This window comes from Rhodococcus sp. ARC_M6 (assembly GCF_022810305.1).
In the GTDB taxonomy this organism is placed as follows: Bacteria; Actinomycetota; Actinomycetes; order Mycobacteriales; family Mycobacteriaceae; genus Rhodococcus_F.
This window is the reverse complement of the sequence record NZ_JALGQH010000037.1, coordinates 1-57671: the sequence shown is the minus strand read 5'-3', so window position 1 is coordinate 57671 and position 57671 is coordinate 1. Positions and strand designations below refer to the sequence as shown.

The 57671-nt window shown below is 61.7% G+C and carries 51 protein-coding genes and 1 pseudogene (1 of these 52 running past the window's edge); 37 read left to right on the top strand and 15 right to left on the bottom strand.

Translation table 11 applies throughout. The annotated features are described in order from the left end of the window. The 7 genes from MTX36_RS26245 to MTX36_RS26215 form a co-directional block, all read left to right on the top strand. Positions 1-896, top strand: the 3' portion of a protein-coding gene (locus MTX36_RS26245; RefSeq protein WP_243622604.1) for a LysR family transcriptional regulator. Its footprint begins 109 nt before the window's first position; the window shows 896 of its 1005 coding nt (coding positions 110-1005); its start codon lies off the left edge, out of view; the stop codon is at positions 894-896. Between the two features lie 193 nt (positions 897-1089). Continuing rightward, positions 1090-2412 carry an MFS transporter gene (locus MTX36_RS26240; RefSeq protein ID WP_243622603.1) on the top strand — a complete coding sequence of 441 codons (1323 nt, stop codon included), beginning with the start codon at positions 1090-1092 and terminating at the stop codon, positions 2410-2412. Continuing rightward, a complete protein-coding gene (locus MTX36_RS26235) occupies positions 2409-3596 on the top strand; it encodes a CaiB/BaiF CoA-transferase family protein (RefSeq protein ID WP_243622602.1) in 1188 nt (395 codons plus the stop codon). The genes MTX36_RS26240 and MTX36_RS26235 overlap by 4 nt, the downstream gene beginning before the upstream one ends. 68 nt (positions 3597-3664) lie before the next feature. After that, a complete protein-coding gene (locus MTX36_RS26230; RefSeq protein ID WP_243622601.1) occupies positions 3665-4813 on the top strand; it encodes an acyl-CoA dehydrogenase family protein in 1149 nt (382 codons plus the stop codon). 5 nt (positions 4814-4818) lie between these two features. Beyond that, positions 4819-5583: an SDR family NAD(P)-dependent oxidoreductase gene (locus MTX36_RS26225; protein WP_243622600.1), complete on the top strand. Its 765-nt coding sequence runs from the start codon at positions 4819-4821 to the stop codon at positions 5581-5583. Beyond that, positions 5580-6365, top strand: coding sequence for a crotonase/enoyl-CoA hydratase family protein (locus tag MTX36_RS26220; protein ID WP_243622599.1), 786 nt, complete (start codon positions 5580-5582; stop codon positions 6363-6365). Before MTX36_RS26225 ends, MTX36_RS26220 begins: the two co-directional genes overlap by 4 nt. Positions 6366-6395: 30 nt before the next feature. Beyond that, complete coding sequence (locus tag MTX36_RS26215) at positions 6396-7559, top strand: thiolase family protein (protein WP_243622598.1); 1164 nt, start codon at positions 6396-6398, stop codon at positions 7557-7559. A 5-nt stretch (positions 7560-7564) separates the two neighbouring features. Here the strand turns inward: MTX36_RS26215 and MTX36_RS26210 are convergent, their stop codons facing one another. Then, on the bottom strand, positions 7565-8875 hold the full coding sequence (locus MTX36_RS26210) for an ammonium transporter (RefSeq protein ID WP_243622597.1): 1311 nt from the start codon (positions 8873-8875) through the stop codon (positions 7565-7567). 152 nt (positions 8876-9027) lie between these two features. Between MTX36_RS26210 and MTX36_RS26205 the strand changes: the two genes are divergently transcribed. From MTX36_RS26205 to MTX36_RS26190, 4 genes are all read left to right on the top strand, one after another. Then, positions 9028-11175 (top strand): DNA polymerase III subunit gamma and tau, encoded by a 2148-nt coding sequence (locus MTX36_RS26205; RefSeq protein ID WP_243622596.1) that lies wholly within the window; start codon positions 9028-9030, stop codon positions 11173-11175. A gap of 193 nt (positions 11176-11368) precedes the next feature. After that, the gene (locus MTX36_RS26200) at positions 11369-12892 is read left to right on the top strand and encodes a glycoside hydrolase family 5 protein (RefSeq protein WP_243622595.1); all 1524 of its coding nucleotides are present in this window, start codon (positions 11369-11371) and stop codon (positions 12890-12892) included. Positions 12893-13225: 333 nt separating this feature from the next. Further along, positions 13226-14440 (top strand): acetyl-CoA C-acetyltransferase, encoded by a 1215-nt coding sequence (locus tag MTX36_RS26195; RefSeq protein WP_169632476.1) that lies wholly within the window; start codon positions 13226-13228, stop codon positions 14438-14440. Between the two features lie 62 nt (positions 14441-14502). Next, complete coding sequence (locus MTX36_RS26190; RefSeq protein ID WP_243622607.1) at positions 14503-16623, top strand: 3-hydroxyacyl-CoA dehydrogenase NAD-binding domain-containing protein; 2121 nt, start codon at positions 14503-14505, stop codon at positions 16621-16623. A gap of 68 nt (positions 16624-16691) precedes the next feature. On the opposite strand, the gene MTX36_RS26185 is transcribed toward MTX36_RS26190, so the two are convergent. Both MTX36_RS26185 and MTX36_RS26180 read right to left on the bottom strand, forming a co-directional pair. Then, complete coding sequence (locus tag MTX36_RS26185) at positions 16692-17993, bottom strand: class I SAM-dependent methyltransferase (protein ID WP_243622594.1); 1302 nt, start codon at positions 17991-17993, stop codon at positions 16692-16694. Further along, entirely contained in the window at positions 17990-19435 is a 1446-nt protein-coding gene (locus tag MTX36_RS26180; RefSeq protein ID WP_243622606.1) for an FAD-binding oxidoreductase, read from the bottom strand. Before MTX36_RS26180 ends, MTX36_RS26185 begins: the two co-directional genes overlap by 4 nt. Positions 19436-19738: 303 nt before the next feature. Here MTX36_RS26180 and MTX36_RS26175 point away from each other — a divergent pair, with 303 nt between their 5' ends. Next, complete coding sequence (locus MTX36_RS26175; protein ID WP_243622593.1) at positions 19739-20173, top strand: SRPBCC family protein; 435 nt, start codon at positions 19739-19741, stop codon at positions 20171-20173. A gap of 7 nt (positions 20174-20180) precedes the next feature. Here the strand turns inward: MTX36_RS26175 and MTX36_RS26170 are convergent, their stop codons facing one another. The 3 genes from MTX36_RS26170 to MTX36_RS26160 form a co-directional block, all read right to left on the bottom strand. Then, the gene (locus MTX36_RS26170; protein WP_243622592.1) at positions 20181-21656 is read right to left on the bottom strand and encodes an alpha/beta hydrolase; all 1476 of its coding nucleotides are present in this window, start codon (positions 21654-21656) and stop codon (positions 20181-20183) included. After that, entirely contained in the window at positions 21656-21886 is a 231-nt protein-coding gene (locus MTX36_RS26165; protein ID WP_243622591.1) for a hypothetical protein, read from the bottom strand. The genes MTX36_RS26170 and MTX36_RS26165 overlap by 1 nt, the downstream gene beginning before the upstream one ends. A gap of 84 nt (positions 21887-21970) precedes the next feature. Continuing rightward, a complete protein-coding gene (locus MTX36_RS26160; protein WP_243622590.1) occupies positions 21971-22840 on the bottom strand; it encodes an Rv3717 family N-acetylmuramoyl-L-alanine amidase in 870 nt (289 codons plus the stop codon). A 76-nt stretch (positions 22841-22916) separates the two neighbouring features. Between MTX36_RS26160 and MTX36_RS26155 the strand changes: the two genes are divergently transcribed. The 4 genes from MTX36_RS26155 (at position 22917) to MTX36_RS26140 (ending at position 25967) form a co-directional block, all read left to right on the top strand. Next, the gene (locus MTX36_RS26155; protein ID WP_094270853.1) at positions 22917-23240 is read left to right on the top strand and encodes a YbaB/EbfC family nucleoid-associated protein; all 324 of its coding nucleotides are present in this window, start codon (positions 22917-22919) and stop codon (positions 23238-23240) included. A gap of 12 nt (positions 23241-23252) precedes the next feature. After that, positions 23253-23873, top strand: a complete 621-nt coding sequence (gene recR, locus MTX36_RS26150; protein WP_094270854.1) for a recombination mediator RecR — start codon at positions 23253-23255, stop codon at positions 23871-23873. Then, positions 23873-24433, top strand: a complete 561-nt coding sequence (locus tag MTX36_RS26145; protein ID WP_243622589.1) for a TetR/AcrR family transcriptional regulator — start codon at positions 23873-23875, stop codon at positions 24431-24433. Before recR ends, MTX36_RS26145 begins: the two co-directional genes overlap by 1 nt. An 85-nt stretch (positions 24434-24518) precedes the next feature. Beyond that, the gene (locus MTX36_RS26140; RefSeq protein WP_243622588.1) at positions 24519-25967 is read left to right on the top strand and encodes an MFS transporter; all 1449 of its coding nucleotides are present in this window, start codon (positions 24519-24521) and stop codon (positions 25965-25967) included. On the opposite strand, the gene MTX36_RS26135 is transcribed toward MTX36_RS26140, so the two are convergent. Next, positions 25951-26541 (bottom strand): TetR/AcrR family transcriptional regulator, encoded by a 591-nt coding sequence (locus MTX36_RS26135; protein WP_243622586.1) that lies wholly within the window; start codon positions 26539-26541, stop codon positions 25951-25953. The genes MTX36_RS26140 and MTX36_RS26135 overlap by 17 nt on opposite strands. Positions 26542-26878: 337 nt before the next feature. Here MTX36_RS26135 and MTX36_RS26130 point away from each other — a divergent pair. The 15 genes and pseudogenes from MTX36_RS26130 to MTX36_RS26060 all read left to right on the top strand — a co-directional run. Continuing rightward, positions 26879-27140: pseudogene (locus tag MTX36_RS26130) on the top strand (phosphotriesterase-related protein); the annotation flags it as partial. Between the two features lie 31 nt (positions 27141-27171). Continuing rightward, positions 27172-28008, top strand: a complete 837-nt coding sequence (locus tag MTX36_RS26125; RefSeq protein ID WP_243622585.1) for an SDR family NAD(P)-dependent oxidoreductase — start codon at positions 27172-27174, stop codon at positions 28006-28008. Between the two features lie 380 nt (positions 28009-28388). After that, positions 28389-28958 carry a MaoC family dehydratase N-terminal domain-containing protein gene (locus tag MTX36_RS26120; protein WP_243622584.1) on the top strand — a complete coding sequence of 190 codons (570 nt, stop codon included), beginning with the start codon at positions 28389-28391 and terminating at the stop codon, positions 28956-28958. After that, the gene (locus MTX36_RS26115; RefSeq protein WP_094270859.1) at positions 28955-29407 is read left to right on the top strand and encodes a Zn-ribbon domain-containing OB-fold protein; all 453 of its coding nucleotides are present in this window, start codon (positions 28955-28957) and stop codon (positions 29405-29407) included. Before MTX36_RS26120 ends, MTX36_RS26115 begins: the two co-directional genes overlap by 4 nt. Further along, a complete protein-coding gene (locus MTX36_RS26110; protein WP_243622582.1) occupies positions 29404-29814 on the top strand; it encodes an acyl dehydratase in 411 nt (136 codons plus the stop codon). Before MTX36_RS26115 ends, MTX36_RS26110 begins: the two co-directional genes overlap by 4 nt. Beyond that, positions 29811-30992: a lipid-transfer protein gene (locus MTX36_RS26105; RefSeq protein WP_243622581.1), complete on the top strand. Its 1182-nt coding sequence runs from the start codon at positions 29811-29813 to the stop codon at positions 30990-30992. The genes MTX36_RS26110 and MTX36_RS26105 overlap by 4 nt, the downstream gene beginning before the upstream one ends. Before the next feature lie 50 nt (positions 30993-31042). Beyond that, the gene (locus MTX36_RS26100; protein WP_094270862.1) at positions 31043-32251 is read left to right on the top strand and encodes a DegT/DnrJ/EryC1/StrS aminotransferase family protein; all 1209 of its coding nucleotides are present in this window, start codon (positions 31043-31045) and stop codon (positions 32249-32251) included. A gap of 1 nt (position 32252) precedes the next feature. Next, positions 32253-33089: an SDR family oxidoreductase gene (locus MTX36_RS26095; RefSeq protein WP_243622580.1), complete on the top strand. Its 837-nt coding sequence runs from the start codon at positions 32253-32255 to the stop codon at positions 33087-33089. Beyond that, complete coding sequence (locus tag MTX36_RS26090; protein WP_243622579.1) at positions 33086-34216, top strand: steroid 3-ketoacyl-CoA thiolase; 1131 nt, start codon at positions 33086-33088, stop codon at positions 34214-34216. The genes MTX36_RS26095 and MTX36_RS26090 overlap by 4 nt, the downstream gene beginning before the upstream one ends. A gap of 34 nt (positions 34217-34250) precedes the next feature. Then, positions 34251-36461: an acyl-CoA dehydrogenase gene (locus MTX36_RS26085; protein WP_243622578.1), complete on the top strand. Its 2211-nt coding sequence runs from the start codon at positions 34251-34253 to the stop codon at positions 36459-36461. A gap of 24 nt (positions 36462-36485) precedes the next feature. Then, on the top strand, positions 36486-37712 hold the full coding sequence (locus MTX36_RS26080; RefSeq protein ID WP_243622576.1) for an acyl-CoA dehydrogenase family protein: 1227 nt from the start codon (positions 36486-36488) through the stop codon (positions 37710-37712). A gap of 1 nt (position 37713) precedes the next feature. Next, positions 37714-38835, top strand: a complete 1122-nt coding sequence (locus MTX36_RS26075; RefSeq protein WP_243622575.1) for an acyl-CoA dehydrogenase family protein — start codon at positions 37714-37716, stop codon at positions 38833-38835. Between the two features lie 8 nt (positions 38836-38843). After that, positions 38844-39965 (top strand): NADP-dependent oxidoreductase, encoded by a 1122-nt coding sequence (locus tag MTX36_RS26070; RefSeq protein WP_243622574.1) that lies wholly within the window; start codon positions 38844-38846, stop codon positions 39963-39965. Further along, positions 39962-40885, top strand: a complete 924-nt coding sequence (locus MTX36_RS26065; protein ID WP_243622573.1) for an SDR family NAD(P)-dependent oxidoreductase — start codon at positions 39962-39964, stop codon at positions 40883-40885. The genes MTX36_RS26070 and MTX36_RS26065 overlap by 4 nt, the downstream gene beginning before the upstream one ends. Before the next feature lie 10 nt (positions 40886-40895). Then, entirely contained in the window at positions 40896-42560 is a 1665-nt protein-coding gene (locus MTX36_RS26060; RefSeq protein WP_243622571.1) for an AMP-binding protein, read from the top strand. A gap of 58 nt (positions 42561-42618) precedes the next feature. Here the strand turns inward: MTX36_RS26060 and MTX36_RS26055 are convergent, their stop codons facing one another. Both MTX36_RS26055 and MTX36_RS26050 read right to left on the bottom strand, forming a co-directional pair. Next, positions 42619-43542: a 3-oxoacyl-ACP reductase gene (locus MTX36_RS26055; RefSeq protein WP_243622569.1), complete on the bottom strand. Its 924-nt coding sequence runs from the start codon at positions 43540-43542 to the stop codon at positions 42619-42621. Next, positions 43535-45682: an acyl-CoA dehydrogenase gene (locus MTX36_RS26050; protein ID WP_243622568.1), complete on the bottom strand. Its 2148-nt coding sequence runs from the start codon at positions 45680-45682 to the stop codon at positions 43535-43537. The genes MTX36_RS26055 and MTX36_RS26050 overlap by 8 nt, the downstream gene beginning before the upstream one ends. A gap of 180 nt (positions 45683-45862) precedes the next feature. Here MTX36_RS26050 and MTX36_RS26045 point away from each other — a divergent pair, with 180 nt between their 5' ends. Beyond that, positions 45863-47026 carry a low temperature requirement protein A gene (locus tag MTX36_RS26045; RefSeq protein ID WP_243622567.1) on the top strand — a complete coding sequence of 388 codons (1164 nt, stop codon included), beginning with the start codon at positions 45863-45865 and terminating at the stop codon, positions 47024-47026. Here MTX36_RS26045 and MTX36_RS26040 read toward each other — a convergent pair. Genes MTX36_RS26040 through MTX36_RS26030 form a run of 3 tightly spaced genes read right to left on the bottom strand, consistent with a single transcriptional unit; the run spans position 47023 to position 49949 of the window. Beyond that, positions 47023-47736: a type 1 glutamine amidotransferase gene (locus tag MTX36_RS26040; protein ID WP_243622565.1), complete on the bottom strand. Its 714-nt coding sequence runs from the start codon at positions 47734-47736 to the stop codon at positions 47023-47025. The two genes, MTX36_RS26045 and MTX36_RS26040, sit on opposite strands and share 4 nt — an antisense overlap. Further along, on the bottom strand, positions 47729-48982 hold the full coding sequence (locus MTX36_RS26035; RefSeq protein ID WP_243622564.1) for a Mur ligase family protein: 1254 nt from the start codon (positions 48980-48982) through the stop codon (positions 47729-47731). Before MTX36_RS26035 ends, MTX36_RS26040 begins: the two co-directional genes overlap by 8 nt. Positions 48983-49007: 25 nt before the next feature. Next, positions 49008-49949, bottom strand: coding sequence for an EamA family transporter (locus MTX36_RS26030; protein WP_243622562.1), 942 nt, complete (start codon positions 49947-49949; stop codon positions 49008-49010). A 72-nt stretch (positions 49950-50021) separates the two neighbouring features. Between MTX36_RS26030 and MTX36_RS26025 the strand changes: the two genes are divergently transcribed. Further along, positions 50022-50915, top strand: coding sequence for a LysR family transcriptional regulator (locus MTX36_RS26025; RefSeq protein WP_243622561.1), 894 nt, complete (start codon positions 50022-50024; stop codon positions 50913-50915). 77 nt (positions 50916-50992) lie between these two features. On the opposite strand, the gene MTX36_RS26020 is transcribed toward MTX36_RS26025, so the two are convergent. Beyond that, complete coding sequence (locus MTX36_RS26020; RefSeq protein WP_243622560.1) at positions 50993-51370, bottom strand: SHOCT domain-containing protein; 378 nt, start codon at positions 51368-51370, stop codon at positions 50993-50995. A 239-nt stretch (positions 51371-51609) separates the two neighbouring features. Then, on the bottom strand, positions 51610-53418 hold the full coding sequence (gene leuA / locus MTX36_RS26015) for a 2-isopropylmalate synthase (RefSeq protein ID WP_243622557.1): 1809 nt from the start codon (positions 53416-53418) through the stop codon (positions 51610-51612). A 271-nt stretch (positions 53419-53689) separates the two neighbouring features. On the opposite strand from leuA, the gene MTX36_RS26010 reads away from it, so the two are divergent. The 4 genes from MTX36_RS26010 to MTX36_RS25995 are packed head-to-tail and all read left to right on the top strand — an operon-like array spanning position 53690 to position 57331. Further along, positions 53690-54055 carry a hypothetical protein gene (locus MTX36_RS26010; RefSeq protein WP_243622556.1) on the top strand — a complete coding sequence of 122 codons (366 nt, stop codon included), beginning with the start codon at positions 53690-53692 and terminating at the stop codon, positions 54053-54055. Beyond that, a complete protein-coding gene (locus MTX36_RS26005) occupies positions 54052-54987 on the top strand; it encodes a hypothetical protein (RefSeq protein ID WP_243622555.1) in 936 nt (311 codons plus the stop codon). The genes MTX36_RS26010 and MTX36_RS26005 overlap by 4 nt, the downstream gene beginning before the upstream one ends. A 36-nt stretch (positions 54988-55023) precedes the next feature. Beyond that, positions 55024-56289, top strand: coding sequence for an aspartate kinase (locus tag MTX36_RS26000; RefSeq protein ID WP_243622553.1), 1266 nt, complete (start codon positions 55024-55026; stop codon positions 56287-56289). Positions 56290-56296: 7 nt separating this feature from the next. Next, on the top strand, positions 56297-57331 hold the full coding sequence (locus MTX36_RS25995) for an aspartate-semialdehyde dehydrogenase (protein ID WP_243622552.1): 1035 nt from the start codon (positions 56297-56299) through the stop codon (positions 57329-57331). Positions 57332-57475: 144 nt separating this feature from the next. Here the strand turns inward: MTX36_RS25995 and MTX36_RS25990 are convergent. After that, the coding region (locus MTX36_RS25990; protein ID WP_243622547.1) for a putative Ig domain-containing protein at positions 57476-57671 on the bottom strand (196 nt) is incomplete at its 5' end.

The following is a 57671-nucleotide window of genomic DNA, read 5'->3' as shown; positions in this document are numbered from 1 at the left end:
GAAAGCTGGAGAGTGATCTCGGCACAGAGTTGTTTCATCGTGTCGGACGAGGATTGGTGCTGTCGCCGGCAGGGGAGGCGTTGGTGGGTCCGGCGCGAATGATCCTCCGGGAAGTTGCTTCCGCGGAAACTGCGGTGCGGGATGTCGGAGCAATGCGTGGCGGTCGTATCGACATTGCGTCACTGTCGGATCTCTGCTCCGATCCCTTGTCTGTGTGGGTTTCGAAGTTTCGTCGCCGGCATCCGGAAGTCCGCTTTCATGTCGAGGAGCGCGATTCCACTGCCGATGTTGTTGCGCTGGTTCGATCCGGCGCATGTGAACTGGGCTTTCTGTCCCTACCAATGCCTACGGAGAATCTGGAGAGCGAGGAGTTGATCGATCAGCAGTTGGTCCTCGTTTCCCCGCCGGGTACTGAGGCTCGCTGGCCGGATCCGGTTCCGGTAGGCAAACTTTCCGGTGTTTCGTTCGTGATGAGCGAGCGGGGTACGCCGGACCGCGACTTCATCGATCACTCGTTGCGGCTCAACGGGGTGGAGCCCGATGTGGCTGTCGAGGTCCGGCACCGCGGCGCAGTGCTCCCCATCGTTCTCTCCGGCGGCGGGTCAGCCATTGTTCCGTTGCGTAGCGGCCTCGACGCGTTGTTGCGTGGCGGCGTCGTGCGGGAACTGTCTCCGGCGATGACACGCCGGATGGGGGTCATTTCCCGGCCGGGCCGGATGAGTGAGGCCGCCGATCAATTCTTGACTTGCTCGCGAGACTCGATCGCGGGATTTGCCGAGGCCATCGCCGAACAGATGAAAACTGGACGGTCGCTTGTTGATTCGGCGAAATTTATCCGAGATGCGACGGACAGTCGCATGCGGGACGAGAACGCCCGGACCGCTCTCGATATATAGGTAATTGCAGTGACTTCCCAGTTCTTTCGTCTTTGACCGTATCGGTCCCGCGGCCTTGAATGGTGTGTACCAAGTCACACCCAATGTGGGCGCAGGTCGCATCTTCCAGCCGGACGGTCCCTGCCAGGAAAGTTCAGAGCACACCGCTGCTGTCCACTTGTGAGGTGATCCGTTCCGTTCTCGAAGGGACCTCATGACACAAACGCTTGCGACCACCCTCTCGAAGTCGCCGCCATCGACGATGCGCCGTGCCTGGGTGATCACCGGAATGCTCGTCATCTTCATGCTCATCAACCATGCCGACAAATCGGTTATCGCCTTTGCCGGCGTACAAATTCAGAAGGACCTGGGGTTGTCGCCTCAGCAGTTCGGCCTCGTTCAAAGCAGCTTCTTCTGGCTCTTCGCTGCCGGCGCTTTGATCTTCGGCGCGTTGTCTTCCCGGGTGAACATCCGGTGGCTACTGGCCGGGTTGGTGCTGATCTGGGTTGCCACGATGGTTCCGCTACTCAGTCCGGTCAGTTTCGGTGTACTGATTGCCTGCCGGGTTGTCCTCGGCTTTGCCGAAGGTCCGGCGTTTGCTCTTGCGAACCACGCAGTCCATTCGTGGTTTCCTCCGGAAAAGCGAGCTATGCCCGGAGGTTTCGTAACAGCTGGTGCCTCGATCGGCACTCTGATCGCAGCCCCGGTGCTGACGTGGATCATCGTTGCCTGGAGTTGGCATGCCGCCTTCTACGTGCTCATTGCCATGGGGTTGGCCTGGGTCGTGGGCTGGCTGATTCTGGGCCGGGCTGCGCCCGCGGAACTCACTGCGGCCCAGCCGTCTTCGGAGCAGCAATCCGCCATTGTCGTGGATACCGTGGATGCGCCGTACCGCGTCATTCTCAAGACCGGCACGGTCGCCGGCATCGCACTTCTGATGTTCTGCTCGTACTGGTCCACCACTCTCAAAGTGTCGTGGCTCCCGGTCTACCTGACCGACGGTTTGGGCTACGACACTCTGACCACGGGCCGGCTCGTGATGCTGCCTTACGCACTTGCCGCCGGTGGTGCGATCGGCGCCGGTTGGCTGTCGAACCGTTTGATCTCCCGCGGTGTCAGCCGTCGTGTTGCCCGCGGCTACCTTTCGGCCGGCCTCATTTCCAGTGCCGGTATCGCGATGGTCGGATTTACCCTGCTCCAGCAAGGCGTCCTGCAGATCATTTTGATCTCGTTGGCATTCTCGCTCAACACCGCAGCCTTCGGTGTGGCACTGGCGGCCATCGCCGATGTTGTGCAGTCGAAGAAGCGCGGCATGGTTCTTGGTGGGCTGGGCGCTGTTTCGAGCATCTCCGGTATGGCAGCACCACTGGTGCTCGGGTTCTCGGTCGGCAACTCCGTCGACAAGATCACCGGCTACGGAACCGGATTCCTCATGAGCGGAATCCTGATGATCGTCGGCAGTGCCATCGCGGTCTTCATGGTCAATCCGGAGCGCGACATCAATCTCATTCGCAGTCGAGTCGAGGAGTCAGCATGACAGACCAGCCTTTGGACGGAGTCCGCGTCATCGACTTCGGTCAGTTCATCGCAGCTCCGGCAGCCGCGCAGGTGCTCGTAGACCTGGGGGCCGATGTCATCAAGGTCGAGCCCATTCACGGCGAGGCAGCTCGAGGCATCGGACCTCACGGCGACGCGATGTTGCAGACGTACAACCGCAACAAGCGTGACATCGCAGTCGATCTGAAAGACCCCCGTGGACAAGAGATTGCGCGGCAGTTGATCGCGGGTGCCGATATTGTCCTGCAGAATCTCCGGCCCGGTGTGATGGATTCGTTCGGACTCGGAGCCGACGACGTGCGATCGAGGAATCCGGAGATCGTCTACGCGACAGTCAGTGGCTTCGGACTGCACGGCCCTTCGAAATTCCGTGCCGGGCTCGATATCGCCGCGCAGGCCGAGAGTGGTCTGATGTGGGTGACCGGAGAATCCGACGGGGAACCGCAGAAGGTTGGATCCCAAATCGTAGATGCGGCAACTGCTTACGTGTGTGCTCAGGCGATTCTCGGTGCATACATCCGGCGATTGCGTACCGGTGAGGGTGACACCGTGGAGGTGTCGCTGCTCGAAGTGGCCATCCACCTCCAGGCTCCGAACTGGGGTGCCTACCTGGCGACGGGGCAGGAGCCGAAGCGTCGGGGCAACGGGCAACCGACCGTCGCGCCGGCCGCGGACATCATGCCGACCACGGACGGAAGTCTTGTCCTCTCCGCATACTCCGAGATTCACTTCCGGCGACTGTGTGAATTGTTGGGGCGATCGGAACTTGCAGACGATCCGCGATTTGCCAATAACAAAGCGCGCGTGGAGAACCGTACGGCGATGCTCGCGGAACTGCATTCCGTGTTCGCGACGATGACAAGCGACGAGGCGATGGGTTTGCTCACGCCCAACGGTGTTGTCGCCGGCAAGATCAATACTTACGCCGAAGCGATGCGGAGTCCGGACGTCGAGGCGTCGGGGATCTTCATCGAGGTGAGTCAACCGGACGGCGTATCGGTTACCACTCTCGGCACTCCGTGGCACCTTGCCAGTATTCCGAAGCCTCCCACTGCCGGAACCCCCAATCTCGGTCAGCACACCGGCGAACTTCTTCTCGAACTCGGCTACGCGGCGGAGACCATTTCCGCACTCGCTGCTGACGGCGTGATCGCACTCAACTGAAGGCCGCAACCCAACTGCTGTCGTTCCTGTAGCTGGATCGACCCGTTGCCAGAACGAAGGTATTTACTATGCAACGCAACATTTTCAACGAAGACCACGACGCGTTCCGAGACTCGGTGCGCCAGTTCATCGCCAAGGAGATCGTGCCCAACCTTCCCGATTGGGAGGAAGCCGGTTGCATCCCCCGTGACTTCTACCGGAAGACGGCGGAGATCGGTATCAACGGTCTTCAGGTGCCCGAAGAATTCGGTGGTGGAGGAATCGACAGCTTCTTGTTCAATACGGTTGTCTACGAGGAGATCGGTTACGCTGCTGCATCACTCGGAGGCTTCCAGGTACACCTCAACACCGTACTTCCGTACTTCCTGGAATATGCGAACGACGAGCAGCGCAACCGCTGGTTCCCGGGTTTCGCGGACGGCGGCCTGGTCAGTGCCATCGCGATGACCGAACCGGGAATCGGTTCGGATCTGGCCGGCGTGACAACTACCGCAGTAAGGGAGGGTGACGACTACATCCTCAACGGCAGTAAGACGTTCATTACCGGCGGCATCAATGCAGATCTGGTGATTGTGGTTGCACGTACCTCACGCAATACCGAGAATCGGCGTAGTGGGCTGTCGTTGATCGTGGTCGAGGCGGGCATGGAGGGATTCAGCCGGGGACGCAACCTCCACAAGATCGGCATGAAGTCCAGTGACACCGCTGAACTGCTCTTCGAGAATGTTCGAGTCCCGGCTCGAAACATCCTCGGGGAGGAGGGAAACGCGTTCTCCATGCTGGCGCACAACCTGCCGCAGGAACGCCTCTCGATCGCCATCACCGCTCAGGCGACCGCGACCGCAGCGGTCGACCTTGCCATCGATTATGCGAGGGAACGCGTTGTTTTCGGTAAGCCGCTCACAGACTTCCAGAACACGAAATTTGTTCTCGCGGACTGTGCGACAGAACTTGCCGCTGGTCAGGCATTGATCGACCAGGCTCTTGTCGCGCTCGATGCCGGAACTCTCAGTCCCGCCGACGCAGCGAAGACGAAGCTGTTCTGCACCGAGGTGCAGGCCCGGGTCATCGACAAGTGTCTGCAGATCCACGGTGGTTACGGCTACATGAGCGAATACCCAATCGCGCGTCTGTACACCGACGCCCGCGTCACCCGAATCTTCGGTGGCACAAGCGAAGTAATGAAGAGTGTTATCTCGAAGTCGATGGGACTGTAACTGACATGCACATCAAAGAAATCAATGCAGTCGTCACCGGTGGGGCCTCCGGGCTCGGCCTGGCCACGGCCACTCGGTTGGTCGAATCCGGGGCTACCGTAACCCTTCTCGACCTTCCCCAGTCGCCCGGTGCCGAGCAAGCGCAGGCCCTCGGCCCGGCGGCAAACTTTGTGGCCACCGATGTGACCGATTCAGAGGCTGTCGCAGCGGCTTTCGCGAGTGCGGCCGAACGGGGACCGGTCCGGGCAGTAGTACATTGCGCCGGCCGTGGACGTCCGATGCGGATCCTCACCAAGGAAGGAAAGGCCGCCCCGCTGGAACCCTTCGAATCCGTCGTGAACCTGAACGTGATCGGCACATTCAACGTGTTGCGGTATGCGGCCGAGACGATGGCCACCAACGAACTACTCGAAGGTGACCGCGGCGTGTGCGTCTTGACGGCATCCGTTGCGGCGTTCGAAGGTCAGATCGGGCAGATCAACTATGCTACGTCCAAAGCGGGTATCGTCGGCATGACGTTGCCGGCAGCCAGAGATCTTGCCGGCGTGGCTATTCGAGTCTGCACAATTGCCCCAGGGGTGTTCGCCACACCGCTGCTCCTCAATGCGAGGGACGATATTCGTGAAGCCTTGGCGTCGTCGGTCCCACATCCGCGTAGGCTCGGCGACCCCGCAGAATTTGCGGCACTGGCGGAGCACATTATCGAGAACGGAATGCTCAACGGCGAAACTATCCGCTTGGACGGTGCCATCCGAATGGCTCCGCGATGAGTGCCGCGGTTGCTATGACGGAGGCATCGGTACTGACCGAAGCTGTCGGCTCGGTGCTCGTGATCACTCTGAATCGTCCGAAGGCCCGTAATGCGGTCGACAGTGTGGTTGCCCATGCGATTGCTCAAGCTGTCGACCGGCTGGAATCAGACCCTTCTCTGAGAGTTGGAGTGATTGCCGGATCCGGCGGTTTCTTCTCCGCTGGAATGGATTTGAAGGCATTTCTACGTGGGGAGAGCCCACGTGTCGAGGGTCGCGGTTTTGCGGGGCTGGTGGAGGCTCCGCCCACCAAGCCGTTGATCGCGGCGGTAGATGGCCCTGCATTGGCCGGTGGATTCGAGATAGCTCTGGCCGCCGATTTGATAGTCGCTTCGCCGACGTCGACCTTCGGGCTTCCGGAAGTTCGGCGTGGGCTGGTGGCTGCGGCTGGTGGATTGACCAGGCTTCCCGGACGGATTCCGCGGGCCGTGGCGATCGAGATGGCACTCACCGGAAAGGCAATGACTGCAGTCGAATTGCAACCTTTCGGACTGGTTAATCGCCTCGCGCCGGAAGGCACAGTACTTCAGGCGGCCATCGAACTCGCCGAGGAGATTGCCGCCAACGGCCCACTTGCCGTACGAGCCAGCAAGCGCGTGATCGACGAGTCGCCGGCGTGGGCGCCGGCCGAGGCGTTTGCCCGGACACGCGAGATCGTGATGCCCGTTTTCGATTCGAACGATGCCCGTGAAGGTGCTTCGGCTTTTGCTGCGGGACGCGCGCCGATCTGGACCGCGACGTGACCGCGAAAACAGAAAGACTAGGAGAAGACAATGCGTGATGCTGTAGTGGTAGAGGCTGTTCGGAGTCCGGTGGGGCGTCGGAAGGGGCAACTCGCGGAGGTCCATCCCGTGGACCTGTCGGCGACGGTACTGAACGCGTTGATCGAACGAGTCGGGATCAGTGCCGACGCAGTCGATGACGTCCTGTGGGGTTGCGTCGGGCAGGTCGGGGAACAGGCGGGGAACATCGCGCGTAACGCAGTTCTGGCTGCGGGATGGCCCGAACACGTGGCTGGAACCACGATCGAAAGGCAGTGTGGATCGAGTCAGCAAGCGCTACATTTTGCTGCGGCCGGGGTGATTTCGGGTCAGTACGACATTGCCGTTGCCGGCGGTGTCGAGTCCATGACTCGTATTCCGATGGGGTCTGCGCGCAGAGTTGGCCTTGGCAGCGCCTACACCGACGCGATCCTGAAGCGGTACCACGGAGTGGAGTTCAATCAAGGGCTGGGGGCTGAAACTCTCGCTGCCCGATACGATCTCAGCAGATCCTGGCTGGACGAGTACAGCCTTGAATCGCACAGGCGTGCTGCTCGGGCGATCGATGAGGGGCGCTTCGACCGCCAGATTGCGTCGATTCCACTACCCGACGGAACAAAATTCTCGACAGACGAAGGAATCCGCCGGGAATCGACGGCGGAGAAGCTGGGGCAAATCAAGCCCTCGTTCGTCGAAGACGGCCGGATCACTGCCGGAAACTCGTCGCAAATTTCGGACGGTGCCGCTGCGCTGCTGGTGATGACGAGCGAACGTGCGAAAGAACTCGGACTCGTGCCGTTGGCGCGGGTGCATACCGCCACGGTGATCGGCGACGACCCGGTCACCATGCTGGCCGGCCCGATTCCGGCCACTGCCCGGGTCCTCGAACGGGCAGGTCTGCAACTGGACGACATCGGTGCCTTCGAAGTCAACGAAGCGTTCGCCAGTGTTGTCGGGGCGTGGATGCGTGCGACCGGCGCCCGGGCCGACCGTGTGAATGTCAACGGCGGCGCAATCGCGATCGGCCACCCGCTCGGAGGTTCGGGTGCTCGGATCGCCACGACGCTGGTGCATCACCTGCGTGACGAGGGAGTTCGCTACGGACTCCAGACCATGTGTGAGGGCGGCGGTATGGCGAACGCAACCATCTTCGAGAACCTGAGCGCGACAGGCTGAGTGCGTCAGTCGCGTTCGCGTTCGCGGTCGTCCTTGGCGCGCTGCAGGAACGGGCTGGGGTTCTGGCCACCGATGGGACCGTGGCCGAGGACACCGTGCTCGTAGGCGGACTCCGCGTGTAGGGCGACGTCGATGCCTCGGGCTTCGTCTTCCCGCGAAATGCGGAAACCGAAAGTTTTGTCGATGAGTTTCCCGAGGCCGTAGGTGACGCCGAAGGCGTAGAGTGCGACCACGACGACCCCGACGAACTGCTTGCCCAGTTGTGCGAAACCGCCGCCGAGGAACAGGCCTTCCGGTCCACCGGTCATGACAGCCGTCGCAAGCAAACCGATCATCAGCGATCCGATGATGCCGCCGACGAGGTGGACGCCGACAACGTCGAGGGAATCGTCGTAGCCGAGTTTGTGCTTCCAGCTCACCGCGTACGAGCAGACGATTCCGGCAACCAAACCGATGATCGTGGCACCGAACATGTTGACGGTTCCGCAAGAGGGCGTGATGGCGACCAGACCGGCGACGACGCCCGACGCGGCGCCGAAGGTGGTGGGGTGGCCGTCGCGATTCTGTTCGACGAACAACCAGCCGAGTAGGCCGGTGCAACCCGCGACCAAGGTGTTGAGGAAGATCTGTGCGGCCATGCCGTCGGCGGCGAGCGCGGAGCCGGCATTGAAACCGAACCAACCGAACCAGAGCAGTCCGACGCCGAGCAGGACGAACGGGAGGTTGTGCGGACGCATCGACTCGGCCTTGAAGCCCATTCGCTGGCCGAGGACCAGGGCAAGCGCGAGTCCCGACGCGCCGGAGACGATCTCGACGACGAGGCCACCCGCGTAGTCGAGTGCTCCCATCCGGGCGAGCCAGCCCTGCGGATTCCACACCCAATGGGCGACGGGTGCGTAGACGAGCAGCGACCAGATCGGGACGAAGATCATCCAGGCGGAGAACTTCGCACGATCCGCGATCGCCCCGCTGATGAGTGCTGCGGTCAGGATCGCGAAGGTCAGTTGGAAGGTTGCGAACAGCACTTCCGGAACGTTCCCGTGCACGGTCGACGGGTCGATGCCTGCCATGCCGAGGTGTTCGAGTCCGCCGATGATGCCGCCGTGATCGTCGCCGAATACCAGGCTGTACCCGACGAACAGCCAGGCCACGGTGACGAGCGCGATGGAGACGAAGCTCATCATGATCATGTTCAGCACGCCGGTCGAACGGACCATGCCGCCGTAGAACAGGGCAAGTCCCGGTGTCATCAGAAGAACGAGGGCGGTACTGACGAGCAGCCAGGCGGTTGCTCCGGCGTCGATGGTGGCGGGCACAGTTTTCTCCTCCCACACACGGACCTGTCCGCGTGCACGAAACCCACGATGCGTGTGTGTGGTTTCCGCTGCACTGCCATTGTGTTGCGAACATGTTTCGACGCAAAAGCCAGTGGTTTTTACCTGTCGTACGTCGCCGGTAGTCTTTGCGCGTGGCCCTGTACCGGAAGTATCGACCGGCGACTTTCGCCGAGGTGGTGGGGCAGGAACATGTCACCGCACCACTGAGCACCGCCCTCGACGCAAAGCGCATTAACCATGCCTACCTGTTTTCCGGCCCTCGCGGCTGTGGAAAGACGTCGTCGGCGCGTATTTTGGCGCGGTCGCTGAACTGCAAGGAAGGCCCCACGTCGACGCCCTGTGGGGTGTGTAATTCCTGCATCGCGCTCGGTCCGGGTGGGCCGGGAAACGTCGACGTCACCGAGCTCGACGCTGCCAGCCACGGTGGTGTCGACGACACTCGTGAGCTTCGCGACAAAGCTTCTTACGCCCCCGTCGAGTCGAAGTACCGCATCTTCATCATCGACGAGGCTCACATGGTTACGGTGGCGGGCTTCAACGCTCTGCTCAAGATCGTGGAAGAGCCGCCGGAGCACCTCATCTTCATCTTCGCGACCACGGAACCGGAGAAGGTTCTTCCGACTATCCGTTCGCGTACGCACCACTACCCTTTCCGTCTCCTGGCGCCGTCCACGATGCGTGGGCTTCTGGAGAAAGTCTGCGGGCAAGAGGGCGTGCCCGTTGAGCCGACGGTCTATCCGTTGGTCATCAAGGCCGGCGGCGGATCGCCGCGTGACTCCCTGAGTATTCTCGATCAGCTTCTTGCCGGCGCCGGCGATGAAGGCGTTACGTACCCGCGCGCGCTCTCACTTCTCGGTGTCACCGACGTCGCGCTCATCGACGAGGCAGTAAATGCGTTGTCGGCCAGCGACGGTGCGGCACTGTTCGGAACCATCGAACGTGTCATGGACGCTGGTCACGATCCGCGTCGGTTTGCCCTCGATCTGCTCGAGCGTCTACGTGATCTCATCCTGATGCAGGCCGTTCCCGATGCCAGCGAAACCGGATTGGTCGATGCTCCCGAGGCTGAACTGGTAACGATGCGAGAGCAGATTCAGCGCGTCGGACCGGCTGCGTTAACGCGTTTCGCCGAAACAGTCCACGCTGGTCTGGGTGAGATGCGAGGCGCTACTGCACCGCGGTTGCTCCTCGAAGTGATCTGCGCCAGAATGCTGCTGCCTTCGGCATCGGATGCCGAATCGGCTGTGCTTCAGCGGTTGGAGCGAATCGAAAGAGGTATTCCCGCAGTGGGTTCCGGTGCGGCGCCGGCGCAATCTGTGCAGCCCGCGCAACCTGCACACGTGGCACCGGTTGCTCAGGCACCTGGCTCGGCTCCGGAGGTCGAGTCCAAGTTCCAGCGTCCCTCGCAGCGTAAGCCGGAAGCAGAGGTTGTGACGCCGGCACCGGAGCCTGTCGCGCCTGAGCCTGTTGTCGCGCCGGTACCTGTGGCTGCGCCTGAACCGGCGTCTGTCGCGCCTGAACCAGTCGCGCCGGCTCCCGTTGTCGAGCCTGAGCCAGTTCACGAGCCTGTTGTCGTGGCCGAATCTGAGGCCGTAGTCGAAGCTGCACCCGCAGTCGAACCCGAGCCTGCTGTCGAACCTGAACCTGAAGCCCCAGTTTCGGCCGGTCCTACCGTTGACGTTTTGCGCGATGCCTGGAACACGTTGCGCAACAAGGTGGGTGAGCGAAACAAGGTTCTACCCGCGATGCTCTCAGCCGCAACAGTTCATGACGTGAGGGGGCAGGTGCTGGTGATCGCGCATGTCACTCCGGTGCTCGGTGCCCGTGTCACCTCGCCGCACAATGCTGCGGTCATTTGTGAAGTGCTTTCCGAAATGTTCGGAGGCACTTGGCAAGTGGAGTATCAGGAGGGCGCTCCGACGGTTCATGCTTCCGCTGCGTCGGCGAAGCCTGCCGAGGCTCCCGTTCGTGCTGCGGCAGCGCCGCGTTTTTCGCGACCCAGCCAGGAGCGGGCGGCGCAGACACCGGCGTCGACGTCCACGCAGCGGGGACCGGATCGCGGTTCCGACGACATTCCGCCGCCCGAGGCCCCGGACTATCCGGATGACCCCGAACCGGAGGTCGACTACGAGGCGACACCTGCTGCGGCCACGCCGGAGGAAGAGAAGCAGATGGTTGCCGAGGCTGCGCAGCCTGGCGATCCGAGTACCCGACGCGATCCGGAGGAAGTAGCAAAAGAGCTTCTCAAGGATGTTCTGGGAGCCCGCAAACTCGAATAGTCAAGAGTTTCCCTAATTTTTGCAAAAGGCCACAAGTTGGACATCTGACCAATACGATCATTGCGGCGATGGCTTTGCCGTCGACCCTTTGTGTCGAGGTGAGGTGGGTGTTCTGCAGATGCTGTCCAGGCTGCGAAAGAAGACGACTACAGTGCTGGCGACCGCGTGCGTCGCGGCTGTCTGCGCAGGAGTGGTGGGTGTTGGATCCGCCGGTGCGGCCCCGCCGGTTCCGGCGCCGGCCACATTGTCCACGAGCACGGATGGCTCGTCGCGAATCGTCGATGATCAGGGGCGGACGGTCATCCTGCGAGGCGTCAACGTCAACGGTCTCGGTGAGTACTACCAAGAGTTTCCCGACCTCGACTCGACGATGCCTCTGACGGAAGCCGATTTTGCCGGAATCGCGGCCAAGGGCTTCAACGTGGTTCGGCTGATCATCACGTGGTCACTGATCGAGCCGCAGCGCGGGGTTTTCGACGACACGTACCTCGACCGGATCGCTGAGGCCGTGAACTGGGCGAAGATCCACGATATCGGTGTCATTCTGGACATGCACCAGGATGCCTGGGGTCCGGCGGTCAACTCGCCCGATGGAACTGTGTGCCCGAGTTTCATGAAGCCCGCAGTCGGTTGGGACGGCGCCCCGGCGTGGGCGACGGCGATCACGGACCCGATATATACGTGTCGGCTGGAGGACTCCCGTGAGGTATCGGTAGCGGTTCAGACGTCGTTCGAGAATTTCTACAACGACCTGAACGGGATCCAAGGCGAGTTCATCAAATCCTGGGAGTTCGTGGCCCGCCGGTTCGCCACTGATCCGGCCGTCGTCGGATATGACCTGCTCAACGAGCCCAATCCCGGTCTGGCTATCGGTTTTAACGATTACGTTCGCTTGGGCCAGATGTACGACCGACTGGTTCCGGCTATCCGAGCGGCCGAAGCATCGGTTCCGGGCGGATTCAGCCATACGGTGTACTTCGAGCCAGGGGTGATGTCGAGCATCCTGCCGACGCCGGGTCCGTCGACGGGTAGCGCAGGTTCTTCGGGCAGCGGTGGTTCTACGGGTTCGGCGTCTTCGGGTCCGTCCGGATTCACGTCGGATTCCAACCTCGTCTACGCGCCGCACATCTACAACGAGTCGCTGCCGTTGGCGATGGGCACCATCGAGGAAGGCTTTGCCAACGCGCAGAAGGCAGCCGACAACTACGGGACTCCGTTCTTCTCCGGTGAATGGGGATTCTTCTCCGACGATCCCGCCGACGACGCGCCCAAGTTGGTCCGATACGCCGCGGCGGAGGATTCCTACCTCATCGGCGGTACGTGGTGGCAGTGGAAGCAGGCCTGCGGGGATCCGCACAACGTTCAGTTGCGCGGCAACCGTCCCGATTGCCAACCCGGAACTTTCGGCGGCCTGGCAAGCTTCCCGGCGAACGATCCGCTGCTGCCAATCCTGGCCCGGGCGTACCCGCGTGCAGTTCCCGGTGAGCTGACAGCTATCCGGGCGGATGTGCCGACCGGGGCACTCGAGGTCGAGGGTGTCGCGGACCGGACTGGGGTTTCAGCAGATCTGTGGGTGCCGGAGCGTTGTGGAAGTCCGGCGGTGTCCGGAACCAACGTCGGAGCTGCCGCGGTTCGCTCGGTCGACGGGGGCTATCGGGTTTCCGTACCGGTAACCGCTGCCGGTGCCTACCAGGTCGATGTGGTGTGCGCAGGCTGAAAAGCAACAGATAATCGCTTTTCGTGAACAGCAGGCAACTGCTGTCCGACGTACCGGCGACACTCTCGACGCATCGGTGTGGGGGTGTCGCTGGCCGCGTTTGTGGGGCAGGATCGGGCAGGTCGGAACCGGTGGTGGCCACCGACGGCCGACGTCGTGATCACCTCGGTCACGGAGCAGGATCGCTTCAGTCCTTCCCATATTTCTGTAACGCGTTCTAGAGTGGGAGGGCTGAGGTTTGCAGTGGGCTGAGCGCCGTACACACGGGCTCGGCCGAGGCAGACCGGTTCGACGCAAACAGGGTCGACGCATACATGGAAGGAACACCTCACAGTGACCACAGAGGCATTCATTTATGAAGCCATCCGTACCCCGCGAGGCCGCGGCAAGAAGACCGGTTCGTTGCACTCGGTCAAGCCGATCTCGCTGGTCACGGGTCTGATCCAGGAACTGCGCGTGCGCTTCCCTGATCTCGACGAGGATCGGATCTCCGACCTCATCCTGGGCGTCGTCACTCCGGTGGGCGATCAGGGCATGGATATTGCGCGCATCGCGGTCAACGACGCCAAGTTGCCGGACACCGTCGGTGGCGTGCAGCTCAACCGTTTCTGCGCATCGGGTCTCGAGGCAGTCAACATGGCTGCTCAGAAGATCCGCTCGGGCTGGGACGAGATGGTGATCGCCGGTGGCGTCGAGTCGATGTCCCGCGTTCCGATGGGCAGCGACGGCGGCGCCTGGGCGCTGGATCCCGCGACCAACTACGACAACTACTTCGTTCCTCAGGGCGTCGGCGCAGACCTTATCGCCACCATCGAGGGCTTCTCGCGTGACGACGTCGACGCGTACGCAGTGCGTTCGCAGGATCTTGCTGCGAAGGCGTGGACCGGCGGATACTTCGCCAAGTCCGTTGTTCCGGTCAAGGACATGAACGGGATCACCGTCCTCGACAACGACGAGCACATGCGTCCCGGAACCACGGTCGAAGGCCTCGCCGGCCTGGCATCGGCGTTCGGTGTTGTCGGTGAAATCGGCGGCTTCGACGCCGTAGCGCTGCAGAAGTACCACTGGATCGAAAAGATCAACCACATTCACCACGGTGGAAACAGTTCGGGAATCGTCGACGGTGCGGCACTCGTGCTCGTCGGCAGCGAGCAAGCCGGTAAGGACATGGGTCTGACCCCGCGCGCCCGCGTCGTTGCTACCGCCACCAGCGGTGCCGACTCCACGATCATGCTGACCGGCCCCACCCCGGCATCGAAGAAGGTTCTGGCCGCGGCCGGCCTGACGGTCGACGACATCGACCTCTTCGAGATCAACGAGGCCTTCGCCTCCGTCGTCCTGAAGTTCCAGAAGGACATGAACATCCCGGACGAGAAGCTCAACGTCAACGGCGGCGCTATCGCCATGGGTCACCCGCTCGGTGCAACCGGCGCAATGATTCTCGGCACGATGGTCGACGAACTCGAGCGTCGCGGCGGCAAGCGCGCACTCATCACGCTGTGCATCGGTGGCGGCATGGGCGTTGCCACCATCATCGAACGCGTCTAAGAGACCTGCCCCCTTCTTCACTCGGACTTACCAGGAGACGAATCAGCGTGACCGAGAACAACATGATCAACTGGGAGCAGGACTCCGCCGGCATCGTCGTGCTCACCATGGACGACCCCAACCAGGGCGCCAACACCATGAACAACCTGTACAAGCAGTCGATGGGCGCTACCGTCGATCGCCTGTACGCCGAGAAGGACTCCATCACCGGAGTTGTCCTCACTTCTGCCAAGAAGACCTTCTTCGCCGGTGGTGACCTCAAGAACATGATCAAGGTGGGCCCCGACCAGGCTCCCGAAATCTTCGAAGAGGTCGGTGTCATCCGGGCGGCTCTGCGTCGCCTCGAGACCCTCGGCAAGCCGGTTGTCACGGCCATCAACGGCGCGGCACTGGGCGGCGGGCTCGAAATCGCTCTGGCAACCCACTACCGCATCGCAGCCGACGTCAAGGGCGTCAAGATCGGCCTGCCCGAGGTCACCCTCGGTCTGCTCCCCGGTGGCGGTGGCATTGTCCGCACTGTTCGTATGCTCGGCCTGCAGAACGCGCTCATGGGCGTCCTGCTTCAGGGCCAGCAGCGCGGACCGGTCGAGGCCAAGGAAGTCGGCCTCGTCGACGAGGTTGTCGGTTCGATCGAAGAACTGGTTCCCGCTGCGAAGGCATGGATCAAGGCGAATCCCGAAGGCGGCGTACAGCCTTGGGACAAGAAGGGTTACAAGATCCCGGGCGGAACTCCGGCCACTCCGGCGTTTGCAGCCAACCTTCCGGCATTCCCGGCGAACCTGCGTAAGACCCTCAAGGGTGCTCCCATGCCGGCTCCGCGCGCCATCATGGCCGCAGCTGTCGAGGGTTCGCAGGTCGACATCGACAACGCACTGATCATCGAGGCACGGTACTTCACGTCCCTCGTTACCGGGCGTACTGCGAAGAACATGATTCAGGCGTTCTTCTTCGACCTGCAGGCGATCGGCTCCGGCGCCTCGCGTCCGAAGGACATCGCCAAGACCCCGATCACCAAGATCGGTGTCCTCGGCGCCGGCATGATGGGCGCCGGCATCGCGTACGTTTCCGCGAAGGCAGGCTACGAGGTCGTCCTCAAGGACGTCACCATCGAGGCTGCAAACAAGGGTAAGGCGTACTCCGAAGCCATTGAGGCCAAGGCACTCTCGCGCGGCAAGACCACGCAGGAGAAGTCCGACGCACTGCTCGCCAAGATCACCCCGACGGCTGACCCGGCAGATTTTGCCGGCGTCGACTTCGTCATCGAGGCAGTTTTCGAGAGCCAGGAGCTCAAGCACAAGGTCTTCCAGGAGATCGAGGACATCACCTCACCCAACGCACTGCTCGGCTCCAACACCTCGACGCTGCCCATCACGGGCCTCGCCACCGGCGTGAAGCGTCCGGAAGATTTCATCGGAATCCACTTCTTCTCTCCCGTCGACAAGATGCCGCTGGTGGAGATCATTCGCGGTGAGAAGACGTCCGACGAGGCTCTGGCTCGCGTATTCGACTACGTCCAGGCAATTCGCAAGACGCCGATCGTCGTCAACGATTCGCGTGGCTTCTTCACCTCGCGCGTCATCGGCACGTTTATCAACGAGGCCATCGGCATGGTTGCCGAGGGCATCGACCCGGCCACCGTCGAGCAGGCCGGTATGCAGGCCGGTTACCCGGCTGCACCGCTTCAGCTTTCGGATGAGCTCAACCTCACCCTGATGCAGAAGATTCGCAAGGAAAACGCGGACGCAGCCAAGGCCGAAGGTCGGGAGCTCCCGGCAGATCCGGCCGGCGGAGTCATCAACTTCATCGTCGACGCGGGCCGCACCGGCCGTCTCGGAGGCGCTGGATTCTACGACTACGCCGAAGGCAAGCGCACTGGCCTCTGGTCCGGACTGCGAGAGAACTTCAAGTCCGGAACCTCGGATGCTCCGATCCAGGATCTCATCGATCGCATGCTGTTCATCGAGGCAATCGAGACACAGAAGTGCTTCGACGAGGGTGTTCTCATGACCACCGCCGACGCCAACATCGGCTCCATCATGGGTATCGGCTACCCGGCCTGGACGGGTGGCGTCAGCCAGTTCGTCACCGGCTACGAGGGTGGCAAGGCTGGATTCGTCGCTCGCGCGCAGGAATTGGCTGTCAAGTACGGCGAGCGGTTCACCCCGCCGGAGTCGCTGAAGTAGGGGCGTAGCCCCTGTGCGCCTTTTTGGTAGCGGTTACTACCAAAAAGGCGTACAGGGGGCGGAGCTCCCTACCCCTTCCACCACGGGCGCAGTGGCACATGCGCTTCGCCCTTGGCGCCGAGTTTGACGGCCAAAACCTGGTGCAGCTGAACCACATTGCGCTCGAAGCCCAAGCGGGAGCCGGCCATGTAGAGGCCCCAGACGCGAGCGGTGCCTTCGCCGACCTCTGCGACGCAGGCGTCCCAATTGTCGACGAGGTTCTGGCACCAGCCGGCGAGGGTCAATGCATAGTGCTCGCGCAAGTTCTCCTCGTGTCGCACTTCGAGTCCCACGTTCTGGATCTCGGAGATGATGCGGCCCGATCCGGTGAGCTCCCCGTCGGGGAAGACGTACCGGTCGATGAAACCGCCGGCCTTGGCGCTGCCGCGGTTGTCCGGACGCGTGATGCAGTGGTTGAGCAGGCGCCCACCTTCGCGCAGTTTGTCCTTGAGGAATTCGAAGTACGCCGGGTAGTTTCCGACGCCGATGTGCTCGGTCAGCCCGATGGAAGATATTGCGTCAAAACCTGTTTCGGCTACATCGCGATAGTCGGAGAAGTGGACCTGGGCGAGGTCCGCGAGCCCCTCGTCTTCGATGGCTTTCTGTGCCCAGTCGGCCTGTTCGCGTGAGAGGGTCACGCCGATAACCTTGACGCCCCGACGTGCCGCGTAGCGGACCATCGACCCCCAGCCGCAGCCGATGTCGAGGAGGCGGTCACCCTCTTTCAGCCCGAGCTTTTCGAACACCAAGCGGTACTTGTTTTCCTGGGCCGATTCGAGAGACTGTTCGGTGTTCTCGTAGGTAGCGCACGTGTACGTCATGGACGGGCCGAGGACATACTCGTAGAAGGTGTTCGAGACATCGTAGTGATGGTGAATGACTTCGGCGTCACGAGTTTTGGAGTGGCGTAATCCTTCTGCGACGCGGCGCCAGCGCGGGAGGTGTTCCTGCGGCGGCGGAGCGATGGGGCGCAGTAAATCCCATCCGAGAGAGCGCGTGATGCTGGCCAGCGTCAATGCGGACGGCCTTTTGAGGTGCAGTTCGTCGCCCATGACGCGCAGGATCTGGTAGGGGTCGCCGGGATGAACCCCCTCGGCTTCGAGGTCTCCGGAGACATAGGCCCGGGCCATGCCGAGATCGCCGGGAGCTGTTGCAAGATAAGTGGTTCCGCGTGTCGACTTGAGGTGCAGCCCGTAGTCGGCATCTTCCGGTCCGGCGACGGATCCGTCGTACGCGGTAAATCGTAGCGGCAACATGCCGTCGGAAAGTGTCTCTAGTATCTCCGCGATGGAGAGCTTTTCTTGGTTTTTGGAATCCTTGAACGTGGTCATTTACGTTGCACCGCCTTAGAAAATAGATCCAATAAACGGGAATTCGGGTCGAAGCGTTCCTTGAGATGGGTGTATCGGTCGCCGCCGTAGTACTGGGCTTCGAAATCTTCTCTCGAGTAGTACGAGTCGGAGTACAGCGACTTGTGCCCGTCGAAGTCGCTGACCTTTTCTTCGATCAGTCGATTGGCTGCGCCGTCGCGTTCGCCCGGAACGATGGGTACCGAGGACCAGAAGCCGATGTTGACGTAGGTGCGCTTGGGTTCCAACGGATAGAGGGGCCAAGGTCGAGAAGCCGAGGCCGCGGCCGGGCTGGGTTCGCGAAGGCGTAACGGACACAACCACAATGGCTCGATCGGAATTTCCTGGAGAAACCAGGAAACAAAATCTGCTGTCCGTTCGATCGGGACCTCGACGTCCTGGACGACGCGTTCACGAGGGGGGTTGCCCTTGCGCTTTTCGAGGCGATCGCCGACGTCGTACTTGTGGTCGAGGGCGATCAGCTTCCAATAGAAGCTACTGCGGAGGTACTGCTTGGGCCAGAAGCGCCTGATCTTGGGGTTCTGGGCCCCGAAGGCTCGTGAGCACCAGAACCAATCGGTGTCCCAGCGCCACAGGTAGTCCCGGATGGTGAGGCGATCGGTCTTGGGATGTATCAGCGACGGGTGCTGGATGGAGCGGTAGAAGATGTTCTCGTTTGTGTAGTCGCTGACCGGGCCTTCGTCGTCAGTTTGTACACCAAGAGTGAGGTAGCTCTCGGTATCGGTAAAGACAACTCCGTCGAGGTAGTCGACTGCGACGCCGTCGTATTCACGGTCCGTGACGATGCGGTCCATCGTTGTTTCGAGTATCTTCAGTGAATCGAAACGCAGATGGCGCAGCGCCACATACTTTTTCACCGGCTCCAAGGAAATCTTCAGCCGTGTCGAGTAGCCGAGAGTGCCGTAGGAGTTGGGGAAACCGAAAAACAGTTCGGCATGTTCACCTTCAGGGGTGGCGGTGATGATGTCGCCGTTTCCGGTGAGGATGTCGATTTCCAGGACGGATTCGTGGGGCAAACCGTTCCGGAAGGATGTGGATTCGATTCCCAGGCCGGTGACGGCGCCGCCGAGCGTGATGGTCTTGAGTTGGGGCACGACAAGCGGCGCCAGGCCGTACGGGAGGGTGGCGTCGACAAGATCTTCGTACGTGCACATGCCGGCGACGTCCGCGGTCCGTGCCACGGGATCGACAGCGATAACGCCGGTGAGGCCGCTGACATCGAGTCCGGGCGTTGATGTCTTGGCGCGGGCGCGGAAGAGATTGGAGGTTTTCTTCGCCAGTCGCACCGAACCGTCGGGGGGTATCGCGTGATACGACGCGAGAAGTCGCGCAACGCCTTCCCGGTGCTGCGCAAAACCTGTTTCACGCGCGCCGTCGGAACCCGGACGTTGACCTGTCCGGATTCTGGAAAACTTCGGAACTACCCCATTAAGAGAGAGAGTCACACCCCCGACGCTATCCCGCGCGTTCGGCAGAGGCCATCGGGAGGGGTCGAATTGGGTGAATTTGATCGAGTTGTTGCAAACGGGCACAGGTTTCCCATACCCATTGGTGAACCAGCTCACACGATTGGGTCAGATAGTCGAGATACCGGGCCGCAGCAGGCAGTATTGGCAGAAGTGTCTGTGCGGAGCGGCAGGTAATCCACTTGTACGTATTCCGCGGTAATCGAGTCGCGGTAGTTGATAAAAGGAGACGCAGGGTAAATGGGTCAGGTCAGCGCACATAGTTCGATCGTCGTCGCTACGGCACCGGAGACGGTGCTTGCGGCACTGACGGATTACGAGACGGTTCGCCCACGCATTCTGTCGGAGCAGTACCTCGACTACAAGGTCGTGGAAGGCGGACAGGGCGACGGAACAGTCGTCCGGTGGACGCTCAAGGCAACTGAGAAGCGTTCACGCAACGTCGAGTCGACCGTCACGGTCGACGGCAACGTCATCACCGAGAAGGACGCCAACTCAAGTTTGGTGACGACGTGGACGGTTGCTCCCAACGGAGCCGGTACCACGGTGACGACGTTGACGCAGTGGAAGGGCGCGACGGGTATCGGCGGCTTCTTCGAGCGGACGTTTGCACCCAAGGGCTTGCAGAGCATCCAGAAGAAGGTGCTCGACAACCTCAAGCGTGAACTCGGATAAGCACCCTTCACGTCCCGCTGATGATCCGGCCCAGAGTATTCAGGGCCGGATTTTCTGCATTCCAGTACTCGCCGTGGATGGACAGCCCGGGTGCACCCGGTGCGCTCTCGAAGACCTGAGCGCCAAATTTCGGGTCGGACGGATCGAATCCGTGTGTTCCGAGGACCTTCGGTACCAGTTGCACGGGATCCCAGAATGCTGTTGTTGCGTAGACATGTTCGCCCATATCGGCAGCGGATATCGAATCGAGTCTCAAGTCGCTGACTCGATCCGCGTCGACGCCCGGGCTGGCGACGAAGACAAGATCGTCGACATCGAGTGAGGCGCCGTCGGTCGTGGCGGCACCGATGACGGTACTGCCGTAGGAGTGCCCGATTACCACGTTGTGGGAGGCCGGGCCGTCGTGCGAAGCACGTAATCCGTCCTGGAATTTGTCGAGTGCGGGTGCGGCGCCGTCGGCGAAGCTGTCGAATCCTGCGTCGGGAAGGCTTGGGGGAGCGTTGTATCCGGACCAGAGGATGACCGAGTTGGCAGATCCTGGCGCTGCCGCCCGGGCCGAGTTGAACATGGCGGTGGTCCGCGCAAGGTCCCCGCCGATTCCGGAGAGGCTGGTTCCGGTTCCGGGAACGAGTGTCGCAACATTGTCTGCGGTATCCGGGTTTCCGAGGGCGATCACGGCGTGTCCGTCCGTGCTCAAGGACAGCAGGAACATGTCCGGGCGAAGTTCCGACGCGACGGCGGCGTACGTGCGATCCGGGGAGGTGCTCAATGAGTCCAGGTAGCGGCGGTTGTAGTAGTCGCGGTCCAGGGCGGGGAGTCCGTCACGGTTCCCGATCGTCGGAAAGCGCGTCGCCAGGGAATCCTTTTCAATGGGGGAGAGGGAATTCCAGTATGCGCTGAGTTCAGTGGGGTTGTCCGGCAATATGATCGGGCCACTGACCAAAGCGGGCGGCGCCTCCAGCAGTGCAGCGAGTTGACGAAATGCAATTGCCAAGGCTTCGTCGGATTCATGCTCGACACATTCCACGGTGTCGAGGGCTGCCGAGAGCGTCCGGCCGAAAGTTGCTGCCGCCTCGGCATACTGGTTGTTCTGAAGAATATCTGCCAGATTGATCGGCGATAGTGGGGAAGGCGGGAACACTTCGCCGATATTGGTGACGGTCATCCCGGAAAATGAGGCCTCGTCGGCAATTGTCCTGGCCTCGAGGTATGCGCGTCCGAGTGTATTTGCCGCTCCGGCATAGAGGTCCGCGATCGATCGCACGACAATGGATATGCGGCTGGACGTGCGGAGAGTACCCGACAGGTGGGCGCCGGCAGCGGTTGCGCCTACACCTTTCCAAACAGTGAATTCGGCATCGGCCCGCCGACGGATCTCGTCGAGGATGTCTTCGACCTGCCGGTCCGCTTCGATCAGGTGCGAACTCAACCTTCGTAGTGGTTCCGGCGACCACATGTGAACGTCGGAGATGTTGGGACGCATCAGAACTGAATTCCGTGCAAGACGGCTGCGAGGTCACGTTCCGCGGCATCGAGCAACCGGGCAGTATCGGCAACACCTGACGCGAATGCGCTGACCCGTCCGGACAGAAACCGATAGGCATCAGCAACGCCGTCGACGGCGCCGACGGCCGCGATCGAATCGGAATGACTGTGTAGATCGCCCGAAAGCCGTTGTAGTGCTTCGAGATCTGCTTGAAGGAGCGGGGCCATGCCAGAACGGTATCGGGCCGCACCCGATTCGAACGGACTGAATTCGAGCCTGTGGATGACCGTGAGTTATCCACAGATGACGCACTACGGGCTTGTCAGAAAAGCCTGCACACCGTTCGATACTGCCGACGCGTATTCAGCCTGTCCGGCGGGACTACTCATGCGGGCGGCTTCGTCGGCGTTGCGCATATTTCCGAGCTCTACGAGGATGGACGGCCGCTGCGAGAGATTGAGTCCGGTGAGATCGGCGCGCGGTGCAAGGCCGTACTCACCGATATAGGTGGATGGCGTGAGACCGGCATCGGTGAGGGAGTCGCGCATGGTCTCCGCGAATGCCACCGCCGGTCCGGCCTGGACGGGGTTGAGCGGCGGGGCGGAATAGCAGACGTGGAAGCCTTCGGCACTCGCCGTGGCTCCGTCGGCGTGGATGCTGACCACGACGTCGGCATCGGACGCGTTGGCCGAGTTGGCCCGGGCGTCGACGCACGCTCCGACGCCGATGTCATCGGGTCGGCTCAGGAGGACCGTGGCACCTTCGGCTTCGAGTTCGTTCTTGACCAGGCTCGCGACTTCCCAGTTGAAGGTGTGCTCGGGGAACCCGGCGTCGGTGTTGGTGCCGGTGGTTTGGCAGTTCTTGGTTCCGCCGCGCCCGGTAGGAACCTGGGTGTTGATGGATGCGTCGTTCGAGCCGCTGTGTCCGGGGTCGAGGAAGACGACCTTGCCGACGAGAGTCTCGGGAACGGTGTTGGCTCTGGGAACGGCGGTGGTCTCGGAAAGGCTGACAGCGACCGCTGCTGCTGTCGCGGCCGCAGTGCTGACCGGGCCGGCCTGAGTGGTCTCGGTGGGGATCGTGCAGCCCGCGGTGGCGAGTGCGGCAGCGAGGCCGATCGAGACGGCAGTGCAACGCAATATCGTTGACGAGAGTTCACGGTGATTTGACTGGTTCCGGCGCACCCGCTCACGGTAGCGCGCACCGACTACCCTGGTGTGGATAACTCTGTAGAAAGGACCGCTAGTGCAACCAGGTGAAATGCCAGATATGTCCGCATTGTTGGCTCAGGCCCAGCAGATGCAGCAGCAGTTGATGGCTGCGCAGCAGGAAATGGCACAGGCGGAGGTGACCGGCCAGGCCGGCGGCGGACTCGTCATTGCCACAGTCAAGGGCACCGGTGAGGTAGTCGGTCTGCAGATCGATCCCAAGGTCGTGGACCCTGACGACGTCGAAACCCTTCAGGATCTTGTGATCGGTGCCATTGAAGACGCGTCGCGCAAGGCTCAGGAAGTGGCAGCGGAGAAGCTCGGCCCCCTGGCCGGCGGACTCGGCGGAGGCCTCCCCGGTCTCCCCGGTTTCTAGAGACGAGACCACGTGTACGAAGGTCCGGTTCAGGATCTGATCGACGAACTCGGGAAACTTCCCGGGGTCGGGCCCAAGAGTGCTCAGCGCATCGCTTTTCATCTTCTCTCGGTCGAGCCGACGGCGATCGACCGTTTGACGAACGCCCTGGCACGCATCCGCGACGGAGTCCAGTTCTGCACGGTGTGCGGAACTGTCTCCGATCAGGAGAAGTGCAGAATTTGTGCTGATTCTCGTCGGGACCGAACGATCATCTGCGTCGTCGAGGAGCCCAAAGACGTTCAGGCCGTGGAGCGTACGAGGGAATTCAAGGGGCGCTATCACGTTCTCGGTGGAGCACTCAATCCCTTGTCCGGCATCGGGCCCGATCAGCTCCGCATACGGGAGTTGTTGGCTCGCATCGCAAATCAGGAGGACGGTGTTGACGTTGCCGAGGTGATCATCGCGACCGACCCCAACACCGAGGGCGAGGCGACGGCAACGTACCTTGTCCGCATGATGCGAGATATTCCCGGCTTGACGGTGTCGCGCTTGGCTTCCGGGCTTCCCATGGGCGGCGATCTCGAGTTCGCGGACGAGTTGACGTTGGGTAGGGCGTTGTCCGGGCGTCGTGAATTGTCCAGGAACGCCTGATGAGTGGCGCGCACGCTGGGCGTCGTAGTTCGGAGCAGACGCGGGCGCAGATTATCGAGTCGGCCGGCAAGGCATTTGCCACGCGCCCGTACCGCGAGATCACGCTCAAGGACATCGCCGAAGATGCCGGCGTCAGCGCGCCGTTGATCATCAAGTACTTCGGCTCGAAAGAGCAGTTGTACGACGAGTTGGTCGACTTTCGGGCTGCGGCGATCACGGTTTTCGACGCGCCCAACGAGGAGCTCGGCGAGCGCATGGTGTCGCTGTTCACCAAGCCTCTCGAGTCGTACAAGCCGCTGTCCATGAGCTTGTTGTTCATGAGCGGCGTCAGCGAGGAGAGCAACCGCAAACTGCGCGAGAACTATTCGACGCAGATGATCGACACCTTGGCGGCGCGGCTGCCAGGGCCGGATGCGCGGCTCCGTGCCGAGTTGGCGATGTCGATGGTGGCGGGGGTGGCCATCATGCGTCGACGGATGCTGGCCGGTCATGCGACGGGCACTCAGGACGAGGTCATGGCGATGTACGCGCCGCTGGTGCAACAACTACTCGACGGGTGATCGTCGCCACACTACTTGCTGGTAAATATCCGTTCACCTACATTAGGTGAACGGATATTTACCTTCTGAGGCAGGCGGTGAGGGTTTGACGACGCTCGACCGTGCGCCAGTTCCATCGACTGCCTCAGCCCGCTCACGTTTTCTTTTTCCGATTGTCGTCGCAGCGGCCGTTTTTCAAGCGGTGCTGCAGACGGTCATCGTGCCGCTACTTCCCGAACTCCCGCACTTCACCGGTGCCAGTCGCACGGCAGTGTCCTGGCTTGTCACCGTCACTCTGTTGGTCGGTGCCGTCGTCACACCCATTTTCGGGCGTCTTGCCGACATGTTCGGCAAGAAGAAAATGCTGTTGGTCGCGTTCTCCTTGATGACGCTGGGTTCGATGTTGTGTGCGATCTCCTCGGATATTGCAGTCTTGATCTTTGCGCGAGCACTTCAGGGCGCCGGGTCCGCAGTGATCCCCATCGGAATTTCGCTCCTGCGCGACGAACTTCCGCGCAACAAGGTCAACGGTGCTGTCGCCATGATGAGTTCGACGCTGGGAGTCGGTACCGCCCTGGGCATTCCGTTCTCCGCGATGATCGCTCAGTATTCGAACTGGCACGTGCTGTTCTGGATCACCACCGGGATCGGATTGTCGGTGACACTCGCCGCAGTGGTCTTCATTCGCGAGTCGGAAGCGAATCCGTCGGGCAGATTCGACGGAGTTGGCGCCGTGGGACTGAGCGCCGCGCTCATCCTGTTGTTGGTGCCCATCACTCAGGCCAGTAGTTGGGGATGGGCCAGTGGTTCGGTGATCTCGATGCTGTCTACCTCAGCAGTTCTCTTCACAATTTGGGTATTTCAGCAGCGACGCAACGTCAACCCCCTTGTCGACGTCCGGGCGTTGGTGAAGCGTGCCGTGCTGATCCCGCATATCGCTGCATTGCTCGTCGGCTTCGCCTTCTTCGGAAACACGCTGATCACAACACAATTGCTGCAGGGTGCGAAAGGGCCGGGCGCAGGCTATGGACTGACCATCATCTCCGCGGCGCTGTGCCAGATCCCCGCGAGTATCGCGATGGTTCTGTTTTCGCCGGTGGCAGTGCGGATCACGGACCGCTACGGTTCGCGCACCGCGATGTTGGCAGGCGCAGTGTTTCTGGCCGGCGGCTACGGCATCCATGCTGTTGCCGGTAAGCCACTCTGGGGAGTGGTTGCGGCATTGGGTATTACGGCCATCGGAACGGCAATCGTTTACAGCACACTGTCGCTGCTCATTCTTGTTGCGGTGCCGCGTCAGCGACTTGCTGCCGCGAATGGCGTCAACTCGCTCCTGCGAACGTCGGGAAGTACCCTCTGCAGTGCGACGGTCGCGACGGTTCTGGCTGCCTTTGTCGTCAGCGGCAGTGAGCATTCCACGTCGTGGACGGGTTTTGCCGTGGCCTATCTGGTGTGTGCGGGCTGCGCGGTTGTTGTGTTCGCGGTTTCCCTGCTGCTTCCACAGGGCCGAACACCCAAGGATCTCGAGTTACCGGAACTCACAAACCCGGTGTGATTCGGAACCCGGACAAGAAGAGCGTGATCATCAGGTCTGCGAATTCCTCGGTGGTGTACTTCTGACGATCCGGCCAGTGGGTAGTCGACCACAAGGTGTCCCGCACGGATCGGTAGAAGATTTCGGGTGCGATGTCCTTGCGGAAGATACCTTGGTCGACGCCTGCCTCGACAGCTTTCATCCAGTGCTCGCGAACTTCTCGCGAGGGGATGTCGACGGATTGCAGGAGATCGTTGTCGCGGAGATACGCGCGATCGTTTTGATAGATGGCCGTCGGATAGGGGTGAAGTTCGATGACGAGCAGCGTTTCCCGGATCAGGCCTCGGAGAACATCCTCGGGATCTTTTGCAGTCCTCTCCACCCGGTCGAAGCGCTCTTGGATGTCGGTCATGAATCCACGAAGTAGTTCGGCGACAATAGCGTTCTTGGATTTGAAGTAGTGGTAGAGGCTGCCGGAGAAGACGCCGGCGGCTTCTCCGATGTCGCGAACAGTTGTGGACGCGACGCCTTTCTGTGCGAACAATTCCGCTGAGCTTTCGAGGATTTTCTCTCGACGATCCGGTGTGGCTGCCACGTGGTCTCCGCTGGTGAAGGTCCTGCTCCGAGCAGGCGTTTTCTTACTTCTCGACGTACCGCAATCCTGCCTGATGGCTCGGGTTCGGAACCGACCAGGTGTGTCCCGAGGTGGAGACCCTTGTCCTTGCTCGCCAATGTGCCGGTGGGATCGCGTATTTCAACTTTCGTGATCCTATGCTACCTTCGGGATCAAGCGCTTGGTCAACTCTCGCCGAGAGGGTGGGCTCAGTTGGATTGTGCTTATCCAGTGGCCGATCGGCCCGCGTAGCGCTTCCTGCGCGAACCGCCACAAATCCTTGTTCGTCTGCGCGACAGATATCAGTCGAGGAGCTCCTATGTCACCGCTGTACACAGTTCGCGGCCCCATAGACACCGCCGAACTCGGACGAACATACATGCACGAACATGTATTCGTTCTGAGCGCCGATACGCAGCAGAATTATCCAGAAGAAAGGGGGTGATGAGGACGTGCGGGTCGCTGACGCGATCTCGAAGCTATCGGCACTAGTAGCGCAGGGGGTTCGAACAATTGTCGACCCGACAGTGGTCGGTTTGGGTCGATACATCCCGAGGATTCAACGAATCGCGGAACTACTGACGGTATGACTAGGGAGATTGAACTTCCACATTGAATATCGTCCACATCATCAACAATTCCATTTCCGCAAAGGCCGCAACCGATAGAAAGATGGAAATTATGAGTCAGAAGTTGCCTCTCGAAGGTCGCGTGGCCCTGGTTACGGGCGCAGGCCGAGGTGTTGGAGCTGGAATTGCAATGTCTCTGGCGTCGGCAGGTGCACAAGTTATCGTAAATGACCTCTATCAAGAACGGGCAGAATCGGTCGCAGAATCGATTACCGCAGCGGGTTTCAGTGGCACTGCCTATGCTTTCGATGTCATGGGACCGGACCTAGTTGAGTCTGCCGTATCCAACATCGCAAAGGATTTTGGGGGTATCGACATACTTGTTCATAACGCTGGAATAATTGAAGGAGGTGGCCGACCAAAGAAACTTGCGGACATGCCGGTCGAAGATTGGCAACTACAAATCGAACTAAACTTGGTTGCCATGATTCGTCTTGTGCAACTTGTTATTCCACTGCAAATTGACCGGGGATGGGGGCGCCTTATCCAAATTTCTTCCGGAGCCTCATCCCGTGGTCTTTCGATTGGCGTCTCGGCTTACGGTGCGGCGAAGGCAGGTACAGAGTCTCTTATCAGGCATATTGGCGTTGAATACGGCGCAGAGGGAATAACTGCAAACGCTTTGGCTTTGGGATTAATGGAAGGGATCCACCAAAACCAAGACTCGGGCGTACAAAAGCTAATCAAGAATATTCCCGTAGGACGGCTTGGAAGGCCTTCCGACGTTGGAGCTGCTGCAGTTTGGTTATGTAGCGAGGGTGGAGGCTTTGTGAACTCCCAAGTCATTCATCTTAACGGCGGGACCGTCTTCGGTCGTTGAAATTCCAGAGGGTATCGCGCACCGTTCGATAGAAGATCTCGGGGGCAATGCTCTTGCGGAAGATACCTTGATCGATGCCCTCGGCGGTCGCTTTCATCCAATGCTCGCGGACTTCGCGGGACGGGCCGTCGACGGATTGCGGGAGATCGTTGTCGCGCCGGTATGGCTGTCTCGTGCACTTGGTCGAAGCGCAGCTGAATGTCGGTGATGAAGTTTCGCACGAGCTTGGCGACTATCGCGTTCTTCGACTTGAAGTAATGGTAGGGGCCGCCGGAGAACATGCCGGCCGACTCTCCGATCTGACGAACGGGATCACGTGTTTCAGCTCTCGGGTTCCTATGCTAACTTCAGCATCAAGCGCTTGCTCAACTCTCGTGAACGTGGAGGATTTTTCAGTGGAGAACCTGGAGAAACAGTTTCCGCAATTCATCGGCACGGAGGCCGAACCGCCGCGTGTCGCGCGCTACGCCGTCAACGAGGCGATGATCCGAAACTGGGTCGAAGCGCACGACGACAACAACCCCATCTACGTCGACGCCGACGCTGCCCGCGCTACCGGTAGGCGCGGTGTCGTCTGCCCGCCCGCGATGATCTCGACCTGGGTGATGTCCGGATATCGCCGTTACCGGGAAGTTCAACAACTTCGGAAAGACGGCGCCGTCGAGGACTTTTCCTACTCGAGGCTGCTGGCACTGCTCGACGGGGCGGGCTACACCTCGGTAGTCGCGACGAACGTGGAGCAGGAGTACTTCGCGGAACTGAGTCCCGGCGACCAGGTCACCGCGCACTTCACCATCGAGTCCATCTCACCGTTCAAGCAGACCGGCCTCGGGCACGGGTGCTTCATCACTCTCTTCAAGAACTACGTCGACGCAGCCGGAAAGACTCTGGTGGAAGAGCGATTTCGACTGCTCCGATTCAACCCTGACACGCAGGAGGTGCCCGCATGAGCGAGGCCGCAGTACCGACCAGCCCAGCACCGGTTCCCCGGACCTCGGTGCCCGGACTTACCGTCACCGGAGACAATTCTTTCTTCTTCGAAGCTGCGAAGGAGGGCCGTCTGGAAATCCAGCGCTGTGCGGATTGCAAGACCTTGCGGCACCCGCCGGCACCGGCGTGCCCGTCGTGCCGCTCGTTCAGTTGGGACACAGTCGAATCGACGCGCCGCTGCACCTTGCACAGCTTCACCGTCCTTCACCACCCCAAGGATCCGGCGTTCGACTACCCCCTTGCGGTCGGATTGGTCGATCTGGAGGAAGGCACCCGTCTGGTCGCGGACATCGCGGGAATCGACCACGACGAACTGGAATTCGGCATGGAACTCGAGGTCGGCTTCTCCGAGCACGCTCACGGCGAGATCTTGCCGCAGCTCCGTCGTCGCGGGCAGAGTCCGTCATGAGCTTTCTCGACTGCGTAGTCGGCACTGGTCTGCCTGCACTCGAACTACCGCTGGACCGCACGCTCATCGTGGCAGCCGCGATCTCTTCGCAGGACTTCGAGGACGTCCATCACGATCCGGGCAAGGCTCAGGAACGCGGCACGCCGGACGTCTTCATGAGCATCAACTCCACCAACGGGTTCATCGACCGGTACGTCACCGACTGGTCCGGCCCGGCGTCGCGGATTGTCAAAACCGCACTGAGGCTCGGTGTTCCGAACTTCGCCGGCGACACGATGACCTTCACCGGCGAGGTAGTGGAGAACGACGGTTCAACCGTGACCGTCGCTGTGCAGGGGCGCAACGAACGAGGAACGCACGTCACCGCCACGGTGACGGTGACGTCTGTGGAAGGGGCAACGGCATGAGTCGAGGATTTTCCGGAGCAGCAGCGATCGCCGGAATCGGAGCCACGGAATTCTCCAAGAACTCCGGGCGCAGTGAATGGCAGTTGGCCTGCGAATCCGTCATGGCGGCACTCGACGACGCGCAGATCGAAGCCGAAGAAGTGAACGGTTTTGCGCTGTTCACCATGGAGAACAACCCGGAGATCGCCGTCGCCCGGGCCCTCGGTATCCCCGAACTGACGTTTTTCAGTCGCATCCCGCACGGCGGCGGTGGTGCGTGCGCACCCGTTCAGCAGGCCGCGCTGGCCGTCTCGAGTGGAGTCGCCGACGTCGTTGTCGTTTACCGGGCATTCAACGAACGATCAGGTCACCGATTCGGTGCCGGCCCACCGCCTTTCGCGTACAACCAGTCGACTGACCAGGAATACCGCAACTGGATCAACCCCTACGGACTTCTTACTCCGGCTCAGCAGGAAGCGTTCCTGGCCAAGCTCTACATGCACAAATACGGCGCCACCAGTGCCGATTTCGGGCAGATCTCGGTTCTCTCACGCAAGCATGCTGCCAACAACCCCAAGGCCTGGTTCTACGATCGTCCCATCACCATCGAGGATCATCAGAACTCGCGCATGATCGCCGACCCGATTCGTCTGCTGGACTGCTGCCAGGAAAGTGACGGCGGGCAGGCGCTGGTCATCGTGAGTGCAGAGCGGGCGCGGGATCTGCCGCACAAGCCGGCAATCATCACGGGTGCAGCTCAAGGTGTTGGTCCCCAACAGATTTCGATGAGTAGTTACTATCGTGACGACATCGACAGCATGCCCGAGGTCGAGCTTGTCGCACGTCAGTTGTGGAACCAGGCCGGAATCGGTGTGGACGACATCGATGCTGCCATCCTCTACGACGCATTCACTCCGATGGTGCTGCTCCAACTCGAGGAATACGGGTTCTGTGGACGCGGCGAGGCCAAAGACTTCATTGCGGACGGCAATCTCGAACTGGGAGGCCGACTTCCGATCAACACCAACGGTGGTCAGCTCGGTGAAGGCTACATCCACGGGGTCAACGGAATCGCCGAAGGCGTCCGGCTGATCCGCGGCACCTCCACCAACCAACCTCCGAAGACCCTGAACAACGTCCTGGTGACCGGCGGCTCGCCCGTCCCGCACAGTGCGCTTGTTCTCTCCGCGGATCACTGATTTTCATCGATCACTGAATCTGCACTCCACGTTGAAAGAAAGCAGGAACTATGAACGAGCGGATCACCTATGCGCGGGCTACCCACGGCGAAGAGGAAATTCAGGCGGTAGTCGACGTCCTGCGCAGCGGAAATCAAGGACTGCGTATCGGCAAGAACGTGTTCGAGATGGAAGAACGCATTGCAGCCTTGGCGGGCAAGAAGTTCGGTGTCATGTGCAACTCCGGTTCCTCCGGGTTGTACCTGGCGGTCGAGCTTCTCGGCCTGCCTGCGGGCAGTGAGGTCATCACCTCACCGCTGACGTTCTCCACCGACATCGCACCGATCGTGCGTGCCGGCCTCGTGCCGGTGTTCGTGGACGTCGAGCCCAACACGTTCAACGTCGACGTCACCAAGATCGAGGCCATGGTCACCGAGAAGACCGGTGCCATCCTGATGCCGAACCTGGCCGGCAACTGCCCCGACTGGGACGTCATCCGCGACATCGCGGATCGCCACGGGCTCAAGGTCATCGAGGATTCCTGCGACGCGATCGGCGCCACCCTCCGCGGTACACCCACCGGTTCGCGCGCGGATATCGTCGTTACCAGCTTCTCGATGGCACACATCATCACGTGCGCCGGCACCGGCGGCATGGTGTTGGTCGACGACGAAGCGAGTCGCGACAAAGCGCTGCTGCTTCGCCGTTGGGGCCGACGTAGCGAGCCGAACCTGTTCGGTAGCACGAAGACCGGTCGCGTGTTCCGGGAAGAGCTCGACGGCGTCGACTACGACAACGATTTCATTTTCGAGCTTATGTCGTGGAATTTCGAACCATCCGAACTCGGTGCCGCCTACGGCGTCGTGCAGCTCGACAAGCTCGAACAGAACTACAAGACACGTAAGGCCACGTTCGCGGCCTTCACTGCGGCATACAGTGCGCATCCCGAATTCTTCACACCCCCAGTCGAACTGGACGGTCTGGATACGGCCTGGTTGTGCTACCCGGTGATGATCAACGAGGACGCTCCCTTCACTCGTAGCGATATGCAGGAAGCCATCGAAGCCGACGGTATCGATACGCGAACTGTGTGGAGTGGCAACGTCACTCGCCATCCGATGATGAACAACATCGAATACCGTCAGCCGGCCGAAGGATTGCCGGAAGCTGACGCAGTTTTCGAACGCGGTATGACTCTCGGTATGAGTCACGGCTTGCGCGAAGACGAGGTCGTTCGGATTGCGGAGAGTATCAACCGCTTTGCTTCGAGGTGGAAGTAGCATGACGAGACGTTTCGAAGGTCGCCGGGCGCTGGTCACCGGTTCAAGTCGTGGAATCGGTGCGGGTGTCGCGGAGCGACTGGCAGCGGAGGGCGCCGACGTCGTTTTGGTGGCTCGAACGCTCGGCGCACACGCAACCCTGCTGGGCAGCCTCGAGGAAACCGCTGCTCGAATTGCGAAGTACGGAACCAAGGTTGAGATTGTCGTCGCGGATCTGACGGACGAACAGCAGCGTGACACCGTTGTGCCGCAGGCGATCGAGAAGATCGGCGGGACTATCGACATCCTGGTGAACAACGCGGCAGCAGCGATCTACGCGCCGCTGTCCGAATACCCGCTCCGTCGGCGGCGTGTGGTCTTCGAGGCAAACGTCCACGCGCCACTCGATCTGATGCAGGCAGTAATACCCGGCATGGTGGCACAGGGTTTCGGCTGGATCGTCAATGTGTCCAGTGGAACCACAAAGCAGTGGCAAGGTCCGCCGTTCACGTTGATCGAACCGGGAACAGCGATGACGGTGTACGGAGCCTCCAAGTCGGCGCTGAACCGCATCAGTAACGGCATGGGTGCCGAACTTTACGGCGCGGGTGTGCGCGTCAACACGATCGAACCGCGGGCAGCAGTGCTCAGTGAGGGCGCAAGAGTCCTGGTCGGTGAGACTATCCGTCCGGATCAGGTCGAATCTATGGAACAAATGGTGGAAGCGGTCACAGCGCTGTGTGATTGCGACACCGAGTTCACCGCACAATCATGCGTCAGCCTGGACCTGATCGACGATTGGTCATTGATCGTCCGCGGTCTCGACGCAGCAGAACTTCGAAACGAGGAAATGACATGAACCCCGTCATCGTCGACGCAGCACGCACGCCGTTCGGGAAGCGGGACGGCTGGCTGTCCGGAGTCCACGCGGCCGAACTGTTGGGATACGCGCAGTCCGGTGTGCTCGATCGGGTGGGACTAGACCCGAATACCGTCGACCAGGTGATCGGCGGCTGCGTGACGCCGCTCGGGGAGCAGTTCGGCAACATCGTTCGTACGTCCTGGATGCACGCGGGTCTTCCGCTGAAGGCGGGTTGCACCACCATCGACGCGCAGTGCGGCACGGCGCAGCAGTCGGTGCAGTTGCTGGCCGGTCAGATCGCCATCGGCGCCGTCGACGTCGGCGTTGCCTGTGGGGTGGAACTGATGTCGCGGGCTCCGCTCACCTACAAGGTGGGCACGGGCCTCGGAACGCCCCGACCCGAGTCGTGGTCACTCGATACCGTGGATCAGTACACGGCCGCCGACCGGATCGCCGTCAAGCGCGGTTTCTCGCGCGCAGATATTGACGCCTTCGGGCTTCGCTCGCAACAGCGTGCCGCTGCCGCCTGGGATGCCGGACGATTCGACAAGCACATTATCGACGTGTCGGTTCCGGAGTCCGATGTTCCGATTCACCGCGATCAGGGGCTTCGGGAGTCGAGTTTGGAAGGCCTCGCAAAACTGCGCACCGTCCAGGAAGGCGGATTGCATACAGCCGGAACATCTTCGCAGGTGTCGGATGGGGCGAGTGCTGCCGTGCTGATGTCGGAGAACCGTGCTGCTGCGTTGGGCGTGCGTCCGCGGGCGAAGATATTGGCGCAGTGCGTTATCGGTGGTGACACGGAGTTCATGCTCGACGGTCCGGTGGACGCAGCGTCCATAGTGCTGGAACGGACGGGCCTGACGATTGCCGACATCGATCTGTTCGAGGTCAACGAGGCGTTTGCCTCGGTGCCCATGTCGTTTGCGCAGGTGCACGGCGTCGACCAGGATCTGCTGAACGTCAACGGTGGTGCCATTGCGCTGGGGCACCCGGCCGGAGCAACCGGTATTCGACTGTTGGCCAATGCGATCGATGAACTGGAACGACGCGACAAGTCTATCGCCCTCATCGCGATCTGCGCGTCAGCCGCAACCACCTGCCTGATTCTCGAACGTATCTGACGCCCCAGTAGAACCGAAGATTGAGGAACCAGCCATGGCCCTGCCCCTGCTCGAAGACCACCGTGATCTCGCCGAAGCGGTAGCCGCATTCGCGGCCCGCGGCGGTGTAATTGCCGACACCCGAGCCAATTTCAAGCGGTACGCCGCCGGTGATCGTCCGGATTCCTGGGATTCGCTGGTAAACCAGGGATTGCACGCCGTGCATCTGCCGGAGGTATACGGCGGCGACGGTGCCTCGCTCGCAGAACTTGCGGTGGTGGTCGAGCAGTTGGGCATGGCTCTCTATCCCGGATCGTACGTCCCGACCGTTGTCACCGGCGGAATTCTCGCGACCGGTTCCGGTAGCGCGGCAGCAACAATGTTGAGTGAGTTGGGCGCTGGAGCTACCGGAGCTGTGTCCACGGGTGTCGGGGTAGAGGCAGTCCGCACCGAAACCGGCTGGAGCGTCACCGGTACATCGGATCCGGCCCTGGGTCTACCGGGCGCGGATGTTGTTCTTGTACAGGCCCAGAGCAGCGAAGGTGAACTGTGGTTCCGGCTCACCCCGGCTGCCACAGCGGTAGTCGAGGTCGAGGACGGTATTGACCTGACACGGGCGATCGGCACGTTGACGCTGACCGGTCACCCGGTATCGGACGCGGAGATCGTACATGGTCTGCTGCCGCAGCGTGTCGAGCTGATCGTCAATACCGTGTACGCCGCGGAGGCGAGTGGACTTGCGGCTTGGGCGCTGCGCACCGCTGTCGACTACGTCAAGACGCGAGAGCAGTTCGGTCGCCCCGTCGGCAGTTTCCAGGCAGTTCAGCACAAAGCTGCCATGATGCTCGTGCGCTCCGAAATTGCCTGTGCAGCAGCCTGGGATGCAGCACGGTCGGAAGACCACGACGTGGATCAGCAGCAGCTCGTTTCCGCTCAGGCGGCGCTGGCGGCGTTGCCCATCGGGATCGAGAACGCGCTCGAATGTGTCACATTGCTTGGCGGTGTCGGCTTCACCTGGGAGCACGATGCGCACTTGTATTGGCGTCGTGCACTGAGCATTGCGGCCGTTGTCGGTTCGGAGGAGAGGTGGGCGCACACACTGGGGGAACGCTCCGCCGATGCTGTTCGCGACTTCTCGTTCGTTGATCCCGACCTGTTACCGGAATTGCGCGCCGATGTGCGCCGCGTCTTCGCTGACGTCGAGTTGCTGCCTGATGACGGAACCACCGCCGCAAGTTGGGCTCCGGCGAAGGGGAGTGCTCGGCGCGCACGTTTTGCCGAGGCGAAACTTGTTGCACCGCACTATCGAGCCCCGTATGGGCTGGGAGCGGGACCCAAGGAACAGGCTGTCATCGCCCATGAGTTCGCCACGCGCGGATGGGCGCAACCGTCCACTGTGATCGGTGAGTGGGTGCTTCCGACGATCCTCGAACACGGCAATGCCGAGCAGCACGACAGGTTCGTCGATCCCACGCTGCGCGCCGACATCATCTGGTGCCAACTCTTCAGCGAACCCGGCGCAGGCTCCGATCTCGCTGGGCTGAGCACCAAAGCACGTAAGGTCGACGGCGGCTGGATCATTTCGGGGCAGAAAGTCTGGAACTCGGGTGCACACGAGGCGGATTGGGGCGTCTGCCTCGCCCGCACCGACGCGGATGCACCGAAACACCGGGGACTGTCCTACTTCTTGGTCGATATGACATCGAAGGGCGTCGACGTCCGGCCGCTCAAGCAGTCGACAGGCAAGTCGGAGTTCAACGAGGTGTTCCTCGACGAGGTGTTCATCCCGGACGACTGCCTTGTCTCCGAACCGGGCCAAGGTTGGAAGCTTGCCGCGACAACATTGTCGAACGAGCGCCTGAGTATGGGCAGCACATTGCATCATGGTTCGAGCGATCAGTTCCGAACCGTCATCGCCGACGGTAGTCACGATTGCTCGAGGGAAGACGCCGTAGAAGGATTGGGTCGCAGCATCTCTCGTGAGCTGGCACTATCTGCCATGAACCTGCGCGGCGTCTCGGCCCGCCTGGCCGATCAAGAACCCGGCGCCGAGATCAGCGTCTCGAAGGTGTACAACGCGCTGGCTCAGCGCGAAGGGTCGCGAGATTTGCTCCGTTTGTTGGGACCCCTTGCAGCAGTAGTTGATCCGAAGGCAAACTACGCCATCGACCACATCGGATTGCCCTCCATTCTATTCGGCGGCGGAACCGTCGAAATTCAACTTAACGTCATCGCGCAGCGCGTTCTCGGCCTGCCGCGCTCCTAATTCTCATTCTCGAGGAGTTTCACCATGTACCTGGATTTGTCCGAGGAGTCGAAGACTCTGCGCAAGGAATTGCGCGCGTACTTCGCCGAGATCATCAACGAAGACGACCGCCGCGCGCTCGTCGACCAGACCGAAGGCGGCCCGGTCTTCGACCGCATCCTGCGCCAGATGGGTAAGGACGGCTGGCTGGGACTGGGCTGGCCGGAGGAATTCGGCGGCCGGGGAGAGAACCCCGAAGCTCTGTACGTGTTCTACGACGAGGTGATTCGCGCAAATGCGCCGCTGTCACTGGTCACGCTTAATACCGTCGGCCCCGCACTGATCAAGCACGGAACGCAGGCACAGAAGGACTTCTTCCTGCGGCCGATCCTGGCCGGCGAGTTGATCTTCGCGATCGGGTACACCGAGCCGAACGCCGGTACCGATCTCGCTGCCCTCGAAACACGAGCACGCATCGACGGTGACGATCTGGTCATCAACGGCAACAAGATTTTCACCAGCGCCGGTGTTTTCGCGGACTGGGTGTGGCTGGCTGTACGCACCGATCCGGATGCGCCGACGCACCAGGGTATTTCGGTGGTGTTGGTGCCCACCAGTGCTCCCGGCTTCTCCGTAACCGAGATCCATACCATCGGCGGAATCAGCACGTCGGCAACCTATTACGAAGATGTCCGCGTGCCGCTCACCAATGTCGTCGGTGAACTCAATCAAGGTTGGAAGCTCATCACCAACCAGCTCAACCACGAACGGGTGGCATTGGCCGCTCGCGGCGGTGTCGCCAACGAACTCTTCGCCGAGGTCGTCGAATGGGCGAAGAACGAGCCGGCCGGTGACGGCCATGTCTACGACATCGGTTGGGTGCGAGAGAAACTCGCCGAAATCTACGCCCTGCTCAGTGCAGCCGATCTGATGAACCTTCGGCTGGTCGCGGATGTCGCGGCGAACACCCTGGGCGGTGGAGACTCTGCCGCAGCCAAGATCTTCGGCACCGAAGCTGTCGTGAGTGCGTACGGAATGCTGCAGGAAGTCCTGGGCGCCAAGGGCCTGCTCCGCCCCGGAACTCCGGGAGCGGCGCTCGAGGGTCGCGTCGAAAACTTGGGTCGCCGCGCCCAGAACAACACCTTCGGCGGTGGTACCAACGAGGTGATGCGTGAAATCGTCGCTGCCAAATGCCTGGGAATGACGCTCGCTGCGCGTCGTCGGCCCGTTGTTGTACCGAACGTTATTGCCGCACCGAATGAGAAGAGCTGACATGGAATTCGAATTCGACGACAACCTGTCCGCAGTACGGGATCTGAGTGAATCGATCTTCGCGGCGAAGTCCGGTGTGGATCGCCTGCGTGAGGTGGAGAGCGCTGGCGGTTTCGACGCGAAATTATGGAAGCTGCTTGCCGAGTCCGACATTCTCGGTATTGCGCTGCCGGAAGAGGTCGGTGGCGCGGGCCTCGGAATGCTCGGCCTCGCAGCCGTTCTCGAACAACAAGGCCGTCGTGTCGCGCAAGTTCCATTGTGGTCGGTTATGACGACCGCAGCGCTGCCGATCGCAGAGTTCGGTAGCCCGGAGCAGAAAGCGAAGTGGCTACCCGGTCTGCTCGACGGATCTGTGATCGTCGCGGGCGCGTTCGAAACCGGGCATGGAGCGGACCTGCCGGTTCGGGCCGAGGCGTCGGGTGGCGGTTGGACCCTCCGTGGAACCGTTGAATCTGTGACGGCAGCGGATGTCGCTACGGCACTGCTGGTTCCGGTCGAAATGCCCGGAGGCGATACAAGCGTGATGATTGTGCCCACCGGCAACCTCGTTCGTACCTCGCTGAACGTGACCAATCACGAGAGCAACAGTGCGGTGAGCTTCGACGGAGCAGTCGTCACGGCCGCCGACGTCCTTCCGGGTGACGGAACAGCTATTTTCGATTGGACGATGCGACGAGCACGGGTTGCTCTGGCAGCCTTGGCTGTTGGCGTGTGCGAAGAAGCGTTGGCCATGGCCGCCAAATACACGTCCGAGCGCATCCAGTTCGGTCGACCGATCTCCACGAACCAGGCGGTGTCGGTGCGCGCTGCCGACGCCTATCTCGACACCGAGAGCATTCGCTTGACGGCGCAACGTGCGGCGTGGCTGATGGATACGGGAGCTGAGAGCGAAGCGGAAGCTGCTGCACTCGTTGCCAAGTGGTGGGCGTCGCGTGGTGGACTGCGAGTCGTCCACGCTACCCAGCACCTGCACGGCGGAATCGGCGCTGACATCGACTACCCGATCCACCGCTACTTTTTGTGGGGGCGTCAGATCGCGTTCTCCTTGGGCAGCGCGGGAGCGATCGGAATGGAACTGGGCAATGTCCTGGAGAAGGGCGCTTCGATCGGCGCCCCGGTATGACGCCAGGCGTGAACACTGCGGTGCGTGTGATTCGCGCACCGCAGGGACTTCCACGCGCGGAGGATTTTTCGATCGGTACGGCCGAGGTTCGCCAGCCGCGAGACGGTGAAGTGTTATTCCGGGCCAGTCTTCTGGCGATCGATCCCAGCGCTCGTCGGCGGCTGCCTGCCTCCGACGGGCGTCCGGGTCCACTCGGCGCGGTGGCCGGGATCGGCGGTATCGTCCTTGCCGGGGTGAGCCCACCGCAGGCAGGCCTCGATGGTGCGTTGGTGGGTGAGGTTGTCGCGTCGCGGCATCCGGAGTTTGTACCGGGTGACCTGGTACGTGGCGGAAATACCTGGCAGGTGTTTCACACATTTCGAGGCGAGTATCTGGACTTATTGGAGCCACGTCCGGGATTTCAGTTGGAAGCGGAGCTGGGAGTGCTCGGTAGGCCGGGGTTTGTGGCGTACTGCGGACTGCACTTCGCGGCAAAGCTCGAAGCCGGTATGACGGTGGTGATCTCGGCTGCCGGCGGCGCAGTCGGGATGGTGGCGGGGCAATTGGCTGCGCTGGCCGGAGCCCGCGTTGTCGGAATAGCAAGTGGTGACAAGGTCGCCTACGTCGTAGACGAACTCGGGCTTGCAGACTGCATTGATCGGACGAACGAGACGATCACTGCGGGACTGGCGAGGACCTGCCCGGAGGGCGTCGACTTGTACTTCGACAACGCCGGTGGTGAGACGCTGGCCGCGGTGTTCGAGCAACTCAACGACTTCGGTCAGGTTGTCGTGTGCGGGATGGCAAGTGAGTACAACGGAGCCGAAGCCGACTTCGGCCCACCCTTGCGCCCTGTTCTTCGTAAGCGACTGAAAATTCAGGGCTTTGTGGTCTACGACCATTACGAGCATTATCCGCGTTACCGCGAGTGGGCGCTCGAACAACTCGACGCGGGACGGTTGCGTTACCGCGTGGACGTCGTAGACGGGTTGGAGAATGCCCCGCGGGCGTTGGCAAACGTTCTGACCGGCCGGAACCGAGGCCGTCAGCTTGTACAACTTGGTCCGTTACCACACGTCTTGGGTCAGCGGACACGCCAAGGAACACAGCCCGACACGGTGGTCGGGGAAACGGAAGGTGTATCGGCATGACGAATGACAGCACCACAGCCGCAGGCCTTGCGGTCGTCACGGGTGCGAGCCGAGGAATCGGGCGGGCGATAGCGAGACGTATTGCAGCAGAGGGAATACCCGTTGCGGCAGTCTCTCGCACGTTGCGTTCGGGTGATGGAAATCTTCAGGGCTCGCTCGAGGAAACCGTCGAATTGATTACGGCGGCAGGTGGAACCGCGCAGAGCTTTGCCGTCGATCTGGGTGAACCCGATCTCGATCGCGCCGCTCTGATCGCCGAGATCGAGGACAGCTTCGGGCGCCCGGTGAGCATCCTCGTCAACAACGTGGCCGCGTCCCGGCGTTACGAGACACTCTTTGCGGACATGCCGAGAGAGTGGTTCTACGACTCCGTCGAAACGAACGTGTGGAACACCTGGGACCTGATGAAGGCGGTTATCCCGAGCATGCGCGCGAACGGTGCGGGATGGATCGTCAATATTTCGTCCCGGCAGGCCGGTCCGCGCGTCGGTCCGCCGTTTGCGCCGCATCCGCTGGCCGGTTCTGTCTTGTACGGCGGAACGAAGGCGATGATCGACCGCATCAGCACGGGATCCGCGATGGAACTGTACGGCGATAACATCGCTGTGAATTCGCTTGCGCCCAACCGTGGCGTCGCGACCGAGCACGCTGCCGCAGCGGTTCCGGGATGGCCGTCCGAGCCCGAGGACACGATGGCCGAGGCGGCGCTGCTGCTCTGCACTGCCGAACCGTCCGAGGTAACCGGCCGAGTGGCGTTCAGCCTGCCACTACTGAAGGAATTCGGACGCTCGGTTCATGCACTCGATGGCAGCGGACTGTTGGAGGGCTGGCAACCCGACGATCTCGACGAGAACGGTTTTCCGGGGCACTACCTCACCTTCAATCCGCCGGCGCCGGTGCCGGCCGAACTGCTGAAGTAGGGAGCTAGAAATGGACACGTACGCAGAGATAATTCGAAGCCGCGCTGGGGACGACGGAGGTGGTCTTCGGTACGAGGACAGCTCCTGGTCCTGGCGTGAGGTTGTTCAGGAAAGTGCTGATCGCGCAGCGGCATTGACCGCGTTGATTCCCAAGCCGGACGGCCGTCAGATCCACGTGGGCGTCCTGCTCGAGAATGTTCCGGACTTCGTATTCTGGCTCGGCGCCGGACCTTTGGCCGGAGCTGTCGTTGTCGGTATCAACGCCAGTCGCAGTGGCGCGGAGCTGGCACACGACATCAGCCACGGCGACGTGGACATCGTCATCACCGAGAATGCCTTGGCGCATCTGGTCGACGGAACGGGTCATGGTCTGCCACCCGAGCGCATCCTGAACATCGACAGCCCCGATTATGCCGAGTTCCTGGCGCCGTTCCGCGGAGCACCACTACCCGAGGCGGTGCCGACGCCGGAAGAAAAAGCCCTGTTGCTCTTCAGTTCCGGTTCTACGGGTGCGCCTAAGGCGGTGATCGTCGGTCAGGGACGGTTGGCGCGCTTGACGGTTGCCATGGTTGATCGAGCATCGCTGCGGCGCGATTCCGTGACTTACCTGTGCATGCCTCTCTTCCACGGCAATGCTGTGATGCTGAACCTGGCTCCGGCAATGTGCGTCGGCGCGACGGTTGCTATGACAAGGAAGTTTTCGGCCAGCAGGTTCGGTCCCGACATCCACCGCTACGGCGTCACGTACGTCAACTATGTCGGTCGAGCCCTCTCCTATGTGCTGAGTCAGCCCGAGGACGACAGAGACGCACACAGCACCCTGGAATTGGCCTTCGGTACCGAGGCGTCGGAAACCGACGTCAGACGCTTCTCCGAGCGGTACGGCTGCACGGTGATGGAAGGCTACGGGCTCAGTGAAGGTGTGTTCCGAATCGGGCGCACGCCGCAGACCCCGCGAGACTCCCTGGGCATTCCGCAGAACGGACTCGACATCAGAGTCCTTGACGAGGAGACCGGCCTCGAATGTCCGCCTGCGGAATTCGATAGCGACGGACGTCTGGTCAATGCCGAAGCTACCGGCGAGATGGTGGCAGTAGGCCTCGCCCATACCTTCGAGGGGTACTACAAGAACCCCGGAGCGATGGCGGATCGTGTCAAGGGCGCTGATTTCTGGTCCGGTGACCTTGCCTACCGCGATTCGGCTGGCTACTTCTATTTTGCGGGACGGTCTTCCGACTGGCTGAGGGTAGACAGTGAGAACTTCTCGGCCGCACCGGTCGAGCGTGTGCTGCAACGAGTTCCGGGAATTTCTGCGGCCCCGATCTTTGCGGTTCCGGATCCTCGGACCGGCGATCAGGTCATGGCAGTTCTCGAGATGGACGACGGAGTGAGTTTCGATCCGAAGGCTTTCGGAGAGTTTCTCGGCGAACAGCCTGATATGGGTGCAAAGTGGTGGCCACGCTTCGTGCGGATTGTCGATCAGATACCTCTCACCGGAAGCAACAAGGTCAACAAGGCTCCTTTGCGCCGAACAGCTTGGGCTGCAAAGGATTCCGTTTTCATTCGAATCGGCAAGACGAGTGAGTATGCGCCACTCGGCGATGCCGGACGACGAGAAATCGAGGCCGAGTTCCGGGCGCACGGGCGGTTGGCAATGCTACCGACCGCCGACTGAACGGGGAACCTACCCGGAACGGGCCCGGAGAACTTACGTTTCTCCGGGCCCGTTCCGGTCAGTTCGTCACGCCAGTAGTGTCGAGTGCAATGATGCCCTCTGCGGAGTAGTTTTGTCCCGCAGGTAGTTTCGAGATATAAGGCACCACCTGATCTGCAAATTCCTCCACCGTGAACGTGCCGTCGGCAGCCACGAACTTCTGCTGCACGGTGGGCGGCGCCATCAAAGCAACCATGTCACCGTAAACGACGAAGACCTGACCGTTGATCGTCTCGGCCGCCGGCGTAGCCAAGAAGGATACAAAGGTAGCGACGCGTTCTGGTGCCATGATGTCGAGACCGCCGTTGTGCTCTCCGTCGGCAAAGACCCCGACAGTCATCTCGGTCCGAGCTCGCGGGCAGATGGCATTTGCGGTAATGCCGTACTTCGCCAGCCCACGCGAAGTGGACAGAGTGAGCGCAACGATGCCGGCTTTGGCCGCAGCGTAATTGGCTTGACCCGCGCCGCCGAGCACAAAGGCTTCGGATGCTGTGTTGATCACCCGTCCGTACACCGGCCCCCCGGCGGCTTTGCCCGCGGCTCGCCAATGTACTGCGGCCGATCGCGACAGTGCCGCATGGCCTTTGAGATGAATCGCGATGACGTCGTCCCAGTGCTTTTCGGTCATGTTGAACAGCATTGCGTCACGGGTGATTCCGGCGTTGTTGACAACGATGTCGAGGCTGCCGAATGAATCGACCGCCGCTTCGACCAGACGATCTCCCAGCGACCAGTCGCTGACGTCACCGGTCACGGCTACGCCACGGGATCCGAGAGCCTCGATCTCGCGGACGACATCCTCTGCTGCGGAGCCGATGTCGTTGACAACGACAGATGCTCCACGTGAGGCCAGGGCTAGTGCTTCGGCACGGCCTAGGCCTGCGCCTGCGCCGGTGACGATTGCGGTGCGGCCGGTGAGATCGGTGGCAAGTGAGTTAGACAAGAGCAGGCTCCCTAGGTAGGCCGAGAATGAGTTCGCCGATCTGATTGCGGAGGATCTCGGACGTGCCTCCGGCGATGGTTTGGAATCGAACCTCCAGAAAGCTGTGATGGACAGGCTTTTTCGTTTCGCTATCGCTCGGGAGGAATCCGGAGAGCAGCAGTCCGGCGTCGGCGAGCCTTTGTCCGTGTTCACTGCCGACCAGCTTCAACACCGCGCCTTCGGGTCCCGGACCGGCGCCGAGTACAGCCATTTCTGCGATGCGAGTGGTGAGTGCCCGCAGGGAAAGATCCTCGGCCACAAGGTCGGCCACAGCATCGTCCATTCCTGAGTTCGTAGTGCGCACCACGGTGAACAGATCGTGGATGCTGTAGGTGACGCCCAGGCCCAGTCGTTCACGGCCGATCGTCACGCGTTCGTTTCCGAGAGCAGAGCGTGCAACGCCCCACCCGCCGTTGACGTCACCGAGTACATCGGCGTCGGGAACGAAGACGTCGTCGAGGAAAACCTCGGAGAAGTGTGAGTCGCCGGTGATCTGCTTGATCGGGCGCACCTGCACTCCGGGAGCTGCCATGTCGATGAGCATCATGGTGATGCCCTTATGCTTTCGTGCCTCGGGGTCGGTGCGGACAGTCGCCATGCCGTGCGTCGACGTCACGCCGCCGCTGGTCCACGTCTTCTGGCCGTTGACAATCCAGCCGCCGTCGACGCGGCGAGCCTTGGTAGTGATTCCCGCGGCATCGGAACCGGCGCCGGGCTCACTGAACAACTGGCACCATTTCACCGTGCCCATGAGGCTGGCGTCGACAAAGCGCTCGTGCTGTTCAGCGGTACCGTGTCCGACAACGGTGAGCAGTACCCATTCTCCGATTCCGTACTGCGGCAGATCAATTGTCGACAGTTCCTCTTCCAGGACCAACTGCTCCACGGCATCGGCCCCGCGGCCCCACGGCGCCGGCCAATGCGGAACGGCGTAGCCGGAATCAACCAGTAGGCGACGTAGTTGATCGGCGGGAGCAGCGGCGGCCTTCTTCACGAATTCACGTGCCTGTTCGCGGTACTCGTCGGCCTCGGCCGGCAATTCGATGGTCGATTCGCGCCGGATCCCCGCTGCGGTGGCGTCAGCGATGTCAGCGCGGGCGACGACGGGAGAGAATACCGCGTTCAGAGCGCCGGCGCGACGCAGATACAGGTGGGCGTCGTGTTCCCAGGTGTACCCGATTCCGCCGTGGATCTGGATGCACTTCTGGGCGACCCGCATGGCTGCGGGCAGAGCTGTCACAACTGCGACTGCTGCTGCCAACGAGCCCTGATCCTCGTTGTCGGATGCTGCCTGCGCTGCGTCCCAGGCAGCCGCGGTGGACATTTCGCGGTCCACCAGCATGTTCGCGAGGATGTGTTTGACCGACTGGAACGAGCCGATCGCGCGGCCGAACGCGAAGCGGTCCTTGGCATACTCGACAGCCAGTTTCGTGGCCGCAGTGATCACGCCGGCCGCTTCGGCGGCAGCCAGAGTGCGGCCGATCGAGACGGCGTGTGCACCCGCGCCCGCCAGAACTGCGACGGCGTCGACGCTGCCGTTGGTGGTCACTGCCGAGACACTGCGAGTCGGGTCAAGCGTCGGCGACTCCGTCACCTGCACCTGCTCGCGTCGCAGCACGACGACGTCCTCGCCGATCGAGACGAGGAGGACGTCGGCCATTGCCGCGCAGAGCATCTCTACCGGTGCAGCCAACTCCACGGACGAACCTGACAGTGTGGCAGTGGCGCTGATCCCGGCCGTCGCGACGACGGTTCCGTCGATCAGGCCCGGAAGTAGCGCCTTCTGTTGCTCGCTGGTGCCCGCTGCCGCGATGACAGCCGACGCCCACACCGTCGGAAGCAGTGGCCCGGGTGCCAGCGCCGCGCCCAATTCCTCCACGACTACCGACAATTCCGGCAGACCGAATCCGGCGCCACCGTACTCTTCCGGAAGATGGACGCCCAGCCAGCCGAGTTCCGCGAAAGTCGACCATCCTGAGGGCAATTCGTTTGTCGGCTTGTCGAGGCATACCCGAGCCTCGATGAGCGGTTCCGCCCGCGAGATGTAATCGCGAACCGATTGTGCGAGGGCGCGCTGGTCTTCGGAAAGTGCAATGGACATAGAGAATTACCTCGTTACACGACTGAGCCCGCAGGCTGATTTCCCCGGCCCGGGATTACCGCAGACAGGAGTTGTTCCCTCTACTCGTATCACGACAATCCTGGCCGTAGCGGTGAATCCCGCTAAGTGGATAGTCGAGTGGCCCAGCGCATCGGCAATCGGCGCGCTACTGTGCGAACCGTGAATCGTGTCAGTTCGTTCATCCGTCCGTTGGTTCCTCGCGATCCGAACGAGGAACACCGAGTAGCCACACCACTCGAACTGCTGACGGACCTGTGTTTTGTCGTGGCAGTTGCCCAGGCCGCCACGGGACTTCACCACGCAATCAGTGAAGGGCACGCGGCTTCAGGTGTCGGCCACTTCGCGATGGCCTTCTTCGCGATCTGGTGGACATGGCTCAACTTCACGTGGTTTGCTTCCGCCTTCGACAACGACGACGGTATCGCACGGTTGCTCACGATCTTTCAAATTCTGGGATCGTTGGTACTGGCCGCCGGAATCGCGCGATTCTTCGACAACGACGCACTTCTGATCATCATCGGATACGTCATCATGCGAATAGCGTTGGTGATTCAGTGGATTCGAGTCTCGAGAAACTGTCCCGAATATGCGCTCACCGCACGGAGATACGCACTCGGTGTCGTTCTGGTTCAGCTCGGGTGGATCGGCTTCTACTTCGTGCCGTCAGCTCTCTACGTGCCGACGTTCCTGTTCCTGGTTCTCTGCGAATTTGCAGTGCCCGTCATCTCGGAGAAGACGGGGATGACGCCCTGGCATCCGCACCACATAGCCGAGCGATACTCGCTGTTCTTCATCATTGTACTGGGCGAGACCATTCTTTCGACGACTGTCGCGATTCAGGACGCGGTGGCCGGCGAACAACCGGCGGCCAAGGTTGCGTACGTCGTGATCGGCGGCATTCTCATCGTTTTCAGCCTGTGGTGGTTGTACTTCCAGCGAAACGCGGGCGACGCCCTCGGTGGTGACGATGCGTCACCCTTCGTCTGGGGCTTCGGGCATTACTTCATCTTTGCTGCGGCAGCGGCCATCGGCGCCGGACTGGCTGCGCGAGTCGACTATTGGACCGGCCACGGTGACGGTAGCGCCCTGGTGACCGGGGCTGCCGTCACAGTTCCGGTCGCGGTCATCCTTGCGGCGTTGTGGTTCATTCACATTCGCCTGCACGATTCGTCGGCGCGGACGTTGGCTCCGTTCGCAATCACCGTCGTCGTCGTTCTGGGTGGCACCTTCACCGCCGTGCCGGAACTTGTCGCCGGCTTGGCGTGCGCGGCACTCCTAGCAGTGGAGTTGGTTCTCACCGAAGGCGCCAAGGCCGAGGCCTAGCGAGCGGAGAGGCGTTCCTTGCGCAGCTGATCGACCTCAGGGAGGTGGAGCGGTGCCAGTTCATCTACGCCCAAAGCGCGCTTGAGCAGGAGATCAGCCAGTTCAGGATTGCGGGCCAACGCCGGTCCGTGCATGTAGGTGCCGATCACGGATCCCTGGACGACGCCCTCGAAGCCATCGCCGACGCCGTTGCCGACGCCATGGGTGACGCGCGCAAATCCTGAGGCAGCGGTGCCCAGAGTTGTTCCACCGCGATGGTTTTCGAAACCTGAAAGTGGGGCGCTCAGGCCGTCGATCAGTGGCTTGGTGATCACTTCGCCGATGGAACGCTTTTCCTGCGGCGAGGTGGTGACGTCCAGCATGGAGACGCCGTCGACGCGCTCGCCGCTGGAGGTTTCGTACCAGTTGCCCAGAACCTGAATGGCCGCGCAGATAGCCAGGACCGGCGCTCCACGCTCTGCTGCGCGTTGCAGGCCCGGATACTTGGTGAGGTGCCGTGTAGCGAGTCGCTGCGCGGAATCCTCCGCGCCGCCGAGGGTGTAGACGTCGAGTGAGTCCGGCACCGGGTCATTGAGTGTGATGTCGATGATTTCGGCGTCGTACCCGCGCATCCGCAGACGCTGACGCAGGATCAGAGCATTGCCGCCGTCGCCGTAGGTGCCCATGACGTCGGGGAGGACCAGGCCGATACGCACTGTCGAGTCAGACATCGCGGGTCTCCTTGGCGATAGCAGTGTTCAAGTCGCGAAATGCCGTGTAGTTGGCGAGCACTTCCACGCGTCCGGGTGGGCAGGAAGCGATGGCGCGCAAGGGGTCCGGATCAAGCGTGTGCTCGACGCCGGCGTAGGTGAGGCGGACGGCCAGGTCGGTTCCGCGCTCGCCGGCAGCGATCACTTTGACGCCTTCGAAGTGCTCGAATTTCACGTCCCATAGCCACGAGAGGTCTTCGCCGTCCGGGACCTGTCCGTTGACTGCGATGACGAGGCCGTCGACGCTCGGATCGATCATGGACAGGGCTTCCTGCCAGCCGGCAGGATTTTTCGCCAGCAGCATGTGGACGGAGTGGGCTCCGACCTGGACGGTGCTGTAGCGCCCGGCAACTTCTTGGACTGTGGACGCTGCGGCAACGGCATCTGCCGCGTCGGCGCCCAAGGTGACCGCTGCGGCAACAGCCTGAGCGGCGTTGCCGCGGTTGGCTTTTCCGGGCAGAGTTAGTGTCATCGGGATGGTCAGGCCGTCCGGGCCGTACAGGTTGTTGTCGTCGAGCCACCATGACGGCTCAGGCCGCGCGAAGTCCGAACCCGTACTGCGCCAGTGCTTTCCCTCCCAGACGATAGGCTCGCCGGTGCGCGGGCAGCTGACCGAATCTCCGGCCCAGCCGCCGCCGGCGGCAACCCACACGACATTGGGTGCGTCGTAGGCAATCGACGTGATCAATACGTCGTCGCAGTTCGCGATGATGACCGCATCCGGGTGCGCATCGACACATGCCCGCAACCTGCGTTCGATCATGTTGATCTCGCCGACTCGGTCGAGCTGATCGCGGCTCAGGTTCAGCAGCACGATCACTTCGGGGTTCACGGCGTCGGCAACGTGGGGGACATGCAGTTCGTCAACTTCCAGCACAGCGATGGGAGCGTTCAAGCGGGTTGCCAGGGCCGCGACGATGCCGGCGTCCATGTTGGCGCCGTCCGCTTGTGTCGCCACCTCGCCGACGGTGGCGAGAGCCGCTGCGGTCATGCGCGTCGTCGTGGACTTACCGTTGGTTCCGGTGACCACGACGGTGCGCTTCCCGCGTCCGAGCTGTGTCATGAGCGTCGGGTCGATCTTGAGGGCTATCAGCCCGCCGATCATCGAGCCTTTGCCTCGGCCGGCTTTCTGCGATGCCCAGGATGCTGCTGCGGCAGCGCGCAGGGCGAGCTTTCCGCGCGCCGTGATCGTTAGTCCAGTTCCCACGGCCCGAGTTTTGCACAGCGTGCACTCAGACGCCGAGTCGCGCAGGTGGTTCGAGTGGAGTTGTGCTCGAGGGAACAGTCACCGTGGGTGCCGGGCGCCTCTGCGTGGCGATCGCCCCGGCGATGACGATAACGGCTCCCACCAGTGACAACGGGCTGGGGGTCTCATGCAGGAACAGCCAGGACGCACCAATTCCGACAATCGGGACCAGGAGGGAGAGGGGAGCCACTTTGCCGGCGGGGTAGCGACTCATCAGTGTGGTCCAGATGCCCGTTCCGACGATGGTGCCCAGCAGAACGATGTAAGCGAGGCCGATCAGCGACGGCAGACCGTCGACGCTCAATGTCGTCGCGAGAGCATGCCAACCCGCGGTGGGGCCTTCGACCGCCGCCGACAGCGCCAGCATCGGGAGGGGGGGGATGACGCACATCCACAACATCAGCCGCATCGGCTGGGGATCGCCGACGGTATTCGCGGCGGCCAGGCGGCTGCCGAGGTTGCCGAATGCCCAGGACAGGCCCGCCAGAAGTGTCAGGATCACGGGCAGTAATGCCGCATGATGCGAGCGATCCCAGCCGATCAGCGCCATTCCGGACACGGCGACGCCGATCCCGGAAACCTGCCACACGCTGAGTTTTTCGCGAAGCAGGAAGGCACCCAACAGGACCGTGAACGGCGCGGATGACTGCAGGACCAGCGACGCCAACCCGGTCGGCATTCCGGTGTGCATCGCCCAGAACAGAAACGCGAATTGACCGAAGCCGAAACCGAAACCGTAGAGCAGCAACCATCGAATCGGAACCCGCGGCCGCGGCACGAAGATCACCACTGGAATCGCGATGAGCAAAAAGCGTAGTGCGGCAAAGAAGAACGGCGGAAAATGGTCGAGGCCCACGCGAATCGCCAGGAAATTGAGTCCCCACAAGACGATGACGGTCAATCCGAGCAGTCGGTCGCGGGGAGTCATGACAGTTATCGTGAGCCGTTCAAAGCATCAGCACAAGCGAATAAAGATGCACGATTGATGTAGTTTTGCTACATGGATGCGGCCCGGTTGAGAGTTCTTCGAGAACTGGCCGACAGGGGGACCGTCGCAGCTGCCGGAGTGGCACTTTCGATGACGCCGTCCGCGGTCTCGCAGCAACTCAAGATCCTCGCCCGCGAGGCCGGCGTGCCTCTCCTGGAACCCGACGGCCGGAAACTTCGACTCACCGATGCCGGTCGCGCATTGGTTTTGCGTGCGGACGACGTCGTGGCCGCTCTCGAGCGCGCCGACGCGGAGATGGCGTCGTACCGAGGTTCGCCGCGGGGCAAAGTGCGCGTGGCGTTCTTCCCGTCAGGCGCCGCTCTACTGCTGCCCGGGGTATTGACCGCGCTGCAAGGCTCGGGTGTGGATATCGACGCCTGCGACGTCGATCAACCGGCGTCGGCGGTTCCGGGATTGTTGGCCGATCACGATGTGATTCTCACGCACCGCGACGAGCGCGCCGCCGGAACGTCATTTCCGCGAGTCACCGTGCAGACTTTGATGCGCGAACCGATCGACTTGGTGTTGCGGCCGGATCATCCCTTGGCCAAGCAGGATTCGGTTCGGTTGGAACAATTGGCTGATGAGAACTGGATAAGCGTGCGTGGCGGTTTTCCGGTCGACGACGTACTGCTTTCGGTTGCGGCTGTTACCGGTGTGCAACCGCGGGTCGGGCATCGGATAAACGATTTCCGTGTTATCGAGGAGTTGGTGGCGGCCGGGCACGGAGTGGCATTGATGCCGCGTCACGCAGTCACTCATTCCGGGGTGTCGAGGAAACCATTGGCTGGTGTGCGCGCTGCTCGTGTCTATGAATTGGCAACGCGGTTACAGGCTGATCGAAGTCCGGCGATCGGAGTGGTGCTCGAGGCTTTCCGCGATGTGGTGCGGGCAGTCGCGGAATGAACGCAAAAACGGGAGCAACACGATTAGTGTCGCTCCCGTTTCGGTAGTGCGTCCCCACATGAATCGTGGGGCAGATATCAGGCGAGGGCCTTAGCCTTCAGTGCTGCGAATTCATCTTGCGTGATGGTGCCGGCGTCGAGAAGTGCCTTGGCATCAGCAATTGATTCGGCCGGAGACTTACCGGCAACCTCGCGGATGTAGCTCTCCTGCGCCTGCTTGACGTGCTGAGCAGCCTCGATGGAGCGCTGTGCCATTCCGTCACTCTTCACGATGAGATACACAAGCGCGGTGAGCCACGGGATGACGAAGAGGAAGAAAATCCAGATCGCTTTCTTCCATCCGGAAGTCTTGTGATCGCGGAACAGGTCCGTAATGATCGAGAACAGCAGAATCAGGTACGCGACGAACGCGAACGTGATGACGATCAGCCAGAGGAAATCCCAGAAGGAATCCATTGTCGAGCTCCATTTCGCAAGGTGGATTAATCTGAGCTGACTATCTCACGCGCGAGCACTGTCTGCATCATCCTTGATGGGTGATTCGCGAACACTACCGTCGCCGAGTTACACCTTCATGTCCGATGTAATTGTCAATCTTTGGTAGTTCATTGCTCGAGTAAATCGACGGTGGGCGGAAATGACTGTGGCTCCTATCCCGTTGGGATAGGAGCCACAAGTCGAGAGATCAGGTGAAACTAGCTGGCGCGGTTAACCGCCGAGACCACGGCGCGCAGTGACGCGGTCGTGATCGAGGTAGCAATTCCGACGCCCCAGACGACGGTGCTCTGGCCGTCCGGACCGGTCACGGCACACTCGACGTAGGCCGCAGCCTGAGCGTCGTCACCAGCGGACATGGCGTGTTCGGAGTAGTCGAGAACCCGAACGTCGAAGTTGATGCTGCCCAGGGCGTCGACAAAGGCAGCGAGCGGTCCGTTGCCGGTGCCCGAGATTTCCTGCTCCTTGCCGTTCACCTTCACGATTGCGGTGATGGAGTCGGTGCCGCCGTCCTCTTCGGACGCGGTGACCTTCTGCTTCATGCGCTCGAGTGGCGTGACGGGAACCAGGTACTCCTCGTGGAAGACGTCCCACATTTCCTTCGGCGAGACCTCGCCGCCCTCACCGTCGGTGATCTTCTGGACGGACTGCGAGAACTCGACCTGCAGGCGACGCGGCAGCACCAGACCGTGGTCGGCCTTCATGATGTACGCAACGCCACCCTTGCCGGACTGCGAGTTGACGCGGATGACGGCCTCGTAGCTGCGGCCGACGTCCTTGGGGTCGATGGGCAGGTACGGAACCTGCCACAGGATGTCGTCGATGTCGGCGTTCTGGCTGTCGGCGTCGACCTTCATGGCGTCGAGGCCCTTGTTGATGGCGTCCTGGTGGCTGCCGGAGAACGCGGTGTAGACAAGGTCGCCGCCATACGGGTGACGCTCGTGGACGGGCAGCTGGTTGCAGTACTCGACCGTGCGACGGATCTCGTCGATGTTGGAGAAATCGATCTGCGGGTCGACGCCGCGCGTGAACATGTTCAGACCCAAGGTGACCAGGCAGACGTTGCCGGTGCGCTCACCGTTGCCGAACAGGCAGCCTTCGATGCGGTCGGCGCCGGCCTGGTAGCCCAGTTCGGCTGCAGCGACGCCTGTTCCGCGGTCGTTGTGCGGGTGCAGCGACAGAATGACGGAGTCGCGGCGGGCCAGGTTGCGGTGCATCCACTCGATGGAGTCGGCATACACGTTGGGGGTGGCCATCTCGACGGTTGCCGGCAGGTTCAGGATGACCCGGTTGTCCGGCGTCGCACCCAGGGTTTCGGTGACGGCGTCACACACTTCCTTGGCGTACTCGAGCTCGGTGCCGGTGTAGGACTCGGGGGAGTACTCCCAGCGCCAGTTGGTGTCCGGGTACTTCTTCGACTCGGCGAGTACCAGCTCGGCGGCGTCGGTGGCGATCTTCTTGATCGTGGTCTTGTCGGCACGGAAGACGACGCGGCGCTGCAGGATCGAGGTGGAGTTGTAGAAGTGCACGATCGCGTTCTCGGCACCTTCACACGCCTCGAACGTGCGCTTGATCAGCTCGGGACGCGACTGCGTCAGCACCTGAATCGTGACGTCGGACGGGATTGCTCCGTCTTCGATGATCTCGCGGACGAAGTCGAAGTCCGTCTGGCTCGCGGACGGGAAACCGACCTCGATCTCCTTGTAGCCCATGCGGACCAGCAGGTCGAACATGCGACGCTTACGCGCCGGGCTCATCGGATCGATCAGGGCCTGGTTGCCGTCACGCAGATCCACGGCACACCACTGCGGTGCGCGATCGATGATCTTGTCGGGCCACGTGCGGTCCGGCAGCGACACCGTCTCTACTTCTTCGGCGAAGGAGCGGTAGCGGAACGTCGGCATCGACGAGTTCTTCTGCGTGTTCCACGCAGGCTGGTCGGCGGGCGCCGGCTTCGTGGGAGGAGTGATGGTGCGAGAGCCGGTGGTGAATGCGTCAGCGGGGGACATGGGTGTGATCTCCAGGATTGTGGACCCGGCCTGATGACCTGTTGGTCATGACCGAATGTCCGGAAGGCTTGGTCGACCGGCGCACACAAAACCCCGCGACGGGAGGCCAGTCTGGATCAGACCCCGTCGCGGCAACCAAGGAGGAGTGCGCGCTGCATGCTGTGCACTCTACTCCTGAGATGTGGAAGAAGGTGGTGGGGTTGCGCGACATGCCGAATTTGTCGGGCGTTCGGTGCTGTTGTTTCGCACGTCGAAGTGATCGACTGACCACATGGATCCCCGAATCGACGTGGCACGCGCCTATCTCGACGCTTTGCTCAACCGCGATGGCAGTTCCGTTCCGTTGGCCCCGGACGCAGTTCGGCACGAAGTCGGGCTGAAGACGGGATTTTCGGGAAATCATTTGCGGCGCAGCCTCTCTGGAGGTCCACAGTATCGTCTCGTACGCGCGATTCGTGACATCGACTGGACGGTGAACGGTGACGACGTGACTGCCGAATACCTCCTCGATGCGGGCCTGTTCGGGCGCAATCTGATGACGGTGCGAGTCACCGAGACCTTCCGGATACCCACAGACGACCTCCGTATTCACCGCATCACGGCGAAGATTCGGCCCTATCGCGCCGCCTCCGCGTGACGCGAGCGTTGCGCTGGATCGTCTGTTCGTTGTTGATCGTTCTGGCCGCGCTGAGCTCAGCAGCATCAGTGGTCGCTCTGTTCGTCCACACTCAGGTCAATGACACCGACAGTTATGTCGAGACCGTGGCGCCCTTGGCGTCGGATCCCGCAGTGCAAGCAGCAGTGGCCGATCGACTGACCGAAGAACTGACTCGGCGGTTGGACGGGTTTCCGCAGGTGCTGACGCGTCCGGCCGAGAACCTCGTTCGCGAGGTGGCGTTCACGCTGGTTTCGAGCGATCAATTCGCGACGCTCTGGACCGGCGTCAACCGTCAAGCCCACGCGCAACTGGCCGCTGCCGTCACCGGCCAGGCAACCGACGGCATCGTGCGCGCAGACAATACGGGAACCGTCACCGTGTCCCTGGAACCAGTCATGACCGAACTGCGGACGCGTCTACGCGATCGCGGATTCACCCTCGTCGACAGGCTCCCGGCGTTCGATCCGCAGTTCGACATCCTGCAGTCGGACGAACTGGTGCACGCGCAAAGGTGGTCGAATGCACTCGACCGCGCCGCATTGTGGTTGCCCTGGGCCGCAGCGATCTGTGCTGTCTCTGCCGTCGCGATCGCGCCCAAGCGAATGCGGGCGTTGTCACTGGTCGGCCTCGCCACTGCGGTAGCGATGCTCGCGCTGTTGGCGACACTGACCGTCGTACGTCGGACCTATCTGCAAGATCAAGACATCCCGTCGCCCGCAGCGGCCGTTGCGGTGTACGACACACTCGCAACTTCGCTGGTCAACAGCATTCGTGTCCTTCTTGCCTGCGGAGTTGCGGTTGCGGTGGTGGGTTACGTGGCGGGTAGTTCGCATTCTGCGACGTCGATCCGAAGCAGGATCTCAGGACGCGTCGGGAAGTCCCAGGACCACCTCGGTAAGCTCGACCTCTGATATCTGTAATCAATTTCGACCTGGAGGTAGAAACGCGTGGCTCTCGTCGTCCAGAAGTACGGCGGATCCTCGGTGTCATCCGCCGAGCGCATCCGACGAGTCGCTGAACGGATCGTCGAGACCAAGAGGGCCGGCAATGATGTCGTCGTCGTGGTGTCTGCGATGGGCGATACCACCGATGAGCTGCTCGACCTGGCTCAGCAGGTGTGCCCTTCACCGCCGGCCCGTGAAATGGACATGCTGCTGACTGCTGGTGAGCGCATCTCCAACTCCTTGGTCGCGATGGCAATTCATTCACTCGGTGCCGAGGCTCGCTCGTTCTCGGGCTCGCAGGCCGGAGTCATCACCACCGGCAGCCACGGCAACGCCAAGATCATCGACGTCACACCCGGCCGCGTGCGCGCTGCGCTGGACGAGGGGTCGATCGTTCTGGTCGCCGGGTTCCAGGGCGTCAGCCAGGACAGCAAGGACATCACGACGCTCGGACGTGGCGGCTCGGACACCACTGCTGTTGCATTGGCAGCTGCACTGAACGCCGACGTCTGCGAGATCTATACCGACGTCGACGGCGTCTTCTCCGCTGATCCGCGCATCGTCCCGGACGCTCATCGTCTCGAGACCGTTTCCTTCGAGGAAATGCTCGAACTTGCAGCGAGTGGCGCCAAGGTGCTCATGCTCCGCTGCGTCGAATACGCCCGTCGTTACAACGTGCCCGTGCACGTCCGTTCGTCATACACCACCAAGCCCGGAACAATCGTGTCCGGATCGATGGAGGACATTCCTGTGGAAGAGGCCCTGCTCACCGGAGTCGCGCACGATCGCGGCGAAGCCAAGGTCACCGTTGTCGGATTGCCGGATACACCGGGCCACGCCGCCAAGGTGTTCCGCGCAGTTTCCGATGCCGAGATCAACATCGACATGGTGCTGCAGAACATCTCCAAGGTGGAGACCAACAAGACGGACATCACCTTCACACTGCCGACGGCCGACGGCCCCAAGGCAGTCGAGATGCTGACCAAGCGTCAGGACGAGATCGGGTTCACCCAGATCTTGTTCGACGACCACATCGGCAAGCTCTCCCTCGTCGGTGCCGGCATGCGTAGCCACCCGGGCGTTACGGCGACGTTCTGCGAGGCGCTCGCCGAAGCGAACATCAATATCGACCTCATCTCGACCTCCGAGATCCGCATTTCCGTGCTGGTCAAGGACACCGAATTGGACGACGCCGTGCGGGTTATCCACGCCGCGTTCGGACTTGGTGGAGACGAAGTAGCCGTAGTACACGCAGGAACAGGACGGTAGTTTTCAGATGACAACCATTGCTGTAGTCGGCGCGACCGGTCAGGTCGGCATCGTTATGCGCACGCTGCTCGAAGAGCGGAACTTCCCCGCAGACAAGGTGCGGTTCTTCGCATCTGCTCGTTCTGCCGGTAAGAAGCTGACGTTCCGCGGCGAAGAGATCGTCGTCGAGGATGCTGCTGCAACCTCTGACGACGACCTCAAGGGTATCGACATCGCCCTGTTCTCCGCTGGTGCGACGCTCTCGCGTGTCCAGGCACCGCGGTTCGCCGCTGCCGGCGCCACGGTTGTCGACAACTCCTCCGCGTGGCGCAAGGATCCCGACGTTCCTCTCGTGGTCAGCGAAGTCAACCCGCAGGACGCGAAGAACCTGGTCAAGGGCATCATTGCAAACCCCAACTGCACCACCATGGCAGCAATGCCGGTGCTGAAGGTACTGCACGACGAAGCCGGCCTGCAGCGACTCATCGTCTCGAGCTACCAGGCTGTTTCCGGTAGCGGCATCGCCGGCGTCGAGGAACTCCTCGGCCAGGTACGCGCAGTTGTCGGCGACGCCGAGAAGCTGGTCCACAGCGGCAGCGCCGTCGATTTCCCGGCCCCGAACAACTACGTTGCTCCCATCGCGTTCAATGTCCTGCCCCTCGCAGGTTCGTTGGTCGACGACGGTAGCGGCGAGACCGACGAGGATCAGAAGCTCCGCAACGAGAGCCGCAAGATCCTGGGTCTTCCGGGTCTCCTGGTTTCCGGTACCTGCGTGCGCGTTCCGGTGATCACGGGCCACTCGCTTGCGATCAATGCCGAGTTCGCCAACCCGATCTCGGTCGCTCGCGCGAAGGAAATCCTTGCCGACGCTCCCGGCGTCGAACTCGTCGAGGTTCCCACGCCATTGGCAGCTGCCGGTAGCGATGTTTCGCTGGTCGGACGTATCCGTCAGGACGAGGGTGTTCCCGAAGGCCGCGGACTCGCTCTCTTCGTTTCGGGCGACAACCTGCGTAAGGGTGCTGCGCTCAACACCATTCAGATTGCCGAACTGCTGGTCGGCTAGTTCTCTTCGTCAGTGGCCCCGTACCTCTCGAGGTGCGGGGCCACTGATGTTTGTGCCCGAAGTGAGCACCCTTTGTGCACAGTGAGCGCCGTTTTCAGCATGCTGCAATGGGTGCTCACTGGAGGGAAAGGGCGCGAGCTTCGGTTAGCTTGCGAAAAAGATTTGGTCGAGTGATCCGAAGGGGTTGGTCACCGGGGGCTCGGGTGTCACCGATGCGGGGGTGACGGTGAGGGTGACGGTCTTGGTTGTGGTGCCTGCGCTGTTGGTGGCGGTGATGGTGATGGTGGATGTGCCTGCGTCAGTGGGTGTTCCGGCGAGGGTTCCGTTGGTGAAGGTGATT

Coding starts and splice junctions, on each gene's coding strand:
- leuA (WP_243622557.1), bottom strand. CDS start 53,418: ATGTCCCCCGCTGACGCATTCACCACCGGCTCTCGCACCATCACTCCT.
- MTX36_RS26115 (WP_094270859.1), top strand. CDS start 28,955: ATGAGCGAGGCCGCAGTACCGACCAGCCCAGCACCGGTTCCCCGGACC.
- MTX36_RS26085 (WP_243622578.1), top strand. CDS start 34,251: ATGGCCCTGCCCCTGCTCGAAGACCACCGTGATCTCGCCGAAGCGGTA.
- MTX36_RS26025 (WP_243622561.1), top strand. CDS start 50,022: ATGGATGCGGCCCGGTTGAGAGTTCTTCGAGAACTGGCCGACAGGGGG.
- MTX36_RS26010 (WP_243622556.1), top strand. CDS start 53,690: ATGGATCCCCGAATCGACGTGGCACGCGCCTATCTCGACGCTTTGCTC.
- MTX36_RS26110 (WP_243622582.1), top strand. CDS start 29,404: ATGAGCTTTCTCGACTGCGTAGTCGGCACTGGTCTGCCTGCACTCGAA.
- MTX36_RS26095 (WP_243622580.1), top strand. CDS start 32,253: ATGACGAGACGTTTCGAAGGTCGCCGGGCGCTGGTCACCGGTTCAAGT.
- MTX36_RS26165 (WP_243622591.1), bottom strand. CDS start 21,886: ATGGCCCCGCTCCTTCAAGCAGATCTCGAAGCACTACAACGGCTTTCG.
- MTX36_RS26040 (WP_243622565.1), bottom strand. CDS start 47,736: ATGTCTGACTCGACAGTGCGTATCGGCCTGGTCCTCCCCGACGTCATG.
- MTX36_RS26145 (WP_243622589.1), top strand. CDS start 23,873: ATGAGTGGCGCGCACGCTGGGCGTCGTAGTTCGGAGCAGACGCGGGCG.
- MTX36_RS26105 (WP_243622581.1), top strand. CDS start 29,811: ATGAGTCGAGGATTTTCCGGAGCAGCAGCGATCGCCGGAATCGGAGCC.
- MTX36_RS26230 (WP_243622601.1), top strand. CDS start 3,665: ATGCAACGCAACATTTTCAACGAAGACCACGACGCGTTCCGAGACTCG.
- MTX36_RS26090 (WP_243622579.1), top strand. CDS start 33,086: ATGAACCCCGTCATCGTCGACGCAGCACGCACGCCGTTCGGGAAGCGG.
- MTX36_RS26065 (WP_243622573.1), top strand. CDS start 39,962: ATGACGAATGACAGCACCACAGCCGCAGGCCTTGCGGTCGTCACGGGT.
- MTX36_RS26225 (WP_243622600.1), top strand. CDS start 4,819: ATGCACATCAAAGAAATCAATGCAGTCGTCACCGGTGGGGCCTCCGGG.
- MTX36_RS26030 (WP_243622562.1), bottom strand. CDS start 49,949: ATGACTCCCCGCGACCGACTGCTCGGATTGACCGTCATCGTCTTGTGG.
- MTX36_RS26235 (WP_243622602.1), top strand. CDS start 2,409: ATGACAGACCAGCCTTTGGACGGAGTCCGCGTCATCGACTTCGGTCAG.
- MTX36_RS26240 (WP_243622603.1), top strand. CDS start 1,090: ATGACACAAACGCTTGCGACCACCCTCTCGAAGTCGCCGCCATCGACG.
- MTX36_RS26075 (WP_243622575.1), top strand. CDS start 37,714: ATGGAATTCGAATTCGACGACAACCTGTCCGCAGTACGGGATCTGAGT.
- MTX36_RS26080 (WP_243622576.1), top strand. CDS start 36,486: ATGTACCTGGATTTGTCCGAGGAGTCGAAGACTCTGCGCAAGGAATTG.
- MTX36_RS26050 (WP_243622568.1), bottom strand. CDS start 45,682: ATGTCCATTGCACTTTCCGAAGACCAGCGCGCCCTCGCACAATCGGTT.
- MTX36_RS26220 (WP_243622599.1), top strand. CDS start 5,580: ATGAGTGCCGCGGTTGCTATGACGGAGGCATCGGTACTGACCGAAGCT.
- MTX36_RS26190 (WP_243622607.1), top strand. CDS start 14,503: ATGATCAACTGGGAGCAGGACTCCGCCGGCATCGTCGTGCTCACCATG.
- MTX36_RS26170 (WP_243622592.1), bottom strand. CDS start 21,656: ATGCGTCCCAACATCTCCGACGTTCACATGTGGTCGCCGGAACCACTA.
- MTX36_RS26215 (WP_243622598.1), top strand. CDS start 6,396: ATGCGTGATGCTGTAGTGGTAGAGGCTGTTCGGAGTCCGGTGGGGCGT.
- MTX36_RS25995 (WP_243622552.1), top strand. CDS start 56,297: ATGACAACCATTGCTGTAGTCGGCGCGACCGGTCAGGTCGGCATCGTT.
- MTX36_RS26185 (WP_243622594.1), bottom strand. CDS start 17,993: ATGACCACGTTCAAGGATTCCAAAAACCAAGAAAAGCTCTCCATCGCG.
- MTX36_RS26175 (WP_243622593.1), top strand. CDS start 19,739: ATGGGTCAGGTCAGCGCACATAGTTCGATCGTCGTCGCTACGGCACCG.
- MTX36_RS26155 (WP_094270853.1), top strand. CDS start 22,917: ATGCCAGATATGTCCGCATTGTTGGCTCAGGCCCAGCAGATGCAGCAG.
- MTX36_RS26060 (WP_243622571.1), top strand. CDS start 40,896: ATGGACACGTACGCAGAGATAATTCGAAGCCGCGCTGGGGACGACGGA.
- MTX36_RS26020 (WP_243622560.1), bottom strand. CDS start 51,370: ATGGATTCCTTCTGGGATTTCCTCTGGCTGATCGTCATCACGTTCGCG.
- MTX36_RS26100 (WP_094270862.1), top strand. CDS start 31,043: ATGAACGAGCGGATCACCTATGCGCGGGCTACCCACGGCGAAGAGGAA.